Below are 48,146 nucleotides of genomic sequence, written 5' to 3' on the forward strand. Positions count from 1 at the left end.
TCGGCCTCGGCGTGGACGCGCGCGGCCAGGCCGTCGGCCATGTCGTACTTGGCCTTGCCGGGCGCGCCCGCGCTCGTGGTCGCCGGCCTGGTGCCCGTCAGGGCCTCGCAGATGAGCCCGGCGACCTTGTCCATGTCGTCGGGGGAGAAGCCGCGGCTCGTCAGCGCGGGGGTGCCCAGACGGATGCCCGAGGTGTACCAGGCGCCGTTCGGGTCGCGGGGGATCGAGTTGCGGTTGGTGACGATGCCGGCGTCCAGCAGCGCCGACTCGGCCTGGCGCCCGGTGAGGCCGAAGCTGGTGGCCGCGTCGAGGAGCACGATGTGGTTGTCGGTGCCGCCGGTGACCAGCGTGGCGCCGCGGCGCAGGAGGCCCTCGGCGAGCGCCCTGGCGTTGGCCACGACGCCCTCGGCGTACTGCCGGAACGCGGGCGTCCTCGCCTCGGCCAGGGCGACGGCCTTGGCGCTCATCATGTTGCCGAGCGGGCCGCCGAGCACCATCGGGCAGCCGCGGTCGACGTCGGCGGCGAACTCGTCGTCGACGAGCACCATGCCTCCGCGCGGGCCGCGCAGTGACTTGTGGGTGGTCGTCGTGACGACCTGCGCGTTGGTCACGGGGTCCTCGTCGCCGGTGAGGACCTTGCCGGCGACGAGGCCGGCGAAGTGCGCCATGTCGACCATGAGGGTGGCGCCGACCTCGTCGGCGATCTCGCGCATCGTCGCGAAGTTCACGCGGCGCGGGTAGGCGGAGTAGCCGCCCACGAGGATGAGCGGCCTGAACTCTCGGACCTGCTCCCGGACGGCGTCGTAGTCGATGAGCCCGGTGACCGGGTCGGTGCCGTAACTGCGCTGGTGGAACATCTTGCCGGAGATGTTGGGCCGGAAGCCGTGCGTGAGGTGGCCGCCGGCGTCGAGGCTCATGCCCAGCAGACGCTGGGAGCCGAGGCGGCGGCGCAGATCCTCCCAGTCCTGCTCCGACAGGTCGTTGACGGTCCGGGCGCCCAGCTCGGCCAGGCCGGGGGTCTCGACGCGGTGCGACAGGATCGTCCAGTAGCCGACGAGGTTGGCGTCGATGCCCGAGTGGGGCTGGACGTAGGCGTGGTCGGCGCCGAAGAGCTCCTCGGCGTGCCGGGCCGCGACGGCCTCGACCGTGTCGACGTTGCGGCAGCCGGCGTAGAAGCGGTGCCCGACGGTGCCCTCGGCGTACTTGTCGGAGAACCACGTGCCCATGGCGAGCAGCGTCGGGAGCGAGGCGTAGTTCTCCGACGCGATGAGCTTCAGCGAGTTGCGCTGATCGGCCAGCTCCTGGCGGATGGCCTCGGCGATGGCGGGCTCGGAGGCCTCGACGACCTCGAGCATGGCCTGGTAGGCGATGCTCGCCTGCTGCATGACGTCGGTTCCGGTCACTGGGACTCCTCGGGTCTGGTGCGGTGCGCGCCGGGAGCGGATCCCGCGGCGCATGCCGGACGATGCTTCCGGAACCCAAATCTAACCGAGCCCGTCGCCGCGCCGAGCCCGTTCTTGGCCGGTGGGCGGCGGCTCGTCCCATTCCCCGGGGTCCGGCGCCCTGCGGGCCGCCCTGGCGGGCGCGGCGTCGGACGCCTCGGCGGGGTCATCGGGGCCGGGCGCGATGCCCCGCGTGGGGGCGACGGTGAGGCGCTCGGGCACCGGCGGGCCGCCCCGCGCGGGGGGCGGCGGGTCCGGCGGGGTGTCGTGCGGCGGGTCCGGCGGGCTCTCGGGCGCGGGGGCGACGGTGAGGCGCGCTGGTGCCGGCGGGCCGCCCCGCGGGGGGAGCGTCGGGAGCGACTCGATCGGCCGCGAGCGCCACGACGGCGGGCCGCCCTGCGCGGGGAGTGCCGGGGTGTCGTGCGGCGGGTCCGGTGCGCTCTCGGGCGTGGGAGCGGTGGTGGGGCGGGCCGGTTCAGACGGGTCGGCCGACCCGGGCAGGGCGGTCGAGGCGGGGGCCGCGCTTGTCTGGGCCGGGGCGTCTTCGGCCGGTTCCGCGCCGACCGGCTTCGGTATTCGCGTGATCCGGGTGGGCCAGTCGTCCTCCGGCGGCGCGGGGCTCGCATGGACGAACTCGGCCAGCAGGCCGCCGAGCCGGTCGAGCACCGCGGTCAGGGTCTTGTCCGCCAGGTCGAGCCGAATCGGGCCGGTGGACCCCAGGACGGTGGAGCGGGGCAGCTCGACATCGGGGTGCAGGATCCTACGGGCCAGTTGCTCATCGTGCCGGCGCATGGTGGCGGCGGCGCTCACCACGACGAGGATGCGGCGGCGGGCCTGCTGACCGAATCGTTCGAGCAGTCCGTCCACCGCGGCGCGCCCGGCCTGTGCCGCGGCGACACCGGGACCGTTGACCAGGCACAGCGCGAAATCGGGCACCTCGAGGGCGTCGGCGACGGCGGCCTCCAGACGGCCCGCATCGGTGACCTGGATCTCGCCGCTGGCCGCCGCGGTCCCGGCTTCCTGCGCATCCGGGTCGTCCGGGGTGATGCGCTGGCCGAGCGTGCCCCCCGAGTGGTCGCGGGCCGCCACGCGGATGCCGCGGGACCGCAGCAGGGCGATGACGAGTGCGGCGACGGTGGTCGTGCCGACGCCCCCTCCCGTGCCCGCCACGAGAAGCGGCCGGGCGCTCATGCGACCTCCTCGCTCCGGTGCTCGCCGGACGCCGACCCGGGCTCGCCGGCGGCCTGGACGATGACGGGGCGCTGCCCGCGGCGCAGCAGCTGCCCCCGGCCGGGCGGCATGGTCTGCGCGTAGACGCGGGGCATGATCTGCCCCTCGGAGCGGTCGCCGGACATGAGGAAGGTCGTGCCGCCGGTGTCGCGCAGCCCCTGGATCGCCTCGGTGTACAGGGCCCGGGTGATCCCGGCCACCGTCCGGGTGAGGACGACGTTGAAACCGAGGTCCCTGGCCGAGGGCAGGTAGGGGACGATGGGGTGCAGCGGCTCACTGCCGCCGGCGTTGAGGATGTCGTAGTCGTCGACCATGAGCACCACCCGCGGCGCCCCGGCGCGCTCGGCCGGGGGCATCGTCGTCCGCGACTCCAGCTCCTTGGCGATCGAGACGGCCAGCCCCGCGGCGTCCCGGGTGCTCTTGGCATGGCCGGCCAGGTACTCCTCGGGAATGGCGGCGGGGACGGTGCCGCGGGAGTCCATGACCGCTATGACCAGCTCGTCGCTGCTGAACCGCCTCACCAGGCCCCGGGCCAGCGTGCGGAGCAGGGTGGACTTGCCGCAGCGGGCGTCCCCGAGGACGAGCAGGTGCTGGTCGGTGTCGAGCAGCTCCCAGAAGGCGTCCTCCATGGAGTCCTGCCGGACACCGAAGGGCACCGCGTCCGGCTCCTGCTCCGGCGGCGTGAGCCGGGCCGGGTCGAGCGAGACCGGCAGCAGCCGGATGGGGGCCGCCGCCGGGCCGCCCCAGGTGCCCGCGACCCGCTGCGCCGGCTCGGACAGGGCCTCGCCGAGGTCCTCGTCGGCTGCGTCGTCGAGCACCGGCAGGCACAGCTGCGCGAAGAGCTTGTCGTCGGTGAGCATCCGGCCGTGCTGGTCGGCGCCGATCGTCTGCGAGAGCTTGCGGGCGATGACCGAGTCCGTCGGGTCGTTGAGGCGGAACTCCAGGCGGGTGCCGAAGTGGGACTGCTGGTTGATGCGCAGCTCGTTCCAGCGTCCGAGCGCGATGACGAAGTGGAGGCCGTAGCTGCTGCCGCGCACGATGAGGTCGCTGACCTGGTCGGAGAGCTCCTCGAACTCGTTGCGCAGCAGGCCGAAGCCGTCGACGAGGATGACGACGTCGGCGCTCGGCAGCTCGGGCAGGGCGCCCTGGGCGTGCAGGTGACGCAGGTGCGTCATCGACTCGATGGCGCGCTCTTGGAAGAGCCTCTCGCGCCGGGCGAGCATGCCGGCGAGCTCCTCGACGACGCGCCGCAGCCGGTCCCGGCTGCCGCGCGTGGCCACGCCGCCGACGTGCGGGAAGCCCTCGAGGCGGGCCAGGCCCCCGCCGGTCAGGTCCATGCCGTAGACGCTGACCTCCCGGGGGGTGTGGGTCAGTGCCAGCGAGGCGGTGAGGGTGCGCAGGAAGGTGGAGCGGCCCGAGCCGGGCGCGCCGATCACCGCGACATGGCCGCCGCTCCTCGTGAGTCCGAGGCGCCACGGCTGCTGGGACTGGTGCGCGGGGTCGTCGACGAGGCCGATCACCGCGGACAGGCCGGGGTCGGGTTCGTCCTGCGAGAGGACGTCGTTGAGGGTCAGGCGCTCGGGCAGCGGCGGCAGCCACACCGGGTGCACAGTGCGGGCGTCGTCGCGCAGGCGCGCGACGCAGGCGTCCACCAAGCTCTGGCCCACCTCCGGTTCGGTGAGCTGCGGCGCCGCCTCGACGTCTCCGCTCGTCCGGCCGGCGGCGATGGTGTTGTAGAGCGGCAGCGCGAAGGGCTCGGCGAACTCGACCTGCTCGCCGGCCTCGACCTCGGCCTCCTCGACCGGGCCCGAGACGTAGCCGGCCCGGAAGCGCCGGTAGACCGAGGTGTCGACCTTCAGGTAGCCGTAGCCCGGCACGGCCGGCAGGTGGAAGGCGTCCTTCGTGTCGAGGACCACCTGCGATTCGCTCTCGGAGAAGGTGCGCAGACCCAGCCGGTAGGACAGGTAGGTGTCCAGGCCGCGCAGCTTGCCGGACTCGATGCGCTGGCTCGACAGCAGCAGGTGCACGCCGATGGACCGGCCGATCCGGCCGATCTGCAGGAAGAGCTCGCTGAACTCGGGCTCGGCGGTGAGCAGCTCGCCGAACTCGTCGATGACGACGAACAGGTGCGGCATCGGCGGCAGGTCGGCGCCCTGCCGGCGGGCCTCGCGGTAGTGCGTGATGGAGGCCAGGTGCCCGGCGTCCTTGAGCATCTGCTGGCGGCGCACGACCTCGCCCTGAATGCTGGCGCGGGCGCGCTCGGTCAGGTGCGGGTCGTCGGCCAGGTTGTCGATGAGGCCCGCCAGATGCGGCAGGTCGGTGAAGGGCGAGAAGGCGGCGCCGCCCTTGTAATCGACGAGGATCATCGACAGGTCCTCGGGCGAGTGCGTCATGGCCAGGGCCAGGACGAGGGTGCGCAGCATCTCGGACTTGCCAGAGCCGGTGGCGCCGATGCAGATGCCGTGCGGGCCCATGCCGAACTGGGCGCTCTCCTTCAGGTCGAGGAGCACGGGGGCGCCCTGGTCGTCCAGGCCGATCGGCACGCGCAGGAAGTCGGCGGCCGAGCGCGGCGCCCAGGCGGTGGTCTTGCTGATGTCCTCGGGGCTGCTGATGCCGAGCAGCTGGCGGACGCTCATGACCGGCGTCTCCTGCTCCTCGACGCGGTCCTCGGGGCGCAGCCGCAGCGGGCACAGCGTGCGGGCCAGCGAGGCCATGCGGGCCCGGCTGGTGCGGTCGACGGTGATGGATTCGACCGTGGTCGTCTCGTGGCCGATGAGTTCCAGGCGCGCCCCGTCCGCGCCGACGGCGAGGCGGGCCGAGACGTCGCTCGGCTCGTGCAACCGGTCCGACAGCAGGTGGATGACGGTGACGCCCACGTCGGACGGCGCGAAGGCGCTGTCGGGCAGCGGCAGCGGGACGGCGTCGGAGCCCCATTCGTCCATGACGACGAGCATGCGCGGCGTGTGCACCGGGGACGCGGTCATCGAGCGGCGGCTCAGGCCGGCCTGCTCGACGCGGTCGGTCAGCTCGCCGCCCAGCAGGCGGGCCAGGGATGCGACGTCCGGGGCGACACGGCGGGCCGGCACGGGCCCGTCGAGGAGGCGGGCGTTGACCATGTGCGGCAGCTGGTCCAGGCCCGTCCAGTCACCCATGCGCGACTGCGGGCAGGCCAACGCGATCTGCAGGTCGTCGGGCGAGTGCAGGGCGGCGGCCTGGGACAGCAGCGAGCGGGCGGCGTTGAGCACCTCGGCGCGGTCGCCGATGACGGAGATGTCGCCCGCCGCGTCGGCGGGCAGGCGGACGGGCATGCCCGCGATGACCCGGTGCCCGTCGATGAGTCGTCGCGCCTCGCCGGCCAGCACCGGGTCGGGCGGGTTCATGGGCGACTCGGTGTCGCTCATGCTCAGCCGGATCCACGGCAGGTCGGCGATGCCCACCCGCAGCGACAGGAAGTCCGCGTCGCCCATGCGTCGCTCCCACAGGCGCGCCGGGTCGGTGATGATCGACATGAGGCCGTCCGGCGTCGGGCAGCTGGTGACCGCCTGTTCGCGCACCCGTTGGACCTGCACGTCCAGCTCGTTGTGCATGCCCTCCAGATAGTCGAGGTAGAGCTCGCGCTGATGGGCGCGCTGGCGGATGGCCTGCCCGCGGCTGCTGAAGGTCATGAGGATGCCGCTGACGACGGCGACGAGCAGGACGACGGCGGCGATGAGCATGTACACCGGCTGGCCGTTGCGCATGACGACCATCATGAGCGTCGAGCTGAGGGCGCCCACCATGGGCAGCAGCAGCTGGGTGGACATGCCGCCGTTGGGGCCGTCGCCGGCGCTCGGCGGGGACGAGATCGTGCGGGGCTCGGGCCGGGTGAGCGGCTCGGTGACGCGGGCGGGGCGGTGGACGATGCGCAGGCTCATGCGGTGATGCCCCCTCCGGTGTCGGGCGTCTGCTGGCAGGCGCTCATGAGAGAGGCGGTCAGGTCGAGGACGGCGTTGCGGCTGCGCTGGCCGAGGGCCGTGCTGCGGGCCGGGTCGGCGCCCAGGCGCGCCGGGTCGTGCGGCATCAGGACGGCCGGGCGCGGCAGGGCCCTGCTGAGCAGGCGCAGCTGGCGTCTGCTGACGCCGCCGCGGGTGTCGTTGATGCAGACCAGGGGTGCGTGCCCCTCGTCCTCGAGCCAGGTGGCCAGGGCGATGGCGCGGGTGAGACGGTCGCGGGCGGCGCTGGTGACGACGCAGGTGGCGTGGTTGGCCGAGGCGATCATGCTCAGCTCGTCACGGTCGCGCACCCCGAAGTCCGTGACGACGAAGTCGGGGAACCGCGCGATGGGCGCCAGCGCGTCGGCCCAGTCGCGCAGGGCGAGGCAGCCGGGGAACCGCTCAAGGGTCATGTCGAGGCAGGCCAGCCCGGAGGCGGTGCGGGGCAGGCCGGTCATGGCCTCGGCCAGTGTGGCCGGAGGGTGGGGTTCGTCGTCCCCGGCGTCGGCGCGGGCCGCGGCCAGTTCCTCGTCGGCCTGCCGGCGGGCCTCGGCGGTGAGTCCGGCCCGTACGCAGGCGCCCGGGCCGCTGCGGCCGGCGTCCACGAGGAGCACCGGGCCCCGGTGGCGTCCTGCCATCGTAGTGGCCACGCAGGCGGCGACCGTCGAGCAGCCGGTTCCGCCGTCCGGGCTCGCGACGGCGACGCGGCGAGCCAAGGGGACGGCGCCGTGCAGTGCCCGGTTGGCGTCGAGCAGGAAGTCGAGCGTCGCCCCGGGCGTCGAGGTGAGCAGCGAGAGGGCCTTCATCACCGGGAGAAGACCTCCAGCAGATCGGAGAACACGCCGAAGTGGCCGAGCAGCAGCGGCACGGTGGCGACGACCGCGATCAGCTCGACGAGGTTCGCCCACGTGCGCACCCGCGCAGCGGTGTGCTCGGGCACCGGTTTGACGAGGGCGAGGGCGAGCGCCGCGGCGACGGCTGCGATGATGAGGCCCCGCAGCGGGCCGGCCAGCGGCGCGCCGACGAGCAGCACGGTCACCAGGGCGGCGAGGACGCCGGCCAGCGCGACGACCTGCGCGGTGAACGGGAAGAAGCGGGCGCGGCAGACGATGACGATCCCCAGCGCGCAGGCCAGGCCCCAGCCCCACTGGGAGGGATGCGAGCCGACGAGCAGGCACAGCCCGCCGGCGACCAGCACGGCCAGCGCCAGGGTCAGCCCGGTCATCGCGCGGAAGGAGGCGTCGATGGCCTCCTGGGCGGTGCTGCGGCCCGGGGGTCGGCCGGCGACCGCGGCGTCCTCGAGTTCGGTCAGGCCCGACAGCGTGAGAGCCGCTGCGGGCACCAGGCCGAGCCCGAAGGCGGCCACCGTGGCGATGACGGCGCCTGCCCCGGTGACTCCCATCCCCATTGCCAGCAGGGCCGGCAGTGCCGCGCAGCCGACGGCCCCGACCGCCCCGGTGGCGAGCATCGGGCGCTGCCCGCCGGACAGGCCGGGCGCCAGCGCGATGACGAGCCAGGCGCAGGTCAGGCCGGCCGCCGCGGGCACCAGGACGGGGTGGGCCCCGGACAGCTCGTTCCCGGTCGTGGCGCCTGCCCCGGTCGCCGCGGCGGCGCCGACGGCGGCTGAGACGACCGCTGTCGCGGGCCAGGACCGCCAGGCGCGGCAGGCGGCGATCGCCAGCAGCACGAGGACGACGGTGACGGTGGCGGTCGTGCCGGGAAGCGCCGAGCCGGCCTGCCAGGCGGCCAGCCCGGCGAGCGGGGCCTCCAGCAGCACGACGCAGCGCCGGGCCGTGCCGAGTGACCAGCGTCCCCCGGACGAGCCGCGCCGGTCCGCCATGGCCCCGACCAGGTCGGAGATCTGTGGGGGCGGGGGCGTCTGGTCGGCGGGCACGACGAGCAGCAGCTGCCCGTCGCGCACCTGCTGCTCGTTGAGGGAGCGCTCCGTGTCGAGCTGGACGCCCTCGGACGTGGTGAGCGCCACGCCGGCGCCCCCCGGGCTGGTCTCGGACAGCATCTCGAGCAGCCTGGGCAGGACGGTGACGAGCGGCTTCGAGCTGGGCACGACGAGATCGCCGCGGTGCGTCGAACCGTGCACCGTCACGCGCGTGTAGTCCATCAGGTGCGCTCCTTCGGGTAGACCTGCAGCGTCTCCGGATCCACCTGGTACTTCGTGGTGGGGTCGATGAGCCGGCCGGTGCGGGTGTCGACCTGCCAGCCGCTCCGCGTGTCGTAGGCGAGGCCGTCGGGGGCCATGGCCCAGCCGGTCTCCGGATCGATCGGGTAGCCGGTGCGCGGGTCGACGCCGGCGTCCTTGTCGGGTGTGGACGTGCCCTGGATCGCCGAGCGGTAGTTCGCCGAGGTGGTCGACATCTTCTGCTCCTGCAGGGTGTTGACGACGAACGAGCCGCCGAGGCAGCCGGCGCCGATCACGGCGGCCAGCACCGCCGAGCCGACGAACCGGCCGACGTTGTTGGTGACGGTGCGCCGGTCGGGCAGCGTGCCGAAGGTGAGGGCGGACAGCAGGCGCTGCCGACGGGTGCGGGTGGCCTCGACGAGGATCCGGTCGCGGTCGATCATGCGACCCTCCTGCCATCGGTGATGAGCAGGCTCTGCTCGCCGCACTCGATGCGCGTGCCGGTGATGATCGGCATGCGCATGCGCGGCACCATCGCCACCGGCTGCTCCCCGGGACGTCGGAGGCGGGTGCCGTTGCCGGAGTCGAGGTCGGTTGCCCACAGGTGCCCGTTCTCGTTCTCGAGCAGGACGTGCGCGCGGCTCATCGTGCGCGTGAAGTCGGGCAGCTCGAGGGTGGGCAGCGGTTCGGCCCCGATCTGGCGCACCGGGTAGCGGCCCACGAGCAGCGGGCCGACGAGCGGGGTCAGTTTCTGGCTGGTGGCGACGAAGCAGCCCGGCGGGCGCGGGGCGGGCGGCGCCGGGGGTGCGGCGACGGGCACCGGCGAGGGCGGTTTCGCGGCGGCCCTCGTGTCGCCCAGGTGGGGCACCGTGATGAGGAGGGGATCGTCGTCCCGGGAGTCGGCGACGAGCAGCCGCCGCGGGGCCATGGGCCGGGCCGGGGCCAGCCCGGTGAGGCTGTCGAGCGTGCGCAGTCGCAGGGCCGCGCCACCGGCGAAGCGGCCCCAGCCGCGCAGGCACCACAGGCCGAGGCCGGCGAGCATGGCGAGGAGCGTCACGACGACGAGGGCGACGGCCCACGGGTGCCAGTCGCTGCGCGTCGCGGCGACGACCAGGGCCACGGCCGGTGCGAGCAGGCACAGGGCGTCGAGGACGAGCGCCAGGGTGATGCGCTCTTGGCCGGCCGGGCGCAGTCGGGTGCGCCACTCCTCGGTGTCGAAGGGCCACGTGGCGGTGGTCGGGTGGGCGCAGTTGCCGCAGACCGCCGTGTTGACGAAGGGCGTGCCGCAGCGTCCGCACACGATGGTGGGGACGGTGGCCGGCATGATGACCTCTTCCTGGGGGATGGGGACTGTTTCAGACTAACCGGTCATGGGCGTCGAACCGGCCGCCGGTCTGCATCCCAAGCAGGGGCACGTCGACGACAGCGGCGAAATGCCCTGTGGTAAGGTATTCGTCGGTCACCTAGGGGTGCATCTGGGGGTTTTCTAGGGGTGTGCTCGGGCTGGGAGGCGCTGCCGCGGGGAGCGCCGGGCCGGTAGTGTGCCGGTCTGTTGCGGCCGCTCCGCCGGTGGGGGCGGTTCCAGCCCACCCCGCCCGGGGCCCGACGCGTCCCGGGTCAGTTCGAAGGAGGCCTCAGTCGGTCATGGGTATGAAGTTCTCGATGCAGGGCACGGCGCTGGCCGATCATGCGAAGAAGATCGATGCGTCGAGCAGCGATCTCGGCGCGATGGTGATGGCGTTCGTGCAGTCCGCCGAGCCGGTCGCGAAGAGCATGAACGGGCCGGTCAAGGCGTCGTTCAACTCGTTCAAGCAGAGCGCGAACGCGGTGGCCGCCATGCTCAACACCTCGTTTCAGGGGATTCTCGGCTCGACGAACGAGCAGGACAAGGCGTTCCAGCAGCACAGCGAGCAGGCGACCGAGGCGTTCAGCAGCAGTCAGGCGGGCGCGAATTTCGACGCGGCCGTGACCCGCAACGTCTGACGGCCTCCCGGACCGCCCCGCCGCCCGGGCCCGCTTCTTCGTGGCCGTCCCGCTCCCCGGTCCTCTGTCCGTGTTCGTCCTCGGGGCTTGTGCAGAACGCCGTTCCATGGGCTCACCGGATGGACTCACCGGCAGGCGCCCCGCTTGGTTCGTGGCAGGGTTTCTGCATGGGATCCCCCGCCTGACATCTGTTCTGCGAGGGCTGTTCGCAGGAGGTTCGGCGGGCGATGAAACCCCTGCCCGCAATCTGATTCATTGAGGCTGTGAACAAGTCTCGATATTTGTTTTCTCGGTATTTGTTTGGAGTGTGCTGTCGTGGATTACTCTGGTTTTGACAATGTGAACGATGCTGATCGCAATGATTACAACATCGCCGACTCCCAGACCGCTGGGGCGAACATGAAGGCCTCGGCGGCCCAGCTGCTCGCGGTGCTCGACGCGCACGACGCCGACGTGAAGACCCTCATGGCGAATTATGAGGCCGAGGGCGTGTCCGACCAGATGCACCAGTTGGAGGACAACTGGAACAAGGCCGGTCAGGAGGTGCGTCAGATCATCCACCTGCTGGTCAGCGCGTTGGAGGAGTCCGACTCGATCGCCCAGACCGCCCTCCAGCGGGCCGGCAGCGCCGTCCACCTGTGACCGCACCGGTGACCGGCGAGCAGGCGCCCCTGCGGTTCGGCGAGCTGCCCGTCATCGACGGGGTCGCCCCGAACGCGGTGGTCTACCACAGCGGCCGGAAGCGCCTCGACCTGAGCCCTGCGCTGGGGCAGTTCCTGCTGCTCGCCCGCATGCAGCGGGTGCGCCCCGTCATCGTCACCGACGAGGACGCGGCCCTGAGCCGCTTCCTCGGCCTCGAGATGGCGGCCTCGTCGGGTTCGTGGGTCATGATGCGCGCCGACAGGCACATGATGGACGCCCTGACCGGCCATGACCTGGACACGCTGGAGCGGCTCGACGACCCCGTCGCCATGAGCCGCCTGCCCAGGCTCGACATGCCCGGCGTCGACCCGCGGGCGGTCGGCGCCGTCGGCTTCGACATCACGGTGCACCACCGGGCCACCGAGGAGCTTCGGGTGGGCGCCTTGGCGGAACTCGTCTTCGCGACGCTCGGCGCCCCGGCCCCCGACCTGCGGGGCTCCACCGAGCCGCTCAACCACCCGTGGGACCGGCAGGCGCTCACCATGGATGCCCGACGGCACATGCCGAGCTCGCCGATCTACCGGCTCTCGGCGCCCGCGCCCGGCGCGGTGGCGACGCTCCAGTACGAGCGCGGCGCCTCCGGCCTGAGCGAGCACCTGCGCGGCACCGTGCCGATCGGCCCCTACGACGAGGCCGTCGGGCGGGCGGTCGACCTGTCCACGGCCGTGCTGCGCCGGGTGCATCAGGCATTCACCCCGGTGATCGCCACGACGACCCTCATCGACGACGACCCTGACGGCTACCAGCACCTGCGCTCGCGCCGCCCCGAATACCCGCTGGGCATCATGGCCGGCCCGTGGGCGGTCAAGGAGTCCGGGCTCGACGTCGACGAGATCGTCACCCGGCACGGCGGCATCCGCCTGGGCCGTTCGCTGCTGCCGACCGTGCTCGTGCCCTTCTCCGGCGACGACGCGCCCTGGCGGCAGCTCGGCGGCGTGCTCCGTGCCGTCGGGCTGCCCGGCCTCGGTCACGCCCTCGGGCTGGACGGGAGCGGAGGCGGCAATGGCCGTTGAACTCGTCCTGCTGAGCACCGCCGTCCCCACCCGGGAGGACTGGGAGGCGGCCGTCACCGCCGTCATCCCCGGCGGCGACCTGCACGAACTGGTCGACGGATCCTGCCTGCTCCGCGACCACGACAACGACGGCGTCCTCATCTGGTGGCCGCCCAGGCGGCTGGCCGCGACCCGCGAGGTCGCGTGGACGGTCGAGGACGCCCGGGCGGGCCAGGTGTGGACCGACATAGCACTGCCCTACGCCCACTCCCGCACCGGACGGGCGATCTGCGCCGAGCTGGCGCGCAGGCTGGGTGGACGTCTCTTGGAACGGAAGTGACACGATGAGCAGTTGGAGTATCGACGGCGCGCAGGTGCAGACCGTCCTGAACAATGTGAAGACCTATGCGGACCAGTTCCAGACGGGTCTGAGCGAGGACAAGTTCACCGATCTGTCGAACTGTCTGACCGCCGGGATGACCGAGGGGTCGGCCAGCGTCAACACGGTGACCGGCGCGGTGCCCGGTGCGGTCAACGACCTCATCAGCTCGCTGAGCGACGAGCTGACGACGATCGGCAATCGCGTGCAGGCCGGCATCCTCGGGGTGGCGAGCGCGACCGTGTCCTACAACCAGGGCAACGAGGACATGGCCGCCACCTTCCAGACCGAGATGTCCACGGCCGCCCAGACCGGTGACTTCAGTTTCTTCGAGCAGCACAACGTGCTCGGCTCGTGACCCCGCCCCTCGCCCGCGAGACGCGCGGACGATGACCCCCACACTTCAAACCCCCTGACCATTCCCACCCCCTGTAGGAGGCGGTTCGCATGTCGGATGCCCTGGTCGACCCCGAGATGATCCCGAAGATCGACACGAGCTACGTGACGAACGCGGCGAAGGATCTGCGCGACATGGGCACTTCGGTCGGGGACAACACGGACGGCATGAAGACGGCCTGGACCGGCCTGCAGACGGCGGGCGTCTACGAGGCGCCCGAGTCCGCGACCGTCTACAGCCTGCTGGACCCTGCTGCGACCGCGGCCGACACGGTGAAGTCCGCCCTCAGCAGCGCCGCCGACGCGATGGACACCTTCGCCAGCGACCTCGATGGGATCAAATCCGACCTCGATGCGGTACGGGCCGACGTCACCGAGTTCCGCGCGAGGGCACTCAAGGGCGTGGACGTCCCGGCTGCCAGCACACCCACCTATGTCGGCGGCTACGGCGCAGGCTCTTTCACGTCGACGCAGAGCGCCGCGACCGAGCACAAGGACTGGTGGGACTCGCCGACGCTCTGCGATGAGAACACGAAACTGTTCGCCCGGATCAACGACCAGGTCGCCAAGATCATCAACGCCGAGAACCAGTGCGTGAACACCCTGCACGGGTTGATCCCCGACCAGTGCTTCGAGCAGCAGCCCACCAACGTCACGGGCGAGGCGCTCGACCAGCTCGACAGCCTGCCCTGGGGGAAGAAGACCGAGTACGAGGCGAAGAACTGCGGCGAGTCTGCCGTGCTGGGCGTGGGTGACGGTATCAAGGGCCTGCTCGAGGGCGGCGGATCGCTCATCAGCTACAACCCGCGCACCGGCGAGTGGGGCGACTGGAGCCACGCCGGGCAGGCGTGGTCGTCTCTGGGCAACCTGGGCCTGTCGATTGTCGTCGCCGGCTCCCCGCTCTCCGACGTGGCAGCTGTCATGCGGCTCGCTGGCGTCGAGAACTCGTTCACCGATTTCGTCGAGAAGAAGCAGCTCACCCTGGCGAACACGGTGACGAGCCTGGTGAACATCGATCTGACGGCTGATGACCCGTTCGAGGCGTGGAAGAAGGACGGCGTGCGGTCGCTCTTCTCCTCGGCCACGAACATCGGCACCTTCTTCATCCCCGGTGCTGATGCCGGCAGCGTTCTGAAACTCGGTGCCGAAGCGAGTACCGCCGCGAAGGCCGGCGGCATGGCCCTGCGCGGCGCGGGGACCATCGCGGACATGGTTGTTCCCGGTGGCTCCTTCGTCGTGAAGGCGGCCGGTGAGATGGGCATCAGGGTCACTGATGCTGCCGCCCACGGCGGTGAGGGCGTCAGCATGGCGTCCCGGGCGGCGACCGCCATCGAGAACGGTGCGTTGCATGATCTGGGTAGGGTCGATGGTGTCACCGTGCGGGATGGTTCCGGTCTTGACCTGAGTCGTGCCGATGTCGGTGGGGTCGACGTCCCGTCGCTGACCGATGCCGGGGCCGGTACGGCGGGGCGGGGGCTCGACGGACTCGGGGACTCGGCTGCGGGTCCGGGCCTGGGGGGCCCGTCGCGGACCGGTGTGCCCGATCTTGGTGAGGGGGCTCCTGCGCGCGCCGCCGAGTCGGCCGCCGACGCTGCTTCGGCTGCCGGCAGGGGGCCGGCCGGTGATGGCATGGGGCCGGGCGGCTCGGCTGCCGGTGAGGGCTCGCGGCTCGATTCTGGTGGGGCTGACAAAATCACTGCGGATGCCGACCCCGGGCGTCCTGACGTGGGGAGTCCTGCGGGTTCCCCGGAGGAGCCTCGGCGCGGTGAGGGCGGCAACCCGGCCGATGCCGGCGATGTCGCCGAGCCCGGTGCGGCCAAGCGGGGTGCGGTCGATGGTGGCGCCCCCGAGGCGGGGGCGCCTGCCGAGGGGCCGGATGCCCCCGGCGGCCGTGGTGACGCTGCCGGTTCCTCGGGCGGGGCGCACGGCGATGGCGAGGCCCCGGCCCGCCGTGGCGAACCGGATGCCCCGGCCGAAGCCGGTGAGACCCGCGTCGGTGAGGACAGGGGCCGCCATGGCGGCGATCATGGCGAGGGCGATGCCCGCACCGATGCCGCCGCTCACGACGAGCCGGCGCGCGAGGACGCCGGTGCCTCTCTTGAGGCGGATGGTCCGAGCCATGACGCCGATGGTCCGGGTTCGCCTGAGCACCCCACGTCCGGGCATGGTGACGGGTCTGGGCATGGTGACGGGTCCGGGCATGATGACACGTCCGGGCATGATGACGGGTCCGGGAAGGACCGGCCCGGCTGGGACAACGGCACCGACTGGCCCGACCGACCCGACGCGACGATCTCCGATGGCACCGTCGAGGTCGCGCACGATGGCGGCCAGACCGTGTCCAAGAGCAGCGACGGCCACGTCACCGTCGCCGACGGCGAGACGTCGATCAAGACCTCGCCGGAGGGCCTGCAGGTGCACCACGCCGACGGTGACTTCACGGTCAACGAGCACGGCGAGCTCACCGGCGCCCCCCGAGGGCACGACGGTGCACAGGGGCGAGGACGGCAGCTGGTCGATCGAGGGCGGCAGGGCCGACCCGGTGCGCATCAGCCGTGACGCCGACGGCGTCGTGACGGTGCAGCACGGTGACACCACCGTGCGGCAGCTCGACGGCACGATGGTCGCCGATGCCGGTGACGGCCTGTACACGAAGGTGCACGCCGATGGGACGACGCAGATCACCCAGCTGGCCCCCGACGGCGGGTACACGACGCTGTTCGAGGACGGCTCGACGCTGCACCGGTATCCTGACGGCGGCTTCGAGATCTACGGCGACCCCAGGCTCGACAGGGGGCGTGGTTTCGACGGCACCGTCGACCCGTCCGAGGGGCTGTCGGACTCTGGGCTGACGCACAACGGGAAGCTCGATGATCCCGCGAACGTCCCGCCGCAGATCCAGTCGCTCGTCGACAAGGGGCTGGTGAGCATCGACGACAACGGTGTGGTGCGGGTCAACCGGAAGGTGACCGAGAGTTTCGATCTTCCCGAGACGGCGGAGTCCTACCGTCAGGTGGGCTTGCAGGAGCGCGGGATGAACGACCTGACCCAGGACATCCGCGAGAGGAACATGGATGCCCGGGCCGATGACAAGAACTGGGGTGATCTCGACACGGCGCGGTACCGTCGTGGCTCCGAGCGGAACCTGGCCGACTCCTTTAAGCAGCAGGGCGTGCCGGCTGATCAGGCCAGATCGCAGGCCAAGGACATGCTCTCCCACCACGAGGCCCTGCACGGCCCCGATCGTGTGATCGGCGGCAATCCCGACAACTTCACCGGTTTCGGCGCCGATACCGTCCCGGGCAACACGGCGAACTCGGCAATGGGCAGACACTGGTCAGACAGGGAGATTCTAAATGATTTCAATCGTCGTATGAGCACTGCATTTTCAGGTATTCCAAATAATCTCCGTGGTGATGTTCGGGTGAATACGGAGTTTCGTGTGAATGGGAAGACGACGAATTTCACTGGTCTGCCGTGATGAAGGAGAGATGAGATGGCTGGTAAGCGAGTGCGTGAGTCGTGGGAGAAGTACGGCTCGCGAGGGCGTGAGGTCGAGACGTTTCTTTCTTTGATGGATTCGATGTCTCATGACCAGTGGGTCGTGGTTGGTGAGACTTATGAAAATAGTGATGATAATGAGTACTACAGTGCTCATAAAGAATGGCGCGGGGTGAGTGTTTCTGCTGCTGTGAAAAAAGCGTTGTCTTCTCTTGGTGACCGGTATCGCCCACGGTATGACAAGGAGGCTGTTGATCTCTATACGCGTGGTGGGGTTCGTGAGGCCAAGGGTGTTGCGATTTATATTGTGGGTATTGCTGACCGGTTGCCTGCGTGGGCTGTTGAGGTGTTCCTGCGTCCGTTTGTGAGGGCTGGTGTTGATTTGTCGTCTGTGTTGCCTGAGGGTATGGACATAAGCCACCCGTTGCCGCACGGTGATGATGACGATGACCCGTCAGATGCTGGGTGAGTCGGTGTGATGGCTGGTGGGCGTGTGCGTGAGTCGTGGGAGAAGTATGGCCGGCGTGGTCGTGAGGTTGAGGCGTTTGTCGGGTTGATGGACTCCATGTCCCATGATCAGTGGGTTGTCGTGGGTGAGGTGGAGAAAAATAACGACCTTGCTAAAAGTATTAAGGCTCTTCAAGAGTGCAAGAAGATAAGTATTTCTGCCACCGTCAACAAGGCTCTGTCTTCTCTTGGTGACCGGTATCGCCCACGGTATGACGATGAGGTTGTTGGTCGGTATACGCGGGGTGGTGTTCGTGATGCGAAGTCCATTGCGCCGTACATTGTGGGTATTGCTGATCGGCTGCCTGCGTGGGCTGTCGAGGTTCTCTTGCGCCCGTTTGTGAGGGCTGGTGTTGATTTGTCGTCTGTGTTGCCTGAGGGTATGGACATAAGCCACCCGCTGCCGCACGAGGCGTAGCGTCTGGGTGCCGAGGTTTGTTCACGGCGCCGGCAGGTACGGGTATGACAGGGGGCAACGCTTCTGATGAGGGCCCGTGTGAATAAGCTTGACTTGTTGTCGGGAACAAGAGGAGTGCCCGGCCTGTGGGCCGGGGGAGAGGAGTGCCGAAATGAGTGAGTTCAATGTGGGCCCGGACGCCCAGGCGGCGATGGTCAAGGCCCTGCACGATGGGCTCGCCGAGTGGATGCGGGCGAACCGGGCCGAATACCTGCAGGTCATGGTGCAGGCGGTGGGTGACCGTCGCAGCGGCTGGATCCGTTCGTACCACGACAATCGCCCTCATGACAATGTGGTGCCTGCCGAGCTGTTCGAGATGATGGTCGCGTTGCGGGGTGCGCTGGCCGAGCCCGGGCGTGGCGCGTTCACCTATGCCAAGTTCGTCATGGACGGCGGGAGCTTCCGCATGAGCATGCGGGTGGACCCCGGTCGGGAACCCCAGCTCGATCCCCCCTACACGGCACAGGACTGTGCTCGCGAACTGCAGCTGTTCCCCCGCGATGACCTGCGCACCCCTGCCTGGCTGTCGAGCCTCGGGCGCAGCCGCGAGAAGGTGACCCGGGTGAAACGGCTCGACGACCAGGTGCTGGACCACTACCGGCCGCTCGTGCCCGAGGCGATTGGATCCCTGTGGAGCCGGTTCGGCACCGGCTACCTCGATGACGGCTTGGTGCGACTGGTCGACCCGGCGCATGCGGTGGATAAGCTGCAACGTGCCGCCCCGGTCGGCGACGACATGGTGCCGGTCTTCACCACGGTGCTGTGCGACGTCATCTACTGGCGTGCCGGCCGGTTCGTGCAGTACGACTACCGGCACGGGACCACCGGCGAGCTGGGGTCCGATGCCGAGCAGCTTCTGAACCTGCTGCACGAGAACGACTTCCGAAACCGGGCCTTGGGCGCCGAGATGTACCGGCAGGCGGTCTGCCGCTACGGCATCCCCGACCCCGACGACTGCTTCGGATACGTGCCGATCCTGGGCACGGGCGGTATCGAGGACGTGAACCGGCTCGATCCGTGTGAGATGTGGACGCATTTGAGTTTCATCGTTCAGGCGTGTGGCTCTCCTCGGGAGTCCTGACGAGGGGGCGGGGTGGGCCTCGTCTTGCCCGGGGTGCTCGTCCGCTGAGCAGGGCTCTGCCGAGGGGTAGTAGTGAGACTGCCGTCATGGCGGTTCCCCAGGTTGGTTCGCTGTCGCGCAGCATGATGCCACCGATGAGCAGTCCGGCGAACATGATGGCCGCTGTGATCCGGCCTTGGGTTCGTTCGGAGCGGCGGATCTCGTGGAGCGTGTCCGGGGTCTGTACGCTGAGTTGGCCTCGTTCGATCATCGTGAGGACGCGGTCGATGCGCCGCGGCAACCCGACGACGAGCGAGGCCAGTGACTTCGACTCATCGAGCACCACACCCAGTTGCGAGCCGGGCGTGCCCTCCACGAGACTCCGGGCGTAGGGCTCCACCGAGTCCCACAGGTTGTACTGCGGGTGGAGCTCGACGCACAGCCCGTTCATGAGTGAGGCCGCGCGGATGAGCAGCAGGAAGTTCTCGGGCAGCTGGAACGGCATCGATGCCATGAGTTCGCGGAACTGCATGCCGAAGGCCACGAACTCCTTCGGGTCGACGGTGCGCATGTCGGCCAGGCTCATGCCGCCGAAGCGGTCGAAGAGCTGGCTTACCGCGCGCTCGACGAGCGCCAGATCGGCGGAGGGCAGGAGCATGCCGAGGTTCTTCATGCAGCCCAGCAGCCGGTGGCTGTCGCGCAGTCCCACCGCGACGACGACTTCCTTCAGCTCGTCGCGCAGGTTGTCGGGCACCTCGCCCATCATCCCGAAGTCGATGAAGGTGAGTCGCCAGCCCCGGCCCGCCTCGGCGGCCTGGGCGGGCGGCAGGGGAGTGATGAACAGATTGCCGGGGTGGGGGTCGGCGTGGAAGAAGCCCTGGTTGAAGACCTGCTCGATGTAGGCGTCGGCCACGGCGAAGGCGGCCTCCCTGCGGTCGATGCCGGCCGCCTCGATGGCCTCGACGTCGCTGATCTTGATGGCCGTCACGTCGGACAGGGTGAGGACGCGCCGGCTCGTCCGTTCCCACACGACGGACGGGCAGCCCACCTGGGGGCTGTCCTGGAAGGACTCGGCGAAGCGCTCGGCGTTGCCGGCCTCGTTGAGGTAGTCGAGCTCCTCGGCGGTCGTGCGGGCGAACTCCTCGACGAGTGCGGGCATGTCCGTGCGCTCGGCGATGGGCCGGTAGCGGGCGATCCAGCCGGCCGCCCTGCGCAGGGCCGCCAGGTCGACGTCGGTCACCTCCTTGATGGCGGGACGCTGGATCTTCACGACCACGTCCCGGAAGCCCACGTCGCGGGCCTCGGAGCGCGCCAGCCGCGCCCGGTGCGCCTGCCCGAGCGAGGCGGCCGCCAGCGGCTCGGCCTCGAACTCCTCGTAGGCCTCCGACAGGGGCAGGCCCAGCTCCGCCTCGGCGACCCGCCGGATCGCGTCGAGGGGCACCGGCGGCGCCTCGTCCTGGAGGCCGGAGAGCTCGTCGGTGACGGTGGCCGGCAGCACGTCGAGGCGGGTCGACATGAACTGGCCGAGCTTGATCATGAGCCCGCCGAGCTCGGCGGCCAGCGCGTGGAAGCGCACCGCAGCGGTGCGCAGGCGCTTCTCGCGGCCCCGTTCGGCCAGTCTGCGCAGCCCCAGGCGCGGCAGCACCGCGTCGAAGAACCACAGCTGCGCGGTGAGCCGCGCGAAGTAGCCCAGGATGCGCCGGTAACGGGCCCGAAGGCTTCTGCTGCCACTCATGCGACCTCCGCTGGCGCCGGCCCCCGGGCTCGGCCCTCCACTAGTCCTCGGCAAGGATGGTGTAGATCTTCCGGCGCGCCTCGTCGATCACATCGGTGACGTTGCGGGCCTGCACCGCCGTGCCGCTCGTCGCGACCTGGGCGACGGCCTGCACCAGACGGATCGTGGCCCGCGGAAGCACCATGGACTCGGGGACGTCCTGCTCGGCCGCCGTCCTCCAGGGCGCCGGCCTTCCGCTCGCCGCCTCCGCCTGGCTGCGGCCCTCCTCGGTGAGGCTGTACACCTTCTTGCCGTCCTGCTCGCTCACCTCGACGAGCCCCTCGTCGGCCAGCATCTGCAGCGTGGGGTACACCGACCCGGCGCTCGGCTTCCACACGCCGGCGCTGCGCTCGGTGATCTCCCGGATGATCTGGTAGCCGTGCATCGGCTCCTCGGACAGCAGCGCGAGCACGGCCGCCCGGACGTCGCCGCGCCCGGCGCGTCCGCCCCGCGGGGCGGCGAGACCCCTCAGCTGCTCCTCGATCGCCTCGAAGGGGGACATCCTGTCGTCGCGGCGGCCCCGGCGCCCCGGACGCCCACCCGTGGGGAATGTCGAGTACATGATGGCTCCTCTCCTCGTCCGGCTCTGGGACAGCCGGATCACGCCACCGACGATACATCGAAAGCTATCGTTGGTCGAGGGGCGGTGGCTCGCCGCACCATGGGCGCGCGGAATCAGACGTCCTCGCCGAAGACGCGGAACATCACCTTCAGACGTTCGGCGCCGGTCTCGCGCATCACCTCGAAACCGGCCGCCGCCTCGTCGAGCCCGAACTCGTGGGTGACGATGCTCTCCGGCGGGGCCGGGGCATTCGCCAGCACCCGCACCGCATCGGTCCACTCCCGGCCCGGGAACGGGCTGGAGTACGACAGCCATGACCCCCTGACGGTGAGCTCCTTGCGCAGGATTTGCTCGAAGGCGTCGACGTCCATCTCGAACGGCCGGGTCGGTTTGCCGACGTGGACGATCCGCCCGCGCCCGGCCGCCAGCCGGGGGGCCTGACGGATCGTGGCAGCAGCGCCGGCCGTCTCGATGACCAGCTCGGGGGCGGGCTCGCCCGAGAGGGCCTCTGCCACGTCCTGTTCCGCCGAGTTGATCGTCCGGCTCGCACCCATCGTGCGGGCCACGTCGAGCACCCACGGGTTGATGTCGACGACGGTGATGTCGTCGTCGACACCCCTGTCGCGCAGCGACAGCACCGTCATCAGGCCGATCACGCCGCTGCCGAGCACCACTGCGCGCATGCCGGAACCGGCGTCCGCCTGGTCCACCGCGTGCAGGGCCACGGTCAGTGGTTCGACGAGTGCCGCCGATCTCAGCGAGAGCACGCCGGCCGGCACCAGGTTCTCGGCCGGAGCGAGCACGTACTGCGCCATCGCCCCCGGCCCGCGGGAACCGATGAACGAGTGGTTCTCGCACAGCGTCGGGTTGGCGTCACGGCACTGCCCGCACCGCCCGCACGGGATGTGCGGGGCGACCGCCACGCGCGTGCCCACCGGTGTGCTGCAGCCCGGGCCGGTTGCGGCGACCGCCCCGGAGAATTCGTGGCCGAGTACCTGCGGGAAGGCGTGCACCGCGCCATCGAAGTAACGGGGCACGTCGGAGCCGCAGATGCCGCAGTAGGCCACTCGGACGAGCGCCTGCCCCGGGCCAGGAGCAGGCACCGGGGCTTCGACGGCGGTGAGACTCTCCGCGCCCGTCACGGCGATGGACGTCATGGCTGCGGTCATCGTGGTCCTCTCAGTCGTTGTTCCTCACAGGACGGCGACGGAGACCCGAGGCAGCAGCTGTTCCGCCACCTCGAGGTCCAGTTCGCCCGTTCGCAGGGTGAGCACCGCGGCGGCCGAGACGGCTGCCGTCCATCGCGCGGTCCCGGTCCAGTCGTCGCCCAGCGCCCGGCGCCAGGCCACGGCCGACGAAGCCGAGTCGCCGGCTCCTGCGGCGTTGACCGCGAGCTGCCGTGGGGCGACGGCCCGCACGATCTGGTCCTTCGTCGCGATGAGCAGGCCCTCCGCCCCGCAGGTGACGATGAACGCCGAGCAGCCCGACCGGGACAGCCGTTCCCGCAGGTCCGTCACCACGGCCTCGATGCCATGACCGGATGCGGACGCCAGGCCGAAGGCCTCGGCGTACTCGTCGTCATTGCACTTCACGACGGCATCGGTCGCCGTTGCGCGCTCGACGAGCACCTGCCCGGAGCAGTCCACGAGGGCGGGCACCCCGGCCTCGCCGGCCAGGTCGACGAGTTGCTCGTACGCCTCGGGCCCCAGGCCCCTCGGCAGGCTGCCGGAAGCGATGAAGAAGGCGGCGCCGTCGAGTGCCCGCCGCAGCGTCCTGGCGAACTCCTCGAAACCGGTGGCCGTGGTCTCGAGCGTCCCGCAGGTGATGTGGCTCATCTCACCGGTCGCCGTCTCGACCACGACGTGCGACTCACGCGTCGAGCCGCCGACTCGCACGGGGCGCACGTCGATGCCGTAGCCCTGCCCCAGGGCGATCACCCGGTCGCCGGCCGGCCCGGCCACGTTGACCACCCCGGTGGCCTCCTGCCCCATGCAGGTCAGGGCGACGGCACTGTCCATGCCCTTGCCCCCCAGGCACTCGACGACTGCTGGACCGCGCATGTCGATGCCTGGTGTCCACCGCTCGATCCGGATGATCCGGTCGATCGCGCTGTTGAGGGTGGCGGTGACGAAGCGGGCCATGACCTCACCTCCCCGCGCGCAGCTGCTCGACCAGCGGTCTGGCCAGCAGCACCATGGCGTTGGTGTTCAGCCGTTCGACCGAGTCGATGAGGGTGTCGAGATCCAGGCCGATGATGAACACGCCGTGCCCAGGAATCAGCACCGGCGCGCCGTGCTCGCCGATGCGCTCGCGGTGGCGGTCGACGAGCCTGATGATCTCGTCGGACTGTTCCTCCGAGTACGGCTCGACCTCGGGAGTGATCTCAAGGGCGCCGAAGGTCTGCGTCGACTTGAGCACGGCCTCCATCGGCAGGCCGAAGGTGGCGAAGGGGAGCGTCCACGGCGAGTGCGCGTGGATGATCGCGGTGGCCTCGGAGAAATGACGGTAGGCGTGAACATGGGAGACGCCTTCGCGAGTGAAACGGGGGTTGTCGAAGATCTGCTCGTCCCACAGGGAGCCGGCCATGATGTCCTCGGGCTGCAGGTCCCAGTGCCGGCGGGCGCCGGCGTAGCGGGGGGTCGTGTAGATCGTGTCGCCCTCGCGCACCGAGATGTTGCCGCCTGCGAGGTCCGTCAGGTGCCGGTCGAACATGAGGTGGGCGATCTGGACGATCTTCTCCTGGGGTGTCATGGTCATGATGTTCTCCGTTCGGTGTTTCGGAGGTTCATTCACGGCGCCGACAGACACGGCCATGACAAGGGTGGCGCTTCTGCTGAAGGGTCCTGTGAACAAGTTCTCGGGTACGGGTCGGGTGGTTCTGCGGTGTCTGCTCGGCCAAGGGTCGAGCGGTGACCTGGGGAGATCGGATGGCCCGTCGGGGTGTTGTCCGTCCGGTCAGGGGTCGAGCACTGCCCGGGTGCGTTCTACGATGCCCGGCGTCGAATCGGAGGCCAGGAGCTCTTCGACGAAGTCGGTGTTCCGCAGGTTCTTCATCATCTGCTGAAGCACCGTCAAGTGATCGTCGGATTCGTGCAGGGCGAGCATGAGCACCAGCCGTACAGGAATCTCCTCGTCGTCGCCGCCCATCTGGCCGAACGGAACCGGGGACTTCAAGGTGGCGATGGAGATGCAGCTGGAGCGGACGTGCTCGGGGTCGGTGTGGGGGATGGCGACGCCGCCGCTGATGGGCAGCCCGGTGGGGAACCTGCTCTCACGGGCCAGCAGCCCTTCCAGGAAGGTGCTGCGTACGTAGCCGAGTCTTTCCAGCTGCGCGGCCATGGTCGTGAAGAGTTCTTCTCGGCCCGCGACCGACAGCCCGACGTGCACGAGCTCTGAGGGGATGGAAACAGTCACGATGGTGGAATCCTTCATCTCGATGTCAATGATTTTCTCCGGGTCGGGCTCGGGGAACACTGCTCCCCGAGCCCGACGATGTCCGTCAGCCGAAGATCTGGTGCAGGGTTGCGATGATGACATTCGGCAGGCTGAAGCCGAAGTAGGCATCGGTGACCATGCCGTTGACATCCACGCCCATCGTCGACATCATGGCGGTCGCCTCGGGGGCGAAGATGTTCGCCAGCCATTCGACGATGAACAGGAACAATGCACTGATCGTGACCGTGCGGAACAGATTGCCCTTGCCTGCCAGCGAGATGAGCGGAACCATGTAGACGATGTTCGTCAGCACGCCCACCGGGAAGTAGGTCATGTTCGGGATGATGAAGGCGAACACTATCGACAGCGGGATCATGAGCACGGTCGTCGTGATCGCGGCCGGATCACCGAGGGCCAAGGCGATGTCCATGCCGATGTTGAGCTCCCTGTCCTTGCCGAGATGACGCTTCATGAACTCCTGGGCGCCATCGCCGACAATGCTCAGGTCCTCCATCATGACCGAGACCATGCGCGGCAGCAGCACGAGTGCGGCGGCGATGCCGATGCCCATGGTGAGCACGCCCTGCCAGCCCCGACGTGTGAGCAGACCGAGGAAGACCCCGACGATGACACCGATGAATGCCGGATCGCCGAAGAAACCGAGTCTCGCGCCGACCTTCTCCATGGACAGGTCGATCTTGCGCAGTCCGGGGATGCGGTCGATGAGCCTGTTGAGAAGGATGCCGAATGGCCAGGCGAACGAGATGAACGACAGGGTCGAGCAGGTCGTGCCCTCCAAACCGTAGTACTCCTGCCAGTACGGGGCGATGACCTGGGCCAGCAGCAGCGTGATGACGGCCAGGACCAGCACGATACCCAGCCCGATCCACAGGTTCCCGGTCAGGGCGTAGGCCATGGAGCCCGGGATGAGGAAGTGGATGTAGTTCCAGATGTCGACGTTGAGCACGTTCGTCCACTTCAAGGCGATCATGATGATGTTGATGACCACGATGATGAGGACGGCGGGCGCCGCGAAGGGGGCCGCCCACGAGGCCGCGCCGACCGCGGCCCAGCCGACGTCGACGGTGGTGAACCCGCCGCCCTGCAGGCCGCGGTAGTACCCGATGGCCGGTTCGACGGTGGCCATGAGGGCATTGATCACCATGACCAGGCCCGAGAATCCGATCCCGATCATGAGGCCGGCGCGGACCGACTTGCCGATGCCCATGCGGAAGATGAGGCAGAGGATGCACATGACGATGGGGAGCATCACTGCCGCACCGAGGTTCATGATCCCCTGGACGACGCTGAGCATGGTTGTTCTCCTCCGTTCCGATCAGAATTCGTGCGAGCGGTTCAGGCGTCGAGGGCGGCCCGGCAGACGTCGACGACCTGCTGCGCCACCTTGTCCTCGTTGATGCCCGAGATGAGACCGAAGACCTGCACGACGGGCTTGTCGATCGTGCCGGGGTACTTCGTCGTCACCATGACGACGTCCACGCCGTTCGCCAAGGACTGGATCTGCGAGACGGTGCCCTTGGTGATCCTGGCCGGGATCCCCGCCTCGGCGAGGATCCTTTTCACCTTCTCCTGGGCGACGGTGCTCGTGGCGATGCCGCTGCCGCAGGCGATGAGGATCCTGATCTCCTTGCTCATTGCTTCACTCCTTCTCGGGGTTGGGTTGCAGGACGACCTTGAGGGCCTCGCCGGAGCGGGCCAGGTCGATCGCCTCGTCGATGCTGCCCAGCGGGAGGACATGGGTGATGAACTTCTCGGCGGGGAACACCGGGTCGATGGCGAGTTCGAAGGCGCGCTGCACCTGCATGCTGTTCGCGCCGTAGTGGCCGCGGATCAACAGGCTGTTGTAGTGCACGGCGTTCGAGTCGATCTCGGTCAGCGCCCCCTCGGGGACCCCGCCGAAGAAGACGACTGCGCCGCAGGGCCGGGTCATGGCCAGCGCCTGCTGCTGTCCGGCCGTCGTCGGATTGGCCGAGATCGTCTTGTCGGCGCCCAGGCCGCCGGTGAGGCGCTTGACCTCCTCGACGGGGTCGACCGTGTCCGAGTCGATGCGGTGGTCGATGTCGAAGGCCAAGGACCTGTCCAGACGCTCCTGGGCCACGTCGATGAGGATGATCTTCGAGGCGCCGCGCATCCTCGACAGGACCGCCAGGAAGACGCCGATCGGGCCGGCTCCGAGGATCGCCACGGTGTCGCCGAGCCGCACGTTGATGTTCTCGACGCACGCGTAGGTGCTCGACAGCGGCTCGGCCAGGCTCGCGCGCACCGGGTCGACGCCCTCGGGCAGGGTGAAGGTGGCGCCGCGCTCCACCCGTTTGGCCGTGTAGGCGATGTACTGGGCGAAACCGCCGGGACGTGTGGTGTACGACTCGACGTCGGTGCAGTGCTCGTGGTGGCCGGCACGGCAGTAGTCGCACCTCAGGCAGTGCGCCTCGGGATAGACGTAAATGCGCTGGCCGGGCTCGTACGCGGTGACCCCTGACGACACCTCGGCCACCGTGCCCACGACCTCGTGCCCGTAGATGTGCGGGTAGTCCCCCCTGCGGGAGTCGGTCGTCAGGTTCCTGATGTCGGAGCCGCACAGGCCGACCGCGTCGACCCTGAGGACGAAGCCCCCGCCAGGACACTGCGGCCTCGGCACCTGCTCGAACCGGATGTCGCCGGGGCCGTGCATGACGGCCGCATCCATCACGTCACTCATCGATGAGCTCCTCCTTGTCCTGCGGCGCTCGCCCGGTGGTGAGTCGCCGCGCTGAGGGCCGGTCTCCGGTGGCCGGTCCGAGTTTCCCCGGGACGAGTTCAGTCTTGCGTGCACCCCGAGCCGGGGGCACTTGACTTCTGCCGCATGTGTTGCAACGACCCTTTGCCTGACCCGTGGCAAGCCGCCCTGCCCAGCTGGACGGCAGGAACCAGGTGCCGGATCCGCCGGGTGCGCTGTTATGGTGCTGGCACCTGGAGGTGTCAGAGATGATTCTTTTCTCCGAGCGTCAGTCTCTTCTCATCGAATTGCTCAGCGAGCTCGACCACGTCATCACGGGCCGTGAACTGGCTGATCTGCTGGGAGTCAGTCCCCGGACCCTGCGCTACGACATCTCGAGGATCAACGGCATGGCCAAGGCGGATGTCATCGAGGCGTCCCCGAAGGGGTACCTGCTGAACCGCCCCATCTACAACGACCTGGTCGCCAGGAATTCCTTGCTGGGTACGGAACTCGGGCACCAGGAACGCATTCTGCTGTATTTCTTCAATTCCCCGGTCACCGATGTCTACGACATCATGCGCGACTGTTATCTCAGTGAGTCGGTCACCAGGGCCGCGCTCCAGCGCCTGGTCCCCAGGGCGGCGGAGTACGGGCTCCTGCTGAAGACCGCCGGGGCCCGCGTCGAGCTCATCGGCGACGAGCTCGACCTGCGGCGGCTGCTCGGCGAGCTCGTCCACAACGCGATGGACGTCGCCGTCGGCCGCGCCGAGAAGATGAGCCGCTACCTGCCCGACGTCGATCTGGGCGTCGTCGCGCGGGAACTGCGCGCAGCCGTCGAGGAGTCCGGGGCCGACATCAATGACATCCGGCTCTCGAACACCGTCGTCGGCCTGGCGATCTGCCTGCAACGCTTCGACCACCCGCCGGCCGGTTCGCAGCTCCCGCACGCCAGCGGCCCCGGGGCGGACGAGCTGACCGAGCGGCTGCTCGCCGGGCTCGAGAAGGCCTATCCGGACAGGATCTTCGCCCCGTCCGACCGCGAGTACGTGCGTGCCCTCCTCGGTTTTGCCCTCAACCATGGGACGGCCACGCCGGGCGGGGGGCCGAGCACGGACGAGAGCGGCACGACCGAGGCCGTCCGGGCCTGTCTCGACGAGACCATCAACCACTTCAACCTCGACGCCGACTACGGGAGACTGTCCCGGAGCATCCACGACCACGTACTGCGCCTGGTGGCCCGGCCCCGCAAGCCGCCCTACTTCCGCAACAACCTGCAGGAATCACTGCGGGCCCGTTCGCCCTTCCTGTACGACGTGGCCGTCTACCTGGCCGACAGGCTCTCGAAGGCGCTGTCCATCAGCTTCTCCGACGACGAGATCGGCCTGCTCGTCATCTACCTGGGACTGCACGCCGCACAGCCGACGACCAACGAGCGCGCCGTCTCGGCCGTCGTGGTCTGCCCGCGGTACCACGCGCTCCAGGACCGGCTGCTGGCCGAGCTCGTCGAACGGTTCCCCGACCGGCTGCGGATCGTCGACGTCGTGGCGAGCAACCGGGAGGCCGACGACATCGCCTGCGACATGGTCATCACCGCGACCGACGAGGCGCCCGGCGCGCACCCGGGCGTGCGGATCAGCGCCGTGCTGTCGGATCTGGACTGCACCGCCATCGACGCCGCGATCCTGCGCGAGTTCTCCGCGAAGATGAGAGCACACATGGCGGCGATCATCTCGGAATTCCTCGACCCCGACCTGTTCTTCGCCGGCCAGTCCTTCCCGGACGCGGAGAGCACGATCCACTTCCTCTCCGGCGCCCTGCACGACAAGGGATGTGTCCCCGACGAGTTCGAGGACAGCGTCCTGCTGCGCGAATCCTACTCCCCGACGGCCTTCGCCCGCAGATTCGCGCTGCCGCACTCCATGGATTTCATGGCGTACGAGACGAAGGTCGCCGTGCTCATCCCGTCCTCACCCATTCCATGGGAGACGGCCGAGGTCGGCCTCGTCTTCATGCTCGCCATCAACGGCGCGGACTACGACGAGTTCATCCAGTTCTACCAGCCGCTCATCAGCCTCCTCTACGATCCGCGGCTCTTCTCCGAATTGAAACGGGTCGCCGACTTCGAGGCATTCACAAAATTGCTGGGCAACCAACTCGTTGCCCCCGACAGGGATCAGCTGGGCTGATCCGAGGAAGGGAGGACCATGATTCTCGGGGAAGAACGTCGCGCCGTCGTACGGACCTGCCGTCAGATGCAGCGGCTCGGCCTGGTCGTCGGGACCGCGGGGAACGTCTCGGTCCGGGTGGGCGACCGGGTCGTCATCTCCCCGTCGGCGATCGACTACCAGGACCTGACGCCCGAGATGGTCGGCGTGCACGACATGGCAGGCGCCGCCGTCGACGCCGAGCTCGAACCGTCGAGCGAGCTGCCCCTGCACCTGGCCGTCTACAAGGGCACCGGCGCCACGGCCATCACCCACAACCATGCGCCGGCCTCCACGGCGCTCGGCCTGGTCGTCGACGAGGTACCCTGCTCGCACTACTACTCGGGCATGTTCGGCGGACCGATCCGCGTCGCGCCGTACGCCCGCTTCGGCACCGACGAGCTCGCCGGCAACGTCTGCGCCGCCCTGCAGGGACGCCTCGGCGCGCTCATGTCGAACCACGGGGCCGTCACGATCGGCCCGAGCCTGCGGAAGGCCTTCTCGCTGCTGCCCTACCTGGAGTACGTCTGCGAGATCCAGCTGCGCGCCATGAGCACCGGGCTGCCGGTCAAGACGCTGGACGAGGGCCGGATGGCCCACGTCCTCAACGGGCTGAAGACCTATGTGCCGACGCGAATTCGATGAGCTGGAGCCGGGCGCTCCGGCGTTGCGCATGCGGAGGCCGGAGGGGCCGCGGCGCCGTCCTCGGCGCGGCTACTGGGTGAGGGGCTGGTCGGGGTCCGTCGTGAGCTCCCCGGCGATGTTGCGGCCCATCGCCTCGACGAGTCCGGCGCCGCTGAGCCCCTGGCACAGCAGGAAGACGAGCTTGGCGTAGAGCGCCTCCAGGGTCATGTCGTGGGCCCCGATGGCGCCGGACTGCGCCAGCGCGTAGCCGGCCTCGTAGTGGCCGAGCAGCACCTCGGCCTGGACGCACTGGGAGGCGACGGCGATCGGGACGCCGGAGGCGATGGTGCGGGCGAGCAGATCGGTGAGCCCGGGCTCCTCGCTGGGCACGTTGCCGGTGCCGAAGGCGCGCAGCACGACCGCCTCGGGCGGCGGGTCGAGCGCCGCGGCCAGGCGCGCCGCGGTGACGCCCGGCACGAGGTCGAGCACGAGGACGTCGTGACGGCGGTACGGCGCGGGATCGGGCCAGCCGGTGGCGCCTTCCGCGGGCGGCGTCCACTGCCACGGGGCCCCGGTGAGCGCCAGCGCCGGCACGGCCGGGGAGTCGAAGCCCTGGTAGGACCACGACGAGGTCTTCGTCACGCGGGCCCCCGCCAGCAGCTTGTGGCCGAAGAACACCGCCACCCCGCCGACCTTGCCGCTCGTGGCGGCGCGCAGCGCCCCGGTCACGTTCGGCGCCGCGTCGGTGCCGACGACGCCCAGCGGGTACTGGGCGCCGGTCATCACGACCGGCTTGCCGAAGCCGGTGAGCGCGTACGAGAGGGCGGCCGAGGTGTAGGCCATCGTGTCGGTGCCGTGCAGGACGACGAAGGCGTCCGCCGAGTCGTGGTGGGCCCACAGGTCCTCGACGATCGCCCGCCAGTCGTCCGGCGTCGCATTGGACGAGTCGATGAGGTGCTCGAAGCTCGTCATCTCGACCGTGCCGGCCATCTCGGTGCCGTCCAGGAGGCGGTCCAGCCAGCCGGCCAGGTCGGCGCCCGGCGCGAGGCCCTGCGGGGTCTCGACCATGCCGAGCGTGCCGCCGGTGTACAGGATGTGCGTGCGCATCTCAACCCTCCTCGTCCCCGTCGGCGATCATGCTCTCGAGCAGGTCGGCCCTGATGCTGCCGCGCACGGCGAACCAGCCGCCGATCATGGCGACGACCACGACGGCGAACAGCGCGAGCGTCCAGCGTCCGGAGGCCGAGGTCAGGTTCGAGGCGACGACGACGATGAAGAAGGCCAACGACAGGTAGTTCGTGAACGGCGCGCCGGGCATGCGGTAAACCGGGCGCTGCTCCTTCCCGGCCCTCACCCTCCGCAGGAAGCTCAGGTGCGTCACGAGGATCATGGCCCAGGTCCCGGCGATGCCGATGCCGGCCAGGTTCATGACGATCTCGAAGGCGTCCTCGGCGAGGAAGGCGTTGAGGGCCACGCCGAACAGACCGAGCGTCGAGGTGATGATGATGCCGCCGTAGGGCACGTGGTGGCGGTTGAGGCGGGCCGCGAAGCCCGGGGCCTCGCCCGCCACGGCCATCGAGCGCAGCGTGCGGCCGGTCGAGTACAGGCCGGCGTTGAGCGAGCTCAGGGCCGCGGTGAGCACGACGACCTGGATGATGTCCCCGGCGTGCGGGATGCCGATGCCGGAGAAGAAGGTGACGAACGGCGACTCGTTGGACGAGTACGCGGTGTAGGGCAGCACGAGGGCCATGAGGATGACCGAGCCGACGTAGAAGACGAAGATGCGCAGGATCATCGAGTTGATCGCCTTGGGCAGGACCCTGCTGGCCTCGGCCGCCTCGCCGGCCGCGACGCCCACCATCTCGGTGCCGCCGAAGGCGAAGATGACGCCCAGCGTCAGCGCGAAGACCGGGGCGATGCCCAGCGGGAAGAAGCCCCCGCCGTCGGTGATGTTGTGGAAGCCGGCGGTCGTGTCGGCGACCGGGGCGCCGACGATGATCGCCCAGATGGCGATGAGCATGAAGGCGACGATCGCCGCGACCTTGATGAGGGCGAACCAGAACTCCGCCTCGCCGAACATGCGCACGCTGAGCATGTTGAGCACGAAGACGATCGCCAGCGCGACGAGCGCCAGCACCCACTGCGGGACCGGCCGGAACAGCGACCAGTAGTGCAGGTAGAGCGCGACGGCCGTGATGTCGGCCATGACGGTGACGGCCCAGTCCAGGAAGAAGAACCAGCCGGTGACGTAGGCGCCCCTCTCGCCCAGGAACTCGCGGGCGTACGAGACGAACGCGCCCGAGGAGGGGCGGCGGATGGCCAGCTCGCCGAGCGCCCTGACCATGAGGAAGGCGAAGACGCCGCAGATCGCGTAGGCGATCGCCAGGCCCGGGCCGCCCTGGGCGAGGCGGCCGCCGGCGCCCAGGAACAGGCCGGTGCCGATCGACCCGCCGATGGCGATCATCTGCAGATGGCGGTTCTTCAGGGCCTTGTCGTACCCGGCATCGCCCTTGTCGGCCAGCCTCCCGGGGCTCTCGGCTGTGGTGGCGTCGTCCACGGTGCGTCCTCTCCGCGCTGAGGGGCCGCGGCGGGCCCGCGATCCCCGTTGAGGGGCCAGTATTGCACCGGGGCCCGGCGCCCGCGCCTCAGCCCATCCCCGACCCGAGCAGGTGCAGCGCGGCGACGAGCCATTCCGCAGCGCCCCGGCCGGGTCGGTCATGAGGGCGCGCGGCGGCGGCGAAGGGCGGTGACGGGCGCACGCGCACGTACGAGGCGGCAAGCCCCGGGCGCACGCGGCGGCGGAACGGCCCCGCCGGTGCAGACGATGCGACATGGGGCTCCCCGCCGCACGACTGGATCGCACGTCGTGCATCTGCCCGATGCGCATCCCGTGTCTGCGCATCTTTTGTCGAGGGGCGTTCCCTCAGCCGCGCGACCGGCTCACCTCGTACAGCGCGATCGCCGCCGCGACCGAGGCGTTGAGGCTCTCGACCAAGTCGGTGACAGGCACCGCCACGAGCACGTCGCAGTGCTCCCGGGCGAGTCGCGACAGGCCCTGCCCCTCGGAGCCGACGACGAGGGCCAGCGGGCCGTCCGCGCCCGGCACGCCGGCCACGTCGGTGTCGCCCTCGCCGGCCAGGCCCGCCACGGTGAAGCCCGCGTCGGCCATCTGCCCGAGGGCCCGGTTGAGGTTCTTCACCCGGACGACCGGGATGCGCGCGGCGGCGCCGGCCGAGGACTTCCAGCTCGCCGCGGTCATCGCGGCGCTGCGACGCTCGGGGATGACGACCGCGTCGGCGCCGAAGGCGGCGGCCGAGCGGATGATCGCACCGAGGTTGTGCGGGTCGGTGATGCCGTCGCAGGCCACGAGCAGGCCGTGGTCGTCGTCGCGGCCGAGCGCCGCGGCCATGACCTCCGCCAGGTCGGCGTACCCGAACTCCGGCAGCTGGACGGCCACGCCCTGATGGGCGGCCCCGCCGGTGAGCCGGTCGAGCTCGGCGCGCGGCACCTGGAGCATCGTGAGCGAGTGCCCGGCGGCGAACGCGAAGATCTCGCGCAGCCTGTCGTCGCGCTCGGAGCCCTCGGCCACGAAGGCGCGGCGCACCGGCAGCCCGGCCCGCAGCGCCTCGAGCACGGGGTTGCGGCCGACGACCCAGTCGGGGCCGGCGCCGCGTCCGGAACCGGTCCCGACTCCGGGGCCGCTCGCCCCGGCCCGCCTCCGGGGCCGGGCGGCGTCACGGGCCAGCCGCTCCTGCTTGGCCCTGCGGGCCTTGTGCCAGACGCGGTCCTCCGCCTTGGGCGTGGGCCCGCGGCCGGCCAGCCTGCGGCGGCCCTTGCCGCCGGATCCCTTGGTCGTCGCCATCAGCGGCTCACGCTCCACCGCGGCCCGTCGGGCGTGTCCTCGATGCGCACGCCGACCCCGGCGAGCGCATCGCGGATCCGGTCGGCCGATGCGTAGTCCTTGCGGGCGCGGGCCTCGGCCCGCTGCTCCAGCACGAGCCGGACGAGCCCGTCCAGCACGGCCGGGTCGGCGCCGCCCGTCCCGGCCCACTCCGGGTCGTGCGGGTCGAGGCCGAGGACGTGGAGCATGGCGCGCACCCGGCGGAGCGCCTCCTCGGCCGCCCCCCGGTCCCCGGCGTCGAGGGCCCTGTTGCCCGCGGTGATCGTCTCGTGGAGGACGGCGAAGGCGCCCGGCGTGCCGAGGTCGTCGTCCATGGCCTCGACGAAGGCCGTGGGCAGGTCGTCGACGGCGAACGCGACGGGTCCCGCGGCGCCGGCGCGCGCGCAGAAGGCGTCGATGCGCTCGAGCTGGGCGGCGGCCTCGGCCAGCGATCCCTCGGAGTACTCGATGGTGGAGCGGTAGTGCGGCTGGGCCAGGTAGAGGCGCACGGCGCGCGGCGGGAAGCGCGTGGTGACCTCGGTGACGATCGTGCCGTTGCCGAGCGACTTGCTCATCTTCTCGCCGGCCATCGTGACGAAGGCGTTGTGCATCCAGTAGCGGGCGAAGCCGTAGCCGGCGGCCCGGGACTGGGCCTGCTCGTTCTCGTGGTGCGGGAAGCGCAGGTCGAGGCCGCCGCCGTGGATGTCGAAGCTCTCGCCGAGGTACTTCAGGCTCATCGCGGAGCACTCGAGGTGCCAGCCGGGCCGGCCGGTGCCCCACGGGCTGGGCCAGCCGGCGGTGGCCGGCTCCCCGGGCTTGGCGCCCTTCCACAGGGCGAAGTCGCGGCGGTCGTGCTTGCCGCGCCCGTCGGCAGATTCGTCGGAGGACATGTCCTCGGGGCGCTGGTGCGACAGGGAGCCGTACTCGGGCCAGCTGCGCACGTCGAAGTAGACGTCGCCGGAGCCGTCGTCGGCCGGATAGGCGTGGCCCCGGTCGATGAGGCGCCGGGTGAGCTCGATCATCTCGGTGATGTGGCCGGTGGCCCGGGGCTCGTAGCTGGGCGGGATGCAGCCGAGCGCGGAGTAGGCGCGGTGCAGCTCGAGCTCGACGGCGTAGGCCAGCTCGTACCACTCGAGGCCCGCCTCGGCGGCCCGGGCCCAGATCTTCTCGTTGATGTCGGTGATGTTGGCGACGACCCTCACCTCGTAGCCGCTCGCCGTGAACCAACGGCGCAGGACGTCGAAGACGACCTCCTTGCGGATGTGCCCCAGGTGCGGTGAGCTCTGCACGGTGAGGCCGCAGTGGTAGATCGACACCCTGCCCTCCACGAGCGGGGTGAAGGGTACGACGGCGCCGGTGGATTCGTCATAGACGTGGAAGGACACGCCGGCAGTCTACCGAGCGCCCGGGCTCCCCACGAGAGCCCCGGGCGGGGCGGGTCAGCCGTGCGTGCCGCTTTCGGCGGGGGCGGCGCCGTCGGGCAGGAGCACCTCGTAGGAGTGGCGGATGTGCTTCTCGACGAGCTCGGACGCCAGGTTCGCGTCGTGCGCCCGGACGGCCTCGAGGATCGCGCGGTGCTCCGCCACGAGCCCGGAGCGCACCTCGTCCCAGTCGTCCAGGCGCTCCTCGGCGCGGCGGATCGGCGCCGACAGCGTGTGCCGGATGGCCGCCGAGAGCATCGACAGCATGTGGTTGCCGCTCGCCTCGATGACGGCGATGTGGAAGGAGGTGTCGAGCTCGTTGAACGAGTCGGGGTCGGTGCGGCGCTCCATCCGCTCCACGAGCAGCCCGGCGCGGCGCAGCGCCGCGTTCGGCCCGTGGTGGGCGGCCGCGACGGTCGCCGCCTTCTCGACGACGATGCGCGTCTCGGTGAGGTCCTCGACCGAGGTGATGTCCAGCGCCAGCTGGAGGCGCAGCATCCGGCCGAGCGCGTCGCCGGGGGTCGCGCGGATCCGGGTGCCGTTGCCCGGGCCCGTGCCCGAGACGACGATGCCCTGGGCCTGCAGGACGCGGATGGCCTCGCGGACGGCGCCGCGGCCGACCGACAGCCGCGCGGCGAGCTCCCGCTCGGGGGGCAGCTGCGTGCCGGCCACGTAGTTGCCGGCGAGGATCTCGGACTCGATGTGGTGCAGCGCCACGTCGAAGCCCGACATGCCCTTGGCCTGCATGATGGCGCAGTCGTGGCAGCGCTCGGGCCGGTCCAGCCCGACCCCCGCGTCGCGTGTCCTGGGCATGGGCCCATTGTGGCCGACGTGTCAAGACCGCGGACGGTGCCGCAGAGGCCTCCCCGGACGGCGCCGGGCCGCGGCGGTCCCGGAGCCCTTCCTTGTCAGAGTGAGCTTCTTGACCCCGATAATTGGTAGGACCTATTGTCGTCCCAGAATGGTGGCCGTCTCGCCGGAGAGGCATTCATCACTCATCGTCCCAGAACATCGAACGGGGGGTTCTCGTGGTACTGCTCGAAGCGTTCACGCCCAGCACCAACCCACTTGGCCACCAGTGGGCTTCCGCCCTCGTGGCTCTCATTCCGATCGCCTGCATGCTCATCACCCTCGGCGCACTGCGCTGGAAGGCGCACTGGGCCGGCCTCGCCTCATGGGCGCTGGCCCTCGTCGTGGCCATCACCGCGTACCACATGCCCGTCACCATGGCCGTCTCGTCCAGCGTCGAGGGCTTCCTGTACGGCCTCTTCCCGATCGGCTGGATCCTGCTGGCCGCCATCTGGATGTACCAGGTCACCGTCATCTCGGGTCGCTTCGACGACCTGCGGCGCACCTTCTTCCTCATCTCCGACGACCCGCGCGTCCTGGGCATCCTCATCGCCTTCTGCTTCGGCGGTCTCCTCGAGGCCCTCGCCGGCTTCGGCGCCCCCGTCGCCATCGCGGCGGCCATGCTCATCGCCGTGGGCTTCGGCAAGCTGCGCGCCGCGGTCACCGCGCTCGTCGCCAACACCGTCCCCGTCGCCTTCGGCGCCGTGGGCCTGCCCGTCCTCATGGCCGCCCGCACCGGCGGCCTCGAGGTCTCCCAGGTCGCCCCGGTGACCGCCCGCATCTGCGCCATCCTCTGCCTCGTCGTGCCCTTCCTCATGCTCGGCATCATGGACGGCAGGCAGGGCATCAAGCAGTGCTGGCCCTTCGGCCTGTTCGTCGGCTTCATCTTCGGCGCCGTCAAGTGGATCGTCGCCGGCACCGGCCTGTACAACCTCACCGAGATCTTCGCCGCCGTCATCTCCGTCGGCCTGGCCATGGTCTTCCTGCGCTTCTGGAAGCCCAGGGGCGGAGCCGAGGCCGCGGAGCGCATCGGCATCCCGATGGACCCCTCCCTCGAGACCGGGCCCGCCGGCAGGACCGAGGAGGGCGGCGACAAGCTCACCGCCGGCCGCATCGTCATGGCCCTCGTGCCCTACATCCTCGTCATCGTCATCTTCGGCATCGCCGCCGTCCCCTCGGTCCAGGCGCTGCTCAAGAAGGCCGACGTCAAGATGGCCTGGCCGGGTCTGAGCGAGCTGCTGAGCACCACCGGGAAGGCGAGCGCCCACCAGAGCTACACGTGGCCGTGGCTGAGCACGCCGGGCTTCCTGCTGCTCATCGTCGCCCTCCTCGTGGGCATCATCTACAGGGTCTCCATCCGGGACCTGTTCGGCGAGCTGCTCGTCAACCTCAAGAAGATGAAGTTCTCGCTCATCACCATCGGCTTGGTCGTCGCCCTCGCCTACGTCATGGGCGACTCCGGCCAGACGATGGCCCTCGGCCTGTTCATCGCCGGCGCCGGCGCCGTCTACCCGTTCCTCGCCCCGATCCTCGGCTGGATCGGCACCTACGTGACCGGCTCGGACACCTCGGCGAACATCCTGTTCTCCGGCCTGCAGTCGGGCATCGGTGAGCAGATCGGCGATCCCGCCAACCTCGAGGCCATGCGCTCCCTGCTCGTCGGCTCCGGTGCCGCCGGCGGTGTCGTCGGCAAGATGATCTCGCCCCAGTCCCTGACCGTCGCGGCCACCGCCATCGGCCTGGCCGGCGGCGAGTCCACGATTCTCCGCAAGGTGTTCAAGTACTCGATCGTCCTCATCGTGTTCATGTGCATCATCGCCGGCCTCATGTCGACCCCGGTCCTCGGCTGGCTGCTCCCCTGAAACCGATTCCTCGCCCATCATCGTCAACGGAGGTTCTTCCATGACCACCACCACCTCGCCCGGCACCCGGGCCGGTGCACCGGGTCTTCCCGGCGCCGGTCTGGACGTCGCGGTGTTCATCACGTGCATCAACGACATCCTGTTCCCGCAGACCGGCATCGCCATGACGAAGCTGCTGGAGCGGTTGGGCTGCAGGGTCCACTTCCCCAGGGAGCAGACCTGCTGCGCGCAGATCACCACGAACACCGGCTACTTCACGGAGTCGATGGACATGGTGGAGTCGTACGTGAAGGCCTTCAGCGACTACGACTACGTCGTCGCCCCGTCGGGCTCCTGCATCGCCGCCGTGCGCGACCAGCACCCCATGCTGGCCGAGCACGCCGGCGACCAGGGCCTGATGCGCGACGTCGAGCACACGAGCAGCATCTCGCTGGACATCAGCGAGTTCCTCGTCGACGTGCTCGGCGTCACCGACGTGGGCGCCTACTTCCCGCACCTGGTCACCCTCCATCCGAGCTGCCACGGCATGCGCCTGCTCAAGCTGGGCGACCGCCCCTACCGCCTGCTCGAGAACGTGCGGGGCATGACGACCGTCGACCTGCCCGCCGCGGAGCAGTGCTGCGGCTTCGGCGGCACCTTCTGCGTGAAGAACCCCGACATGAGCTCCACGATGGCGGCCGACAAGGCCCGCCACATCCGCGAGACCGGCGCCGAGTACGTCGTGGGCTGGGACAACTCCTGCCTGCTCAACATCGGCGGCGTCCTCTCCCGGCAGAACGCCGGCGTCAAGACCATCCACCTCGTCGAGGTCCTGGCCAACACCGAGGAGGACTGAGTGCCATGACCACCGAACTGCGTCGCATCACCGAGGGCAACTACGGCGTCGCCCGCCTGACTCCCGCCCCTGAGCACGGCGGCACCTTCCTGGGCCAGCCGAAGTTCACCAAGGCCGTCAAGAAGGAGCTCAAGCTCGTCGTCCAGCGCAAGAACATGCGCAACGCCACGACGACCATCCGCAACAAGCGCGCCCTGCGCGTGTCCGAGACCCCCGACTGGGAGGACATCCGCGAGGCCGCCTACGAGGTGAAGAACCGCGTCGGCCGTCACCTCGACCACTACCTGGAGGAGGCCGAGAAGTCCCTCACCGCGCACGGCGTCCAGGTGCACTGGGCCCGCGACGCCGACGAGGCCAACCGCATCGTCGGCGACATCGCCAAGGCCAAGGGCGTCGAGGAGGTCGTGAAGATCAAGTCGATCACCACCCAGGAGACCGACCTGAACGAGTACCTCGAGGAGCAGGGCATCGCGGCCTGGGAGACCGACCTGGCCGAGCTCATCGTCCAGCTCGGCCACGACCGCCCCAGCCACATCGTCGTACCGGGCATCCACCGCAATCGCGCCGAGGTCCGCGAGATCTTCCTGCGCGAGATGAAGAACTACGGCCGCCCGTGCCCCGAGGATGTCACGTCCAATCCGCCCGAGCTGGCCAACGCGGCCCGCCTGCACCTGCGCGAGAAGTTCCTGCGCGCCAGGGTCGCCGTCTCGGGCGCCAACTTCGTCCTCGCCGACACCGGCTCGCTCGTCATCGTCGAGTCCGAGGGCAACGGCCGCATGTGCCTGACCCTGCCCGACACGCTCATCTCCCTCGTCGGCATCGAGAAGGTCCTGCCGAGCTACGACGACCTCGAGATCTTCCTCAAGCTGCTGCCGCGCTCGGCCACCGGTGAGCGCATGAACCCGTACAACTCCGTGTGGAGCGGCGTCACCCCGAACGACGGTCCGCAGGAGCAGCACGTGATCTTCATGGACAACGGCCGCACGAACGTGCTGGCCGACCCCGTCGGCCGCGAGGTGCTGCGCTGCATCCGCTGCGCGTCGTGCATCAACGTCTGCCCGGTCTACGAGCGCGCCGGCGGTCATGCCTACGGCTCGGTCTACCCCGGCCCGATCGGTATCACGCTGACCCCGCAGCTGCGCGGCATCGACGATCCGGTCGACCGGACCATGCCCTACGCGTGCTCGCTGTGCGGGGCGTGCAACGAGGTCTGCCCGGTCAAGATCCCCTTCACCGACATCATCGTCCACCTGCGCAACCGGGTCGCCGACGCGGAGCGCAAGGAGCTCTCGAAGGACGTCGATGTCAACGGCGAGAAGGTCATCATGAAGGCGGCCGCCTGGGTGCTCGGCGACTACAAGCACTGGGAGACGGTCATGTACGCCTCCCGCTCCGCCAGCCGCGTCCTCGGCCCGCACAAGATCGGCCCGTTGCCGGTGCCGGTCGCCAACCGCTGGCTCGACTACCGCAACATCGACCACATCCCAAGCCAGACGTTCCGCGACTGGTGGAAGGCCAACCGCGGAGAGGAGAAGTGACCATGGACGCCAAGCAGGAGATCCTCGCTCGCATCCGTCGGGCCACGGTGGACATCACCGAGAGGGACCCGGTCAAGGACCAGCCCGTCAACTGGACCTACGGCCTGGGCATCGAGATGGACGATGTCGTCGGCACCTTCGAGCAGAAGGTCATCGACTACTCGGCCACCGTCGTGCGCGCCAAGCCGGCCGCGGTGCCCGAGGCCGTCGTGACCGGCCTGAGGGCCACCGGCGCCAAGGAGTCGGTCGTCGTCCCGTCCGGGCTGGAGAAGTCCTGGCAGGACGCGATGACGGCGGCGGGCTTCGAGGTCCGCGTCGACGACCCGCAGCTGACGCACGGGACTCTCGACGGCACCGACGCGGTCGTCACCGCCGCGGCGTCCGGCATCGCCGACACCGGCACGATCGTGCTCGACCACACCGCCGACCAGGGCCGCCGCGCCCTGTCCCTGGTACCCGACCGCCACGTCTGCGTGATCAGGGCCTCGCAGGTGGTCTCCGACGTCCCCGAGTCGGTGCAGGACCTGCGCCCCTCGGTGGAAGCCGGCCACCCGCTGACCTTCATCTCCGGCGGCTCGGCCACCAGCGACATCGAGCTGTCCCGCGTGGACGGCGTCCACGGCCCCCGCACCCTCTACGTGGTGCTGGTCGAGGACCAGGGCTGAGTCCCACCCGCCGACCGATCGACGCAGGCCGGGACCGCCCCGAGGGGCGGGCCCGGCCTGCGTCTCGTCCGGGGCCGCCGTCCGACGTGCGGGCCCGGCGGCGCCCGCCGGGCCCGGCCCGGTTAGGGTGGTTGCCCGTCACCGCGGGCGGCGCGCCGTCCGCCCAGGAGCACGCCAGGAGGACCCATGGCCGAGACGCGCAAGCACAACCCGCGCACCAGCAGCATCGGCGAGCGGGTCCGCGAGGCCATCGGCGGGGTGCCGCGCGTGAGCCCGCCGGAGCCCGTCGACACCGATGCCGCCGGCGACGACCCCTACGTCACCGCGCCCGAGCCCGCGGTCGACGAGGCGCCGCTCGTCGGGGCGGCGGCCGACCCGCTGGGCGGCTACACGCTGCTGGCCGGCGACCAGCCGGGTCTCATCGCCGTCAGCGCCGACCAGCTCACCCGGATGAGGACGGTCATTCGCAGCGTCGGGGGACCGGGACGCGGAGGATGAGCTCTGGGACGACGAGGACGACGGGCCCGGCGCCGAGGACATCGAGCCCTGAGCCTCGCCCGGTCGGGCCCACGGATTCCGCTGTTCGTGTCCGGGCCGGGCACTGCTGCGGCGTGAGGGGCGAGCGGCGCAAGGGCTGTGCGCGGCCACCGGGCCGTGCTCGACGTCGGAGAAGCCGGAACGCCCCACCGGAACAGCGTCATGCGGTACCGGCCCGCGAACATCGGACCGACCACGCGTCGCACGACATGCCGCGCCCGCCCGGCCCGCCGATCAACGAACAGGTGCCCCCCGAGCAATCGGCCCGGGGCGCCCTGCCCTGCCGCGCGGTTGGAGGAACCGGCATGTCAGCCCTTCTCGCGCAGTGCGTCGATGTCGAGGACGCCGCCCGGGCCGGCGTCGGCCTGCGCGGCGGCGTCCTCCCACGGATCGTGGGCGGGCCCCTCGTCCTCGTCGTCCTCATCGGCGTAGCCCATCGAGGGGTCGTAGGGATTGGCGAGCCGTCGCCCCCCTCCCTCGACCTGCACCATCGCGTCGCCGCTCATCGCCTCGTCCGGCAGCGTCCTCAGGACGTCGTTGATGTAGCCGGCGGTGGCCTCCAGCAGCGGCACCTCCCGGTTCTCGTGCTGGGACATGTACCAGCGGTAGTCGAGGACCTCGTGGTAGAGCTGGGCGGGGTCGCGCTTGCCCTGGAGCTCGGCCGGGACCGCGTTGACGACGGGCTCGAAGCACTCGGTGAGCCACTGGTGGGCGACGACCGCCTCGTCGACCTCCTGGAGCTGCCGACGGGCGCGGAAGGTGTCCAGGTCGTTGAGCAGCCGCCGGGCCTGGTTCTCCTCGGTGTCGAGGCCGGTCAGGCGCATGAGGCGCCGCGAGTGGTGGCCCGCGTCGACGACCTTCGGCTGCATCGAGACCGTCCGCCCGTCGGGACTCGTCTGGATGTCGAGCTCGGCCACGTCGAAGCCGAGGGCGTTGAGGCGCCGCACCCGCGACTCGATGCGATGCAGCTCGGAGCCTGAGAACTCCTCGAGGCCGGTCAGCTCGTTCCACAGCTCGTGGTAGCGCGACTCGATCGTCTCGACGAGGCCGAGCGGGTCGAGGGACTCGTCCAGCAGCCCGCCGGCCTCCAGGTCGCAGAAGTCGCCGAAGATGTTGACCCGGGCGATCTCGAGGTCGTGGGCGCGCTGGCCGTCGGTGAGCCGGTCGTGCAGCTCGCCGGTCTCGGCGTCGACGAGGTAGGCCGCGAAGGCGCCGGCGTCGCGGCGGAAGAGGATGTTCGACAGCGAGACGTCGCCCCACATGAAGCCCAGCAGGTGGAGCCGGACCAGCAGGACGACCATGGCGTCGAGCAGGCGCAGGACGGTGTCGTGGCGCACGCCCGGGCTGAACAGCGAGCGGTAGGGCAGCGCGAAGTCGAGGTGCCGGGTGATGAGCACCGAGTCGAGCGGCTCGCCGTCGGCCCCGACGCGCCCGCTCACCACGGCCACGGCCTCGACCGAGGGGGTGCCCAGGCGCATGAGGTCGTGCAGCAGCCGGTACTCGTGGATCGCCAGGTGCTCGGCGACCTCCTTGGCCGCGTAGACCTGGTCGTCCACGGTGACGAAGCGCACGACGTGGCGCGAGATGCCCCGCGGCAACGCGACGAGGTGCTCGATCGGCCACTGCGCCAGCGGCGTGTCCCAGGGCAGGGGGATGAGCCGGGCATCCGGCTTCGCTGACAGGAATCGTGGCACGGGACAAGTGTGCCACCGGCGCCTGAGGAACGGGGTCAGGCCCGGGCGGCGCGCTCGAGGGCCGCCGCCAGGTCGGCCCTCAGGTCGGCGATCGGCTCGATGCCCACCGACAGGCGGAGCAGGGAGTCGGTGATGCCGGCCGCGGCGCGCGCCTGCGGCGTCATGCCGGCATGGGTCATCGTCGCCGGGTGGGCCAGCAGTGACTCGGTGCCGCCCAGGGACTCGGCCAGGTCGATGGCCCGCAGGTCGCTCGAGAAGGCCTTGACCGCGTCGAGCCCGCCGGCCAGCTCGAAGCTGAGCAGCGCGCCGAAGCCGCGCTGCTGGCGGGCCGCCAGCGCGTGACCGGGGTGCCCGGGCAGGCCCGGGTAGTGGACGCGGGCGACGGCGTCGCTGTCCGCCAGCTGCTCGACGACGGCGGCCGTGTTCTCCTCATGGACGCGCACCCGGGCGTCGATCGTGCGCAGCCCGCGCAGCGTCAGCCAGGAGTCCCAGGCGCCGCCGGTCAGACCGAGGGCATTGGCCCAGTGCTGCACCTGCTCGCCGAGCCCGGCCGTGCCGGAGACGACCACGCCGCCCACCACGTCGGAGTGGCCGTTGATGAACTTCGTGGTGGAGTGCAGTACGACGTCGGCGCCCAGGTCGAGGGGGTTCGACAGGACCGGCGAGCAGAAGGTGTTGTCCGCCACGAGCAGCGCGCCCCGGGCGTGGGCCAGCTCAGCGGTGGCGGCGATGTCGGTGATGCGCATGAGCGGGTTCGAGGGCGTCTCGACGAGGACCAGCTCGGCCGGGCGGGACAGCGCCGCGCGGGCCCGCCCGAGGTCGGACATGTCGATGAAGTCGACCTCGATGCGCTCGCGCGCCGCGAGGTGGTCGAGCAGCCGCCAGGTGCCGCCGTAGCAGTCGGCCGGGGCCACGACGCGCCCGTGCGGGCCGACGAGGGCCTCGACGGTCGCGGTGATCGCGCTCATGCCCGAGCCGGTGACGGTGGCGTCGGCGCCGTGCTCGAGGTCGGCGAGCGTGCGCGCCAGCAGGGCGCGCGTCGGATTCGCCGAGCGGGAGTAGTCGAAGGCCGGCTTGTCCTCGCCGATCCCGGCGAAGCGGTAGTTGGTGCTCGGGTACAGGGCGGGGGTCACCGAACCGTACTGGGAGTCGGTGTCGAAGCCCGCGCGCACGGCGCGGGCCAGCGGGGACAGCTGTCCGTCCTGGCTCATGTGCGGTGCCTCCTCATCGTCCTGCCGGCGCGCCCCGGCGCCGGTTCCGACGGTAGCCCCTCGTCCGCCCGGCCGGGGCCCGGTCCACGGGCGGGACGGCGCTTCCGGTTCGGGCCCCGCGGGCGGTCACGAGATCCGCTCGGTGGACTTCTTGTCGAAGACGTGCACCTTCGTCGGTTCGACGTGCAGGACGACGCGGTCGCCGCGGGGCGGGGGAGTGCGGGTCGTGACGCGGGCGACGACCTGCTGGTCGTCCGGGTCGTTGGCGAGGGTGCCGTAGAGGTAGGAGTCCGCGCCGGTCTCCTCGACCGCGCCGATCGCCATCGTGACCCCCTCACCGGTGGTCGAGACCTCGAAGCTCTCGGGTCGGATGCCGAGCACGACGTCGGCGTCGCTGGCGCGCTCGGTCGCCTCGCGCGGCATGGCGATCACGTGCCCGTCGATCTCGACGCCGCCGTCCACGACCGTCGCGGGCAGCAGGTTCATCGACGGGGAGCCGATGAAGCCGGCGACGAAGAGGTTCTTCGGACTGTCGTAGAGGGCGAGCGGACGGTCCACCTGCTGGAGCACGCCGTCCCTCATGACGGCGACGCGGTCGCCCATCGTCATGGCCTCGACCTGGTCGTGGGTGACGTAGACGGTGGTGACGCCGAGCCTGGTCTGCAGGGCCGCGATCTGGGTGCGGGTCTGCACCCGCAGCTTGGCGTCGAGATTGCTGAGCGGCTCGTCCATGAGGAAGACCTGGGGGTCCCGGACGATGGCGCGGCCCATCGCGACGCGCTGGCGCTGACCGCCGGACAGGTTCTTGGGCTTGCGGCCGAGCAGCGCCTCGAGGCCGAGGAGCTTGGCGGCCTCGAGGACGCGCGCCTCGCGCTCGTCCTTCGGCACGCCCTTCATCTTGAGCGCGAAGCCCATGTTGTCGGCGACGGTCATGTGGGGATAGAGCGCGTAGTTCTGGAAGACCATGGCGATGTCGCGGTCCTTGGGCGCCAGGTCGGTGACGTTCTTGTCGCCGATCCACACCGAGCCGGAGTTGACCTCCTCGAGCCCGGCCAGCATGCGCAGCGACGTCGACTTGCCGCAGCCGGAGGGGCCGACGAGCACCATGAACTCGCCGTCGCCGATCTCGAGGTTGAGCTTGTCCACCGCGGCGTGGTCGGCGCCGGGATAGACGCGGGTTGCATCCTTGAAGCTGACAGTGGCCATGATCGCCACCAAATCCTTTCCACGGGCAGGAACGTGCCCGACGATCCGTCGTAGAGAGGACGAAGGACATCCTCGCCCGTACTCATTCTCGCACATCCTCCCCGCGTCCCGCCTCCGCGACGCCCCGCCGGGCCCATCCCCGCGGGGCCCGCTTGCCACGGAGGGCGGTCTCGGGCATCATGGGTCCGTGGAGTTCTCCCTGATGCGCACCGTCGTCGTTGGTCGTCGAATGACCAGCGCCATGTGTCGCGTCCGCTGAACCCCGGTTCTCGCGCCGGCCGCCGAGGCCCGAGCGCAGCGATGCATGGCGTCCGGGCCCAATGCGCCCGTCCTCGCGAATCCTCGTCCGGTGAGGGTGCGAGTGCGCCGCCGGCCCCCTCTTCTCCGCTTCATCCATCACGGCCGCACTGCGGCCGGCAACGGGAGGTACAATCCAGGTGATCGAACTCACCGGTGTCAACGTCACCTTCCCCGGTCGCCGCCCGGGGGAGACGATCCGCGCCGTCCGCGACGTCGACCTGACGGTCGACGACGGCGACGTCTACGGCATCGTCGGCTACTCGGGGGCCGGCAAGTCGACCCTCGTGCGCACGATCAACCTGCTGCAGCGGCCCACGTCGGGCTCGGTGCGCGTGGACGGGCAGGAGATGACCGGGCTCTCCGCGGTCCGGCTGCGAGGCGCCCGCAAGCGGATCGGCATGATCTTTCAGCACTTCAACCTGCTGGGCTCGCGCACGCTGTTCGGCAACGTCGCCTACCCGCTCAGGGGGGGCGGGCGGACGAAGCCGCAGGTGCGCGAGCGCGTCATGGGGCTGCTCGACCTGGTCGGCATGGCTGATCGGGCGAGCGCCTACCCGAGCCAGCTGTCCGGCGGCCAGCGCCAGCGCGTGGCCATCGCCCGGGCCCTGGCCAACGACCCCTCGGTGCTGCTCTGCGACGAGGCCACCAGCGCCCTGGACCCGAAGACCACCGGCGGCATCCTCGACCTGCTCGGCCGACTCAACGCCCAGACCGGACTGACGGTCGTCCTCATCACCCACGAGATGGGCGTCGTCAAGCAGATCTGCTCGCACGTGGCCGTCATGGAGGAGGGCCGCATCATCGAGCGCGGCTCCACCGTCGACGTCTTCACCGACCCGCACGAGCCGCTGACCCGCGACTTCATCGACACCGCCAACCACGTCGAGGCCGGGATCACGACGGTCATCACCCACCCCGACCTCGTGAGGCACGGCAGCGGGGACCGCCTCGTCTCCCTGCAGTTCGCCGGCGCGACCACCGGGGATCCCGTGGTCGCCGCCCTGACCCGCGACTACAACGTGAACGCCACCATCCTGTTCGCCAACGTCGAGGTCATCTCGGGGACGCCGGTCGGCAACCTACTGCTCGGCCTGTCGGGCTCCCAGCCCGACCTGGACGCGGCCGAGGGCTGGCTGGCGGGCTCCGGGGTACGCGTGCACAACTACAGTGACGCCGAGATCGAGTCCATCCGAGAGCGCGCGGCGGCCGAGGCCGCCGACGTCGACGGGGGCCGTGACGAGGAGGACCACCGATGACCGACTGGCTCGGACGCGTCGCCCACGTCCTGCTGCCGAACGTCCTGAAGAGGCCGGACGACCTGTGGGACGCCACCGTCGAGACCCTCTACATGACGGCCGTCTCGGCCCTCATCGCCGGCGTGCTCGGCATCGTCCTGGGCACCGTCCTCGTCGTCACGGACAGGCGCGGCATCGGGCCCCATCCGCGGCTGTACTGGGTACTCGACAAGCTCGTGAACCTGTTCCGCTCGATCCCGTTCGTCATCCTCATCGCGCTCGTCGGACCGCTCACCCGCATCATGACGGGCACGACGATCGGCACCACCGCCGCCCTCGTCCCGCTCGTCATCGGCACCGTGCCGTTCTACGCCCGGCAGATCCAGAACGCCGTCCTCGAGGTCGACCCGGGCGTCGTCGAGGCGGCCCAGGCGATGGGCTCCAGCCCGATGGAGGTCATCTTCCGCGTCTACCTGCGCGAGGCGCGCCCGGGCATCATCCGCGTCTCGGCGCTGACGATCATCAGTCTCATCGGTCTCACGACGATGGCCGGCATCGTCGGCGGCGGCGGCCTGGGCGACCTGGCGATCTCCCGCGGCTACAACCGCTTCCAGAACGACGTCACCGTCGTCTGCACGCTCATCATCCTCGTCCTCGTCTACGTCTCCCAGGCGATCGCCGATCTCCTGGTCAAGCGCGTCACCCACTGACGACCGATCCCCATTCCGCACGAAGGAGAACTCCATGAAGCGCGCACTCGCGGCAGGGCTGGCCCTGGTCGTGGCCGTCGGGCTGGCCGGCTGCTCCGGCTCGTCGACGGGCTCGAACGGCTCCGGCA

At 70.3% G+C, this 48,146-nt stretch carries 43 protein-coding genes; 19 read left to right on the forward strand and 24 right to left on the reverse strand.

What is annotated here, in order from left to right; all coding sequences use genetic code 11:
- From K336_RS0108435 to K336_RS0108465, 7 genes are all read right to left on the reverse strand, one after another.
- On the reverse strand, positions 1 to 1,385 hold a 1,385-nt coding region (locus K336_RS0108435), incomplete at its 3' end, for a glycine hydroxymethyltransferase (RefSeq protein WP_051245555.1).
- Positions 1,386 to 1,484: 99 nt separating this feature from the next.
- Complete coding sequence (locus K336_RS0108440; RefSeq protein WP_028706781.1) at positions 1,485 to 2,633, reverse strand: hypothetical protein; 1,149 nt, start codon at positions 2,631 to 2,633, stop codon at positions 1,485 to 1,487.
- Positions 2,630 to 6,586 (reverse strand): type VII secretion protein EccC, encoded by a 3,957-nt coding sequence (locus K336_RS0108445; RefSeq protein ID WP_028706782.1) that lies wholly within the window; start codon positions 6,584 to 6,586, stop codon positions 2,630 to 2,632. Before K336_RS0108445 ends, K336_RS0108440 begins: the two co-directional genes overlap by 4 nt.
- On the reverse strand, positions 6,583 to 7,449 hold the full coding sequence (locus tag K336_RS0108450) for a hypothetical protein (RefSeq protein ID WP_028706783.1): 867 nt from the start codon (positions 7,447 to 7,449) through the stop codon (positions 6,583 to 6,585). Before K336_RS0108450 ends, K336_RS0108445 begins: the two co-directional genes overlap by 4 nt.
- The gene (gene eccD / locus K336_RS0108455) at positions 7,449 to 8,762 is read right to left on the reverse strand and encodes a type VII secretion integral membrane protein EccD (RefSeq protein ID WP_028706784.1); all 1,314 of its coding nucleotides are present in this window, start codon (positions 8,760 to 8,762) and stop codon (positions 7,449 to 7,451) included. Before eccD ends, K336_RS0108450 begins: the two co-directional genes overlap by 1 nt.
- Complete coding sequence (locus tag K336_RS19000) at positions 8,762 to 9,223, reverse strand: hypothetical protein (protein WP_051245551.1); 462 nt, start codon at positions 9,221 to 9,223, stop codon at positions 8,762 to 8,764. The genes eccD and K336_RS19000 overlap by 1 nt, the downstream gene beginning before the upstream one ends.
- Entirely contained in the window at positions 9,220 to 10,104 is an 885-nt protein-coding gene (locus K336_RS0108465) for an FHA domain-containing protein (RefSeq protein WP_028706785.1), read from the reverse strand. Before K336_RS0108465 ends, K336_RS19000 begins: the two co-directional genes overlap by 4 nt.
- Before the next feature lie 320 nt (positions 10,105 to 10,424).
- Between K336_RS0108465 and K336_RS0108475 the strand changes: the two genes are divergently transcribed.
- The 10 genes from K336_RS0108475 to K336_RS0108510 all read left to right on the forward strand — a co-directional run bounded on the left by K336_RS0108475 (position 10,425) and on the right by K336_RS0108510 (position 18,778).
- The gene (locus K336_RS0108475) at positions 10,425 to 10,763 is read left to right on the forward strand and encodes a hypothetical protein (protein WP_155945040.1); all 339 of its coding nucleotides are present in this window, start codon (positions 10,425 to 10,427) and stop codon (positions 10,761 to 10,763) included.
- A gap of 339 nt (positions 10,764 to 11,102) precedes the next feature.
- On the forward strand, positions 11,103 to 11,405 hold the full coding sequence (locus K336_RS0108480; RefSeq protein ID WP_028706787.1) for a hypothetical protein: 303 nt from the start codon (positions 11,103 to 11,105) through the stop codon (positions 11,403 to 11,405).
- Positions 11,402 to 12,478, forward strand: coding sequence for a DUF6177 family protein (locus K336_RS17045; RefSeq protein WP_051245552.1), 1,077 nt, complete (start codon positions 11,402 to 11,404; stop codon positions 12,476 to 12,478). The genes K336_RS0108480 and K336_RS17045 overlap by 4 nt, the downstream gene beginning before the upstream one ends.
- A complete protein-coding gene (locus K336_RS0108490) occupies positions 12,468 to 12,797 on the forward strand; it encodes a hypothetical protein (protein WP_028706788.1) in 330 nt (109 codons plus the stop codon). The genes K336_RS17045 and K336_RS0108490 overlap by 11 nt, the downstream gene beginning before the upstream one ends.
- A 4-nt stretch (positions 12,798 to 12,801) precedes the next feature.
- A complete protein-coding gene (locus K336_RS0108495) occupies positions 12,802 to 13,194 on the forward strand; it encodes a DUF6507 family protein (protein WP_155945041.1) in 393 nt (130 codons plus the stop codon).
- A gap of 143 nt (positions 13,195 to 13,337) precedes the next feature.
- Positions 13,338 to 15,791 (forward strand): hypothetical protein, encoded by a 2,454-nt coding sequence (locus K336_RS19005; RefSeq protein WP_162142588.1) that lies wholly within the window; start codon positions 13,338 to 13,340, stop codon positions 15,789 to 15,791.
- Entirely contained in the window at positions 15,775 to 16,713 is a 939-nt protein-coding gene (locus K336_RS18595) for a polymorphic toxin type 15 domain-containing protein (protein ID WP_162142589.1), read from the forward strand. The genes K336_RS19005 and K336_RS18595 overlap by 17 nt, the downstream gene beginning before the upstream one ends.
- Positions 16,714 to 16,728: 15 nt before the next feature.
- Entirely contained in the window at positions 16,729 to 17,202 is a 474-nt protein-coding gene (locus K336_RS18600) for a hypothetical protein (RefSeq protein WP_155945043.1), read from the forward strand.
- A gap of 96 nt (positions 17,203 to 17,298) precedes the next feature.
- On the forward strand, positions 17,299 to 17,658 hold the full coding sequence (locus K336_RS18605) for a hypothetical protein (RefSeq protein WP_155945044.1): 360 nt from the start codon (positions 17,299 to 17,301) through the stop codon (positions 17,656 to 17,658).
- A gap of 166 nt (positions 17,659 to 17,824) precedes the next feature.
- Complete coding sequence (locus K336_RS0108510; protein ID WP_162142590.1) at positions 17,825 to 18,778, forward strand: T6SS immunity protein Tdi1 domain-containing protein; 954 nt, start codon at positions 17,825 to 17,827, stop codon at positions 18,776 to 18,778.
- Here the strand turns inward: K336_RS0108510 and K336_RS15490 are convergent.
- From K336_RS15490 to K336_RS0108555, 9 genes are all read right to left on the reverse strand, one after another.
- Positions 18,741 to 20,492, reverse strand: a complete 1,752-nt coding sequence (locus K336_RS15490; protein WP_051245553.1) for an ABC1 kinase family protein — start codon at positions 20,490 to 20,492, stop codon at positions 18,741 to 18,743. The genes K336_RS0108510 and K336_RS15490 overlap by 38 nt on opposite strands.
- 40 nt (positions 20,493 to 20,532) lie before the next feature.
- Entirely contained in the window at positions 20,533 to 21,093 is a 561-nt protein-coding gene (locus tag K336_RS0108520) for a PadR family transcriptional regulator (protein ID WP_021796699.1), read from the reverse strand.
- A 113-nt stretch (positions 21,094 to 21,206) separates the two neighbouring features.
- Positions 21,207 to 22,262 (reverse strand): galactitol-1-phosphate 5-dehydrogenase, encoded by a 1,056-nt coding sequence (locus K336_RS0108525; protein WP_021796684.1) that lies wholly within the window; start codon positions 22,260 to 22,262, stop codon positions 21,207 to 21,209.
- 24 nt (positions 22,263 to 22,286) lie between these two features.
- Complete coding sequence (locus K336_RS0108530; RefSeq protein ID WP_021796687.1) at positions 22,287 to 23,234, reverse strand: 1-phosphofructokinase family hexose kinase; 948 nt, start codon at positions 23,232 to 23,234, stop codon at positions 22,287 to 22,289.
- Between the two features lie 4 nt (positions 23,235 to 23,238).
- Positions 23,239 to 23,850: a class II aldolase/adducin family protein gene (locus K336_RS0108535; protein WP_028706794.1), complete on the reverse strand. Its 612-nt coding sequence runs from the start codon at positions 23,848 to 23,850 to the stop codon at positions 23,239 to 23,241.
- 198 nt (positions 23,851 to 24,048) lie between these two features.
- Complete coding sequence (locus K336_RS0108540; RefSeq protein ID WP_028706795.1) at positions 24,049 to 24,507, reverse strand: PTS sugar transporter subunit IIA; 459 nt, start codon at positions 24,505 to 24,507, stop codon at positions 24,049 to 24,051.
- A gap of 85 nt (positions 24,508 to 24,592) precedes the next feature.
- Positions 24,593 to 25,843, reverse strand: a complete 1,251-nt coding sequence (locus K336_RS0108545; protein ID WP_028706796.1) for a PTS transporter subunit IIC — start codon at positions 25,841 to 25,843, stop codon at positions 24,593 to 24,595.
- A 41-nt stretch (positions 25,844 to 25,884) separates the two neighbouring features.
- Positions 25,885 to 26,184, reverse strand: a complete 300-nt coding sequence (locus tag K336_RS0108550) for a PTS sugar transporter subunit IIB (protein ID WP_021796692.1) — start codon at positions 26,182 to 26,184, stop codon at positions 25,885 to 25,887.
- Positions 26,185 to 26,188: 4 nt separating this feature from the next.
- Positions 26,189 to 27,247 (reverse strand): alcohol dehydrogenase catalytic domain-containing protein, encoded by a 1,059-nt coding sequence (locus K336_RS0108555; protein ID WP_028706797.1) that lies wholly within the window; start codon positions 27,245 to 27,247, stop codon positions 26,189 to 26,191.
- A 266-nt stretch (positions 27,248 to 27,513) separates the two neighbouring features.
- Here K336_RS0108555 and K336_RS0108560 point away from each other — a divergent pair, with 266 nt between their 5' ends.
- On the forward strand, positions 27,514 to 29,433 hold the full coding sequence (locus K336_RS0108560) for a BglG family transcription antiterminator (RefSeq protein WP_028706798.1): 1,920 nt from the start codon (positions 27,514 to 27,516) through the stop codon (positions 29,431 to 29,433).
- Between the two features lie 18 nt (positions 29,434 to 29,451).
- Positions 29,452 to 30,096, forward strand: coding sequence for a class II aldolase/adducin family protein (locus tag K336_RS0108565; protein ID WP_028706799.1), 645 nt, complete (start codon positions 29,452 to 29,454; stop codon positions 30,094 to 30,096).
- Positions 30,097 to 30,165: 69 nt separating this feature from the next.
- Here the strand turns inward: K336_RS0108565 and K336_RS0108570 are convergent, their stop codons facing one another.
- From K336_RS0108570 to K336_RS15500, 5 genes are all read right to left on the reverse strand, one after another.
- Positions 30,166 to 31,182: an asparaginase gene (locus tag K336_RS0108570; protein ID WP_021796696.1), complete on the reverse strand. Its 1,017-nt coding sequence runs from the start codon at positions 31,180 to 31,182 to the stop codon at positions 30,166 to 30,168.
- Between the two features lies 1 nt (position 31,183).
- Positions 31,184 to 32,632, reverse strand: a complete 1,449-nt coding sequence (locus K336_RS15495) for an amino acid permease (protein WP_021796698.1) — start codon at positions 32,630 to 32,632, stop codon at positions 31,184 to 31,186.
- Positions 32,633 to 32,998: 366 nt separating this feature from the next.
- On the reverse strand, positions 32,999 to 33,937 hold the full coding sequence (gene rlmB, locus K336_RS0108580) for a 23S rRNA (guanosine(2251)-2'-O)-methyltransferase RlmB (RefSeq protein WP_051245557.1): 939 nt from the start codon (positions 33,935 to 33,937) through the stop codon (positions 32,999 to 33,001).
- On the reverse strand, positions 33,937 to 35,340 hold the full coding sequence (gene cysS, locus K336_RS0108585; RefSeq protein WP_028706801.1) for a cysteine--tRNA ligase: 1,404 nt from the start codon (positions 35,338 to 35,340) through the stop codon (positions 33,937 to 33,939). Before cysS ends, rlmB begins: the two co-directional genes overlap by 1 nt.
- Positions 35,341 to 35,394: 54 nt before the next feature.
- Positions 35,395 to 36,087: a FadR/GntR family transcriptional regulator gene (locus tag K336_RS15500; RefSeq protein WP_051245558.1), complete on the reverse strand. Its 693-nt coding sequence runs from the start codon at positions 36,085 to 36,087 to the stop codon at positions 35,395 to 35,397.
- Between the two features lie 317 nt (positions 36,088 to 36,404).
- Here K336_RS15500 and K336_RS0108595 point away from each other — a divergent pair, with 317 nt between their 5' ends.
- The 5 genes from K336_RS0108595 to K336_RS0108615 all read left to right on the forward strand — a co-directional run bounded on the left by K336_RS0108595 (position 36,405) and on the right by K336_RS0108615 (position 41,623).
- Positions 36,405 to 38,087 carry an L-lactate permease gene (locus K336_RS0108595; RefSeq protein ID WP_028706802.1) on the forward strand — a complete coding sequence of 561 codons (1,683 nt, stop codon included), beginning with the start codon at positions 36,405 to 36,407 and terminating at the stop codon, positions 38,085 to 38,087.
- Positions 38,088 to 38,127: 40 nt separating this feature from the next.
- Positions 38,128 to 38,922: a (Fe-S)-binding protein gene (locus tag K336_RS0108600; RefSeq protein WP_021797623.1), complete on the forward strand. Its 795-nt coding sequence runs from the start codon at positions 38,128 to 38,130 to the stop codon at positions 38,920 to 38,922.
- Positions 38,923 to 38,927: 5 nt separating this feature from the next.
- Positions 38,928 to 40,460 carry a LutB/LldF family L-lactate oxidation iron-sulfur protein gene (locus tag K336_RS0108605; protein ID WP_028706803.1) on the forward strand — a complete coding sequence of 511 codons (1,533 nt, stop codon included), beginning with the start codon at positions 38,928 to 38,930 and terminating at the stop codon, positions 40,458 to 40,460.
- A gap of 2 nt (positions 40,461 to 40,462) precedes the next feature.
- The gene (locus tag K336_RS0108610; RefSeq protein WP_021797622.1) at positions 40,463 to 41,125 is read left to right on the forward strand and encodes a LutC/YkgG family protein; all 663 of its coding nucleotides are present in this window, start codon (positions 40,463 to 40,465) and stop codon (positions 41,123 to 41,125) included.
- Between the two features lie 186 nt (positions 41,126 to 41,311).
- Positions 41,312 to 41,623, forward strand: coding sequence for a hypothetical protein (locus tag K336_RS0108615; RefSeq protein ID WP_028706804.1), 312 nt, complete (start codon positions 41,312 to 41,314; stop codon positions 41,621 to 41,623).
- 347 nt (positions 41,624 to 41,970) lie between these two features.
- Here K336_RS0108615 and K336_RS0108620 read toward each other — a convergent pair whose 3' ends face one another.
- From K336_RS0108620 to K336_RS0108630, 3 genes are all read right to left on the reverse strand, one after another.
- Complete coding sequence (locus tag K336_RS0108620; RefSeq protein ID WP_028706805.1) at positions 41,971 to 43,356, reverse strand: DUF4032 domain-containing protein; 1,386 nt, start codon at positions 43,354 to 43,356, stop codon at positions 41,971 to 41,973.
- A gap of 35 nt (positions 43,357 to 43,391) precedes the next feature.
- On the reverse strand, positions 43,392 to 44,567 hold the full coding sequence (metB, locus tag K336_RS0108625) for a cystathionine gamma-synthase (RefSeq protein WP_021797616.1): 1,176 nt from the start codon (positions 44,565 to 44,567) through the stop codon (positions 43,392 to 43,394).
- 126 nt (positions 44,568 to 44,693) lie between these two features.
- The gene (locus K336_RS0108630; protein ID WP_028706806.1) at positions 44,694 to 45,773 is read right to left on the reverse strand and encodes an ABC transporter ATP-binding protein; all 1,080 of its coding nucleotides are present in this window, start codon (positions 45,771 to 45,773) and stop codon (positions 44,694 to 44,696) included.
- A 437-nt stretch (positions 45,774 to 46,210) separates the two neighbouring features.
- On the opposite strand from K336_RS0108630, the gene K336_RS15505 reads away from it, so the two are divergent.
- Both K336_RS15505 and K336_RS0108640 read left to right on the forward strand, forming a co-directional pair.
- Entirely contained in the window at positions 46,211 to 47,329 is a 1,119-nt protein-coding gene (locus K336_RS15505; RefSeq protein WP_051245554.1) for a methionine ABC transporter ATP-binding protein, read from the forward strand.
- A complete protein-coding gene (locus K336_RS0108640; RefSeq protein WP_021797613.1) occupies positions 47,326 to 48,018 on the forward strand; it encodes a methionine ABC transporter permease in 693 nt (230 codons plus the stop codon). The genes K336_RS15505 and K336_RS0108640 overlap by 4 nt, the downstream gene beginning before the upstream one ends.
- Positions 48,019 to 48,146 lie beyond the last annotated feature (128 nt).

Source organism: Propionibacterium acidifaciens DSM 21887 (assembly GCF_000426605.1).
Classification (GTDB): Bacteria; Actinomycetota; Actinomycetes; order Propionibacteriales; family Propionibacteriaceae; genus Propionibacterium; species Propionibacterium acidifaciens.

Excerpts from the sequence above, each read along its gene's own strand:
- K336_RS0108520 (WP_021796699.1), bottom strand. The coding sequence starts at position 21,093 with ATGTACTCGACATTCCCCACGGGTGGGCGTCCGGGGCGCCGGGGCCGC.
- K336_RS0108530 (WP_021796687.1), bottom strand. The coding sequence starts at position 23,234 with ATGGCCCGCTTCGTCACCGCCACCCTCAACAGCGCGATCGACCGGATC.
- K336_RS0108640 (WP_021797613.1), top strand. The coding sequence starts at position 47,326 with ATGACCGACTGGCTCGGACGCGTCGCCCACGTCCTGCTGCCGAACGTC.
- K336_RS0108440 (WP_028706781.1), bottom strand. The coding sequence starts at position 2,633 with ATGAGCGCCCGGCCGCTTCTCGTGGCGGGCACGGGAGGGGGCGTCGGC.
- K336_RS0108615 (WP_028706804.1), top strand. The coding sequence starts at position 41,312 with ATGGCCGAGACGCGCAAGCACAACCCGCGCACCAGCAGCATCGGCGAG.
- K336_RS0108445 (WP_028706782.1), bottom strand. The coding sequence starts at position 6,586 with ATGAGCCTGCGCATCGTCCACCGCCCCGCCCGCGTCACCGAGCCGCTC.
- K336_RS0108610 (WP_021797622.1), top strand. The coding sequence starts at position 40,463 with ATGGACGCCAAGCAGGAGATCCTCGCTCGCATCCGTCGGGCCACGGTG.
- K336_RS0108545 (WP_028706796.1), bottom strand. The coding sequence starts at position 25,843 with ATGCTCAGCGTCGTCCAGGGGATCATGAACCTCGGTGCGGCAGTGATG.
- K336_RS0108475 (WP_155945040.1), top strand. The coding sequence starts at position 10,425 with ATGGGTATGAAGTTCTCGATGCAGGGCACGGCGCTGGCCGATCATGCG.
- K336_RS0108525 (WP_021796684.1), bottom strand. The coding sequence starts at position 22,262 with ATGACCGCAGCCATGACGTCCATCGCCGTGACGGGCGCGGAGAGTCTC.
- rlmB (WP_051245557.1), bottom strand. The coding sequence starts at position 33,937 with ATGGCGACGACCAAGGGATCCGGCGGCAAGGGCCGCCGCAGGCTGGCC.
- K336_RS0108495 (WP_155945041.1), top strand. The coding sequence starts at position 12,802 with ATGAGCAGTTGGAGTATCGACGGCGCGCAGGTGCAGACCGTCCTGAAC.
- K336_RS19000 (WP_051245551.1), bottom strand. The coding sequence starts at position 9,223 with ATGATCGACCGCGACCGGATCCTCGTCGAGGCCACCCGCACCCGTCGG.
- K336_RS0108490 (WP_028706788.1), top strand. The coding sequence starts at position 12,468 with ATGGCCGTTGAACTCGTCCTGCTGAGCACCGCCGTCCCCACCCGGGAG.
- K336_RS0108570 (WP_021796696.1), bottom strand. The coding sequence starts at position 31,182 with ATGCGCACGCACATCCTGTACACCGGCGGCACGCTCGGCATGGTCGAG.
- K336_RS0108600 (WP_021797623.1), top strand. The coding sequence starts at position 38,128 with ATGACCACCACCACCTCGCCCGGCACCCGGGCCGGTGCACCGGGTCTT.
- K336_RS0108465 (WP_028706785.1), bottom strand. The coding sequence starts at position 10,104 with ATGCCGGCCACCGTCCCCACCATCGTGTGCGGACGCTGCGGCACGCCC.
- eccD (WP_028706784.1), bottom strand. The coding sequence starts at position 8,762 with ATGGACTACACGCGCGTGACGGTGCACGGTTCGACGCACCGCGGCGAT.
- K336_RS0108605 (WP_028706803.1), top strand. The coding sequence starts at position 38,928 with ATGACCACCGAACTGCGTCGCATCACCGAGGGCAACTACGGCGTCGCC.
- K336_RS0108450 (WP_028706783.1), bottom strand. The coding sequence starts at position 7,449 with ATGAAGGCCCTCTCGCTGCTCACCTCGACGCCCGGGGCGACGCTCGAC.
- K336_RS0108550 (WP_021796692.1), bottom strand. The coding sequence starts at position 26,184 with ATGAGCAAGGAGATCAGGATCCTCATCGCCTGCGGCAGCGGCATCGCC.
- K336_RS0108630 (WP_028706806.1), bottom strand. The coding sequence starts at position 45,773 with ATGGCCACTGTCAGCTTCAAGGATGCAACCCGCGTCTATCCCGGCGCC.
- K336_RS15490 (WP_051245553.1), bottom strand. The coding sequence starts at position 20,492 with ATGAGTGGCAGCAGAAGCCTTCGGGCCCGTTACCGGCGCATCCTGGGC.
- K336_RS0108535 (WP_028706794.1), bottom strand. The coding sequence starts at position 23,850 with ATGACCATGACACCCCAGGAGAAGATCGTCCAGATCGCCCACCTCATG.
- K336_RS0108555 (WP_028706797.1), bottom strand. The coding sequence starts at position 27,247 with ATGAGTGACGTGATGGATGCGGCCGTCATGCACGGCCCCGGCGACATC.
- metB (WP_021797616.1), bottom strand. The coding sequence starts at position 44,567 with ATGAGCCAGGACGGACAGCTGTCCCCGCTGGCCCGCGCCGTGCGCGCG.
- K336_RS18605 (WP_155945044.1), top strand. The coding sequence starts at position 17,299 with ATGTCCCATGATCAGTGGGTTGTCGTGGGTGAGGTGGAGAAAAATAAC.
- K336_RS18600 (WP_155945043.1), top strand. The coding sequence starts at position 16,729 with ATGGCTGGTAAGCGAGTGCGTGAGTCGTGGGAGAAGTACGGCTCGCGA.
- K336_RS0108560 (WP_028706798.1), top strand. The coding sequence starts at position 27,514 with ATGATTCTTTTCTCCGAGCGTCAGTCTCTTCTCATCGAATTGCTCAGC.
- K336_RS0108565 (WP_028706799.1), top strand. The coding sequence starts at position 29,452 with ATGATTCTCGGGGAAGAACGTCGCGCCGTCGTACGGACCTGCCGTCAG.